The organism is Pseudomonas sp. NY15437 (assembly GCF_048068435.1).
Lineage (GTDB): Bacteria > Pseudomonadota > Gammaproteobacteria > Pseudomonadales > Pseudomonadaceae > Pseudomonas > Pseudomonas nitroreducens_B.
This window is the reverse complement of sequence record NZ_JBLUQC010000014.1, coordinates 53454-108761: the sequence shown is the minus strand read 5'-3', so window position 1 is coordinate 108761 and position 55308 is coordinate 53454. Positions and strand designations below refer to the sequence as shown.

The following is a 55308-nucleotide window of genomic DNA, read 5'->3' as shown; positions in this document are numbered from 1 at the left end:
AGCGCGCGCTGGACTACGAGGACAACCCCGAACTGGTGCGCAGCATCCTCGCCGAAGGCGCCGAACGTGCCCGCGAGGCCGCTCGGGAGACGCTGGTGGAGGTGCGGCATGCGATGGGGTTGTCGTACCGGCGGGGCCGCTTTGGCCCTTTGTAGGCGCGAGCTGGCCCGCCACCCGGGCTCCGTCGCGGGGGGGGTGCGCGAGCAAGCTCGCTCCTACAGGAAAACCCCCGCCGAGCGGTGCGATGTGACGCCGCCCATCCCTTGAGCCAAAAGCCCCTCGCGCCGCTCGCAAAAGCAGGGATAATGCCGCCTTCGAACCCCAGCGCCTGACGAGTGGCCGATGAGTGACCTGACCGAGCCGGAAGCCCCCGCCGCCGCCCCTGAATACCAGGTGCCGGTGCAGCTGGCGCTCGTCTACGGCGAGGCCCTGACGGAGCTGCCGCAGGACCTGTACATCCCGCCGGATGCCCTGGAGGTCTTCCTCGAAGCCTTCGAAGGCCCGCTCGACCTGCTGCTCTACCTGATCCGCAAGCAGAACATCAACATCCTCGACATCCCCGTGGCGGAGATCACCCGCCAGTACATGGGCTATGTCGAGCTGATGAAGTCGGTGCGCCTGGAGCTGGCCGCCGAATACCTGGTGATGGCCGCCATGCTCGCCGAGATCAAGTCGCGCATGCTCCTGCCGCGCTCGGCCGAGGCCGAGGAAGAAGAGGAAGACCCGCGCGCCGAGCTGATCCGCCGCCTGCAGGAATACGAGCGCTTCAAGAAGGCCGCCGAGGACCTCGACGAGCTGCCGCGCCTGGGCCGCGACTACGTGGTGCCCACCGTTGCCGCGCCGGATGCGCGGGCGCGCCGGCTGCTGCCGGAAGTGGATATGCAGGAGCTGATGCTGTGCATGGCCGAGGTGCTGCGCCGCGCCGACCTGTTCGAAAGCCACCAGGTCACCCGCGAGATGCTCTCCACCCGCGAGCGCATGACCGAGATTCTGGAACGCCTCAAAGGCGAGGGCTTCGTGCCTTTCATCACGCTGTTCCGTGTCGAGGAAGGCAAGCTCGGCGTGGTGGTGACCTTCATGGCGGTGCTGGAGCTGGTCAAGGAGCAACTGGTGGAGCTGGTGCAGAACGAAGCCTTCGCGCCCATCCACGTCCGCGCCCGTACCGAGGTGCAGGAAGGCGTCGCGCCGGCCGGGGACGACGTGGAGGAGGGCGACGAGGACGTCTTCGAGCCCCGCGAGGCTCCGCCGGCCGAGCTGACCTTCGAGGACGGCCATTTCGACGAGGGCGCCGATGCGCACGGCGAGCCGGACGAAGAGCCGCTCTGATCGTCCGGCGTTGCCCTGGCGCCGCGCTTTGAGTAGCTTTCCCGCCTGAACGGCCTTCTTACCACCTGACCCGAGCCCTCGATGAATCTCTCCGACCCGCAAGAACTGGCGACCCTGCTCGAAGGCATCCTCCTGGCTGCCGGCAAGCCCATGTCGCTGGAACGCCTCGGCGAGCTGTTCGAAGAGGCCGAGCGCCCCGAGCCGCAGCAGTTCCGCGATGCGCTGGCGGTGCTGAGCCTGTCCTGTTCCGGGCGGGCCTTCGAGCTGAAGGAGGTCGCCACCGGCTACCGCCTGCAGGTGCGCGAAAAGTTCGCCCCCTGGGTCGGCCGGCTCTGGGAAGAACGCCCGCAGCGCTATTCCCGTGCACTGCTGGAGACCCTGGCGCTGATCGCCTACCGCCAGCCCATCACCCGCGGCGAGATCGAGGAAATCCGCGGCGTCGCGGTGAACACCCAGATCGTCAAGACGTTGATGGAGCGCGAGTGGATCCGCATCGTCGGGTACCGCGAGGTGCCCGGCCGCCCGGCGATGCTGGCCACCACCCGCACCTTCCTCGACTACTTCAACCTCAAGAGCCTGGAAGAGCTGCCGCCGCTGGCCGAGCTGAAGCTGATGGAACCCGAACCGCAGCCGATCCTCGAGGACATGGCGCCCAGCGTCAGCCTGCCGGGCCCCGAGGAATACGACGAGGACTACGTCCCGCCCTCGCTGCAGGCCCTGGCCGACCAGGCGCTGCGCGATGCCGGCGAGGAGCCCGAGCCCGCGCCGCCGGAAGAGCCGAAGGAGGAAACCAGCTTCCGCAGCCTGCTCGCCGAGCTGGACGAAATGGAGCAGGGCCTGAAGACCGACTTCGACGACCTGATCGACCGCCCGCCGAGCGACGACGAAGACACCGGGGTGGACGCCGACTTCAGCGGCGTGCACGCGCTGCCGGAGGTCGAGCCGCAGGGCGAGGCCGAATCGGCCGCCGGGGACGACACCCCGGCCGCCGCCCCCGCACCGCAGCCGCCGGCACCCGCGCCGGTGGAGGAGGAGTGGGACGAGGAGCGCGCGCTGCGCGAGGCCATGCTCGAGGAAATGGAGTTCAACGCGCGCAATCGCGACCATTGAACCCAGCCTTTGGCGCATTTGGCCGAGGCTTTCCAGCCGTTCGGTGATTGACTTCCGCCGCCAGCGCGACGACCTTATGTGCCGCGTTCGCAAGGCGCTGGCGGCAACACCCGGGGATGCCGCCCGAACGACCGCCCTGACGACGTCTCTTAACCACATTCCACAGTGACCTGGCGCCTCGCGCCGGCTGCTGAGTACCCATATGAAAAGAACTCCAATCAGCCGTATCTGCTGGCTCGGCCTCCTGCTGGGCCTTGGCAGCGCTTCGCTATCCGCCGCCCAGGCGCCTGCCGCCGCACCCGCCGTGCCGCTGCCCGGCCAATCCAAGGACGCCTTCCTCGACAGCCTGATGCAACGCATGACGCTGGAAGAGAAGATCGGCCAGCTGCGCCTGGTCAGCGTCGGGCCGGACCATCCCAAGCCGGTACTGCTGAAGGAAATCGCCGCGGGCACCACCGGCGCGGTGTTCAACACCGTCGTCCGCCCCGGTATCCGCGACCTGCAGGACGCGGCCATGAAGAGCCGCCTGAAGATCCCGCTGTTCTTCGCCTATGACGTGGTCCACGGCCACCGCACCGTGTTCCCCATCGGCCTGGGCCTGGCGGCGAGCTGGGACCTGGCCGCCATCGAGCGCAGTGCCCGTGTCTCGGCCATCGAGGCCAGCGCCGACGGCCTCAACCTGACCTATTCCCCCACCGTCGACATCGCCCGCGACCCGCGCTGGGGCCGGGTGTCCGAAGGCTTCGGCGAAGACGCCTGGCTGACCAGCAAGGTCGCCGCCGCGGTGGTCAAGGGCTACCAGGGCAAGGGCCTGAACCAGCCGGACACCATCATGGCCGGGGTCAAGCACTTCGCCCTGTATGGCGCCGGCGAAGGCGGCCGCGACTACAACACCGTGGACATGAGCCCGCAGCGCATGTTCCAGGACTACCTGCCGCCGTACCGCGCGGCCATCGACGCCGGTGCCGGCGCGGTGATGGTCTCGCTCAACAGCATCAACGGCGTGCCGGCCACCGCCAACAAGTGGCTGCTGCAGGACCTGCTGCGCGGCCAGTGGGGCTACAAGGGCCTGACCCTGAGCGACCACGGCGCGGTGCTGGAGCTGATCAAGCACGGCGTGGCCGCCACCGAGCGCGACGCCACCCAGGCGGCGATCAACGCCGGCGTCGAAATGAACATGAACGACGACCTCTACGGCAAGCACATGCCCGAGCTGCTCAAGGCCGGGCTGATCAGCCAGGCCGAGATCGACCGCGCCTGCCGCGACGTGCTCGCCGCCAAGTGGGACATGGGCCTGTTCCAGGACCCGTACCGCTACCTGCAGGGCAAGGACCCGGTGGACACCGACGCCGAGGAGCGCCTGCACCGCGCCGATGCCCGCGAGATCGCGCGCAAGGGCATGGTCCTGCTGAAGAACGAAGGCGGCGTGCTGCCGCTCAAGCGTGACGGAGTGATCGCCCTGATCGGCCCGCTGGCCGACAGCAAGCGCGACGTGATGGGCAGCTGGTCCGCCGCCGGCAAGGCCTTCCAGGCCGTGACCGTGCTCGAGGGCATGGGCGCCGCCACCCGTGGCCACGCCGCGCTGCTCTACGCCAAGGGCGCCAACGTCACCGACGATCCGGAGATCGTCAAATACCTCAACGAGTACAGCGAAGACGTCAAGGTCGACTCGCGCAGCCCGCAGGCGATGATCGACGAAGCCGTCGAGAAGGCGAAGCAGGCCGACGTGGTGGTGGCCGTGGTCGGCGAATCCCAGGGCATGGCCCACGAGGCGTCGAGCAAGACCAACCTGCACATCGCGCAGAGCCAGGTCGAGCTGCTCAAGGCCCTCAAGGCCACCGGCAAACCGCTGGTGCTGGTGCTGATGAACGGCCGGCCGATGGACCTGCGCTGGGAAAGCGCCAACGCCGATGCGGTGCTGGAAACCTGGTTCAGCGGCACCGAGGGCGGCAACGCCATCGCCGACGTGCTGTTCGGCGACTACAACCCGTCGGGCAAGCTGACCATGACCTTCCCGCGCTCGGTGGGCCAGGTGCCGATCTACTACAACCACCTGAACACCGGCCGCCCGTTCGACCACGAGCACCCGAACAAGTACACCTCGCGCTACTTCGACTCGCAGAACGGTCCGCTGTACCCCTTCGGCTACGGCCTGAGCTACACCGAGTTCAGCGTCTCGGACGTGACGATGTCGGGCAGCAAGCTGAAGAAGGGCGACCAGCTCACCGCCAGCGTGACCGTGAAGAACACCGGCAAGCGCGCCGGCGAGACCACCGTGCAGCTCTACCTGCGCGACGTCGCCGCCTCCATCAGCCGGCCGGTCAAGGAGCTCAAGGGCTTCAGCAAGATCCTGCTGCAGCCGGGCGAGTCGAAGGTCGTGCAGTTCCCGATCCGCGAGGAAGACCTGCGCTTCTACGACAGCCAGCTGCGCTACGCTTCCGAGCCGGGCGAATTCAAGGTCTACGTCGGCCTGGATTCGGACAACGTGAAGGAGCAGAGCTTCACGCTGCTCTAAGCGCCACGCGCTGCTGCCAACCAAACGCCACGGCTGGATCAGCCGTGGCGTTTTGCTTTCAGGCGGCCTTGGCCGTGTTGCGCGAGCGCAGGCCGATGAGCCAGTGCACCCCGCCTTGCACCAGCACCGCGAGCAACGCCGCCTCGGCGAAGCTGGGCAGCGCGTCGTGGCCAGGCAGGCGCAGCGCCAGCCACAGGCAGAACGCCGCGAAGGCCGGGCGCCCGGTGACCATGCCGCGCAGCAGGGCGACGACGAAGCCGGCGCCATGCAGCCGCTGCGACGACACGCAGAGCACGATGGAAAGCAGCGGGAACACCGCCAGCAGGCCGCTCCAGCTCGGCCCGGCCCAGCCGGCGAGGGCGGTGACGGCCAGGGTGAGCAACGCGCCGGCGAGCATGCGCAGGCCCAGCTCGAAGCGGCCGAGCGCGGCGATGCTGGCGGGTAGTTCGGCGCGGGGCATGAACCGCTGGCTAGTCAGTGCGCCCACCGCCGCCGCCAGCAGTGCCCAGACAGGTTGCGCAGGCAACTGCGTCAGTCCCCAGGCGGCCAGCAGCCAGGCGAGCGTCGCGCCGGTCAGCGCCAGTGGCCAGCGGTGCTTCCGGCACAGCCAGGCGTAGGCGAAGTTGAAGGCTTCCGCCGCGAAGATCGCCGCTAGCGCCAGCAGCGCGGCCCGGGCGCCGAAGTCGCGGCCGTGCTCCAGGGCGATCAGGTAGAGAATCGGCCCGGCAATGGCGGGCAGGGCGGCCAGGCAACCGGCAACGGTCGGCCCCCACCAGCGCCCGGCGAGGGACACCAGCAGCAGGAACAGCGGAACCAGGGTGAGCTTGAGGGCGAGCATGGGCGAGGCCGGCAGGCGTGGGGAGCGGATTCTAGCGCGTCGATTGGCCGCGTCGATGGCGCCGATGGGCAAATCGAGTTGGACCTCGGCGCCGCGTGGGTGTCCATTGTGCAGGCCCACTGACAGTCATCCCTGCATCGAGAGGAAGTCCGTGAAGAGTCCGTGCATCAAGATCTGCGAATTCGAGGAAGGCATCTGCCTGGGCTGCGGCCGCAGCCGCGAGGAAATCAAGGCATGGAAACGCGCCGATCCCCTGGGCCAGGAGGCGATCCGGGCCGAGGCGGACATGCGTTTGCTGGTGCTGGAGGCGCAGGGGAGAAGGCTGTATCGGTAGCCGCGCCCGGCATGCTCTTCGTAGGAGCGGACCTTGTCCGCGAATGGGTCCGGAAGAGCTTCGCGGATAAGATCCGCTCCTACAGTTCAGCGCATCGAGGTTCGCTCGGAGTAGACGTAGGGCGAATAACCCGGAACGGGTTATCCGCCGCACCCGTCACGGCGGATAACGCTGTCGCGTTATGCGCCCTAGGGAGCTGAGTGACCTGTCGGCGTGGTGGCCGTTCGCGAGCAAGCTCGCTCCTACAGGTGCAGTGCCCAGGGTTGCCCTCACCCCAGCCCTCTCCCAGAGGGAGAGGGGGCAGATCGTGCCGGGTGAAAGCGTTGTGTCCTCCTGCACCGAACCAGTCCCCTCTCCCTTCAGGGAGAGGGTTAGGGAGAGGGCGGCCGAAGGTGAATGCGATGGTTCAGCGAGGGCTCTAAGCGTAGGGCGGATAACGCTGTAGCGTGATGCGCCCTAGGGAGCTGAGTGACCTGTCGGCATGGTGGCCGTTCGCGAGCAAGCTCGCTCCTGCAGGTGCAGCGTACGCGCTCTTCGTAGGAGCGAGCTTGCTCGCGAACCCTTTTCACCCCCGCGCCAAGACCATCGCCCGCGCCGTATCCAGCATGCGGTTGGAAAACCCCCACTCGTTGTCGTACCAGGCCATCACCTTCACCAGCCTGCCGTTCACCCGCGTATGGCTGGCGTCGAAGATGGCCGAGCGCGGGTCGTGGTTGAAGTCCACCGAAACCAGCGGCTGGCGGTTGAACCCGAGGATCGCCGAGCCCTCGCTGGCGCGCTCCAGCAGCGCGTTGACCTCCTGCGCGCTGGTGTCGCGGGCGACCTGCAGCGTCAGGTCCACCAGGGAGACGTTGATCACTGGCACCCGCACCGCCAGGCCGGTCAGCTTGCCCGCCAGCTCCGGCAGCACCAGGCCCACGGCCTCGGCGGCGCCGGTCCTGGTCGGGATCATCGACTGGGTGGCCGAGCGGGCGCGGTACGGGTCGCTGTGGTAGACGTCCGAAAGATTCTGGTCGTTGGTGTAGGCGTGGATGGTGGTCATCAGCCCGTGTTCGATGCCCAGCTCGCGGTGCAGCACCTGGGCGACCGGCGCCAGGCAGTTGGTGGTGCAGGAGGCGTTGGAGACGATGCGGTGCTCGGCGCGCAGGCTGCCATCGTTGACGCCGAACACCACCGTGGCGTCCACGCCCTGGCCGGGCGCGGAGATCAGCACCTGGCGCGCGCCGGCCTGCAGGTGCGCGGCGGCCTTGTCGCGGGAGGTGAAGAGGCCGGTGCATTCCAGCACGATATCCACCCCCAGCGCCTGCCACGGCAGCTCCGCCGGGTTGCGGATGGCCGTGACGGCGATGCGGTCGCCCTCTACCCTGAGGCTTTCGGCGTCGTGCTCGACACGGCCGGCGAAGCGCCCATGCACGCTGTCGTACTGGAACAGGTGGGCGTTGATCGCCGCGTCGCCCAGGTCGTTGATCGCCACCACTTGCAGGTGCTGGCGGTAGGGACCCGAGTAGAGCGCGCGTAGTACGTTCCGACCGATGCGGCCAAATCCGTTGATTGCCAGGCGTATAGTCATGGAGGTCGTCTCTTTTCTTTTGTTGTGGTAAAAACCATTAAATTTCGCCGTCGACGAAAAGTAAACGCCCAGTAATCGATGATTATGTTGTAAAAACAACAACCGATAGTCTGTAGGAGAATGCTGCCATGCACCCTCGTGTGCTTGAAGTCACCCAGCGCATCCAGGCCCGCAGCGCGGCCACGCGCCAGCGCTACCTCGACCTGGTCAAGGCAGCCGCCACCAAGGGCCCGCACCGCGGCACGCTGCCTTGCGGCAACCTCGCCCACGGTGTCGCGGCGTGTGGTGAATCCGACAAACAGGCCCTGCGGCTGATGAACCAGGCCAACGTCGCCATCGTCTCCGCCTACAACGACATGCTCTCCGCGCACCAGCCGCTGGAGCGCTTCCCGGAGCTGATCAAGGACGCCCTGCGGCAGATCGGCTCGGTCGGCCAGTTCGCCGGCGGCGTGCCGGCCATGTGCGACGGCGTGACCCAGGGCGAACCGGGGATGGAGCTGTCGCTGGCCAGCCGCGACGTGATCGCCATGGGCACCGCCATCGCCCTGTCGCACAACATGTTCGACGCCGCGCTGTGCCTGGGCGTGTGCGACAAGATCGTCCCCGGCCTGCTGATCGGCGCGCTGCGCTTCGGCCATCTGCCGGTGGTGTTCGTGCCCGCCGGCCCCATGCCCACCGGCATCTCCAACAAGGAGAAGGCCGCGGTGCGCCAGCTGTTCGCCGAAGGCAAGGCCACCCGCGAGGAGCTGCTGGCTTCGGAGATGGCCTCCTACCACGCACCGGGCACCTGCACCTTCTATGGCACCGCCAATACCAACCAGCTGCTGGTGGAAGTGATGGGCCTGCACCTGCCGGGCGCGTCCTTCGTCAACCCGAACACCCCGCTGCGCGACGAGCTGACCCGCGAAGCCGCCCGCCAGGCCGCGCGCCTGACGCCGGAGAACGGCCAGTTCGTTCCCATGGCGGAAATCGTCGACGAGAAGACCATGGTCAACTCGGTGGTGGCGCTGCTGGCCACCGGCGGCTCGACCAACCACACCCTGCACCTGCTGGCCATCGCCCAGGCCGCCGGCATCCAGCTGACCTGGCAGGACATGGCCGACCTCTCCGAGGTGGTGCCGACCCTGGCGCGCATCTATCCCAACGGCCAGGCCGACATCAACCACTTCCAGGCGGCGGGCGGCATGTCCTTCCTGATCCGCCAGCTGCTCGACGGCGGGCTGCTGCATGAAGACGTGCAGACCGTGGTCGGCAAGGGGCTGCGGCGCTACCTCCAGGAACCTTTCCTGGATGGCGACAAGCTGGTCTGGCGCGAAGGCCCGGCGGCGAGTCTGGATGAGAACATCCTGCGCCCCATCGACAAGCCGTTCTCCCCCGAAGGCGGCCTGCGCCTGATGGAAGGCAACCTCGGTCGCGGCGTGATGAAGGTGTCCGCCGTGGCGCTGGAGCACCAGATCGTCGAAGCCCCGGTGCGCATCTTCCATGACCAGGCCAGCCTGGCCGCGGCCTTCAAGGCCGGCGAACTGGAGCGCGACCTGGTGGCCGTGGTGCGCTTCCAGGGCCCGCGCGCCAATGGCATGCCGGAGCTGCACAAGCTCACGCCGTTCCTCGGCGTGCTGCAGGACCGTGGCTTCAAGGTCGCGCTGGTCACCGACGGGCGCATGTCCGGTGCGTCCGGCAAGGTGCCGGCGGCAATCCACGTATCCCCGGAAGCGCTCAACGGCGGCCCGCTGGCCAAGCTGCGCGACGGCGACATCGTGCGCGTCGATGGCACCACCGGCGAGCTGCGCGTGCTGGTGGATGCGGCGCAATGGGATGCCCGTCCCCTGGTGGAAACCCCGGTCATCGATAACCTGGGCATGGGCCGCGAGCTGTTCGCCTTCATGCGCAATGCCTTCAGCCCGGCGGAGCAGGGTGCCTGCAGCTTCACGGCGGAGCTGAACGGCCCACGCTGACCGCATGCCTCCCGTGCGACGTGGCTGCCTGTCCGTCGCATGGGGCGTTTCCGGCGCTGACCTATGCTGGCATCATCCCGCGCCGCAACCTTCCAACCCATTTCCAGGCCAGAGCCCGCCATGAATTCCAATAACGCTCAGCCCGCCTCGAACGGTTTCGCCCTGGTCGGCGACATCGGCGGCACCAACGCCCGCTTCGCCCTGTGGCGCGGTGAAGTCCTCGAATCGGTCCAGGTCCTGGCCTGCGCCGACTACCCGCGGCCCGAAGACGCCGTGCGCGACTACCTGCAGCGCGTCGGCCAGCCGCTGTCGGCCATCGACAACGTCTGCCTGGCCTGCGCGGGACCGGTGGGCGCCGGCGACTTCAAGTTCACCAACAACCACTGGGTGATCCAGCGCGACGCCTTCCGCGCCGAACTCGGCCTGAGCCACCTGCTGCTGGTGAACGACTTCAGCACCATGGCCTGGGCGGCGTCGCGGCTGTCGCAAGACCACCTGGTGCAGGTGCGCCCCGGCAAGGCGCTGGAAGGCCGCGTCAAGCTGATCATCGGCCCCGGCACCGGCCTGGGCGTCGGCAGCCTGATGCCACTGCCCGGTGGCGGCTGGGAAGTGCTGCCCTGCGAAGGCGGCCATGTCGACCTGCCGGTGACTTCCGAACGTGACTTCGCCCTCTGGCAACTGCTGCGCGAGAAATACGGCCACGTATCGGCCGAGCGCGTGCTCTCCGGCAGCGGCCTGGAAAACCTCTACCGCATGAGCTGCCAACTCGATGGCGTGGAGCCCAAGTGCGCCACCGCCGCCGAGATCGGCGAGCGCGCCATGGCAGGCGATGCCTACGCCGACGCGGTGCTGGAACACTTCTTCCTCTGGCTGGCGCGGGTTGCCGGCAACGCCGTGCTGACGGTCGGTGCGCTGGGTGGGGTGTACATCACCGGTGGCATCGTCCCGCGCTTCCTCGACCGCTTCCTGCGCAGCGGCTTCGCCGAGGCGTTCCGCACGCGTGGCAAGACCAGCGGGCCGTACCTCGACCCCGTGCCGGTGTGGGTCATGACGGCGGAGCACCCGGGTCTGTTCGGCGCCGGCGTGGCGCTGGAGCAGGCGCTGCGCAACGAAGGCTGACCGATCGCTCACTCCCGATAACAACAAGAAAGGACGCCCGACGTGAACCAGCCTGCCAAATCCATCCTGCTGGTGGACGACGACCAGGAAATCCGCGAGCTGCTGGAAACTTACCTCAGCCGCGCCGGCTTCCAGGTGCGCAGCGTGCCCGACGGCGAGAGCTTCCGCCGCGCGCTGTGCGAGGAGGATGCCGCGCTGGCGATCCTCGACGTGATGCTGCCCGACGAGGACGGCTTCAGCCTGTGCCGCTGGATTCGCTCGCACCAGCGCCACGCCTGCATGCCGGTGATCATGCTCACCGCCAGCTCCGACGAGGCCGACCGCGTGGTGGGCCTTGAGCTGGGCGCCGACGACTACCTCGGCAAGCCCTTCAGCCCCCGCGAGCTGCTGGCGCGGATCAAGGCGCTGCTGCGCCGCGCGCAGTTCACCCAGGTGCGCGGCGGTGAGGTCATCGCCTTCGACGACTGGCGGCTGGATACCATCAGCCACCGGCTGTTCCACGAGGACGGCGAGGAACATTTCCTCAGCGGCGCCGACTTCGCCCTGCTCAAGCTGTTCCTCGACAACCCCCGGCAGATCCTCGACCGCGACACCATCGCCAGTGCCACCCGCGGCCGCGAGGTGATGCCGCTGGAGCGCATCGTCGACATGGCCGTGTCGCGCCTGCGCCAACGCCTGCGGGATACGGAAAAACCGGCGCGGCTGATCCAGACCGTACGCGGCAGCGGCTACCTGCTGGCCGCCCAGGTTCGCCCGCACCTCGCCGGCCATGAGTGAGCGCCGCCGCTGGACCCTGGTGCCGCGCTCGCTGCTCGGCCGGATGCTGCTGCTCACCCTGCTGGCGGTGCTGATCGCCCAGGGCCTGTCGAGCCTGTTCTGGATTTCCCACCTGCGCAGCAGCCAGCGCGACGGCCTGCTCACCAGCTCGCGCAGCCTGGCCTACTCCATGGCCGCCAGCGTCAGCTACTTCCGCTCGCTGCCCATCGGCTACCGCCCGCTGGTGCTCGACCAGTTGCGCAGCATGGGCGGCACGCGCTTCTTCGTTTCGCTCAACGAGCGCCCGCTGGACATGCGCGCGCTGCCGGACACCACCAACAAGCAGGCAGTGATCGACATCGTGCAGGACGTGCTGCGGCAGAAGCTGGGCAAGGACGTCGAGCTGCAGGTGGAGTTCGTCAGCCCCGACGACCTGCGGCTGTTCAACGGCGAGCTGAAGCTGGAGGAGCTGCCGCGCTCCTGGGCGCACTACGCGCTGACGCTGGAGCCGGTGAACCCGCCGGTGCTGGTCACGCAGATCCGCATCGGCGTCAGCGAGTGGCTGTACATCGCCAGCCTGATGCCGGCGCCCTACGTCACCCTGGAGCCCGAGGGCCTGCCGCCGCAGCAGATCCTGTCCATCGTCTTCACCAGCCTGCTGCTCTTGCTGTTCACCGGCCTGCTGGTGCATTGGCAGAGCAGGCCGCTCAAGCGCCTGGCCCGCGCCGCGCGCGACATCGCCCTGGGCGGTGAGGACCAGCCGCTGGAAGAGAGCGGGGCGAGCGAGCTGGTGGAGGTGTCCCGCGCCTTCAACACCATGCGCGAGCGCATCGACCGCTACGTCAACGAACGCGCCCAGCTGTTCAGCGGCATCTCCCACGACCTGCGCACGCCCATCACCCGCCTGCGCCTGCGCGTGGAGCTGCTGGAGGACGAACAGGCGCGGGACAAGTTCAGCCACGACCTCGACGAGCTGGAGCTGCTGGTCAAGGGCGCGCTGCAGTGCGTCAAGGACACCGATATCCACGAGAACGTCGAGCCGGTGGACCTCAACCAGCTGCTGCAGTACGTCGCCGGGCCCTACATCGCGGACGGCCGCGTCGAGGTGCTGGGCGCCGCCCGGGAGCCCTATCCGGGCAAGCCGCTGGCGCTCAAGCGCTGCATCGGCAACCTGCTGGACAACGCCCTGAAATACGGCGGCCGCGCCCAGCTGAGCATCGAGGATGAGCCGGACGCGGTGGTCCTGCATGTCGATGACCAGGGCCCGGGGGTGCCGGAGCAGCGCCTGGAGAAAGTCTTCGAGCCGCGCTTCCGGTTGTCCGAGCGGGGCCAGGGCTATGGCCTGGGGTTGGGTATTGCGCGCAACATCGCGCATACCCACGGCGGCGAAGTCACCCTGCAGAACCGCCGTGAGGGCGGGTTGCGGGTGACGTTGAGGTTGCCGCGGTTGGAGGTGGAGTAGGGCGGATTACTCCTGCCGGCCGTTTGGGAGTGCTTGGATGTCGCGGCCCTCTCCCTAACCCTCTCCCTGAAGGGAGAGGGGACTGTCCGGCATGTTCGGTCAGGCCAGAATTAGCTGGATACAAAAGTCACCGGGAGCGTAGAAAGCTACAGGCAACTCGGAAAGCTCCCTCTCCCTTCAGGGAGAGGGCTGGGGAGAGGGTGGTGGGCTGGGGCACCAGTCTCCTGGCGTATTCCCGCCGGAGCCAAGTCCGATGCCCTCTTACCTCGCCGAATTCTCGAAACAACTGCGCACTGACCAGACCGAAGCCGAACGCGCCCTCTGGCACCGCCTGCGCGCTCACCGCTTCCTCGGTCTCAAGTTCCGCCGGCAGAAAATCATCGGGCCCTACATCATCGATTTCATCTGTCACGAACGGATGTTGATCATCGAGCTGGATGGCGGGCAGCATCTGGGTTCCAATGCGGACCTGGAGCGTGACGGATGGCTCAAGCACAGGGGTTTCACAGTGCTGCGCTTCTGGAATCATGATGTGTTGGTGAGGATGGATTCGGTGCTGGAGGCGATACGCCTGGCGCTGGAGGCTGGCTCCGCGCCCTCTCCCCAACCCTGGCTGCGCGCCCCGCTCCGAAGGGAGAGGGGCCGCTCGGCGCAAGTGGCAACCAAGGATTCAGCCTGACGTCTTGGTTCGGCTATACGCAGGAACTACAGACCGCTCAGACAGCTCCCTCTCCCTTCAGGGAGAGGGCCGGGGAGAGGGTGGTGGGCCAAGACTCGGTGCTCCAGGAACCTCCCAATGCCGCCCCAATTTCCCCCAATGCCAAATCCACCAAAGGACCGCCAATGTCACCACCTCGTGACAATCAAAGATCGCTTCGTTACCCGGAGACCAGAATGCCTTGGATAGACTCGGAACATCGCAAGCGAAGACTTGCCTCCAATAACAAGAACAAGGTGCTCCCCATGAATGCGATCCGTCGCCTGTCGGCCGCCATCTGTCTTTCTTCCCTCTGTCTTTCCCCCCTGCTGGCCCACGCCGGCGAAGTCGAAGTGCTGCACTGGTGGACCTCCCCCGGTGAAAAGCGCGCCGCCGAAACCCTGAAGAAACTCGTCGAAGCCAAGGGCCACACCTGGAAGGACTTCGCCGTCGCCGGTGGCGGTGGCGAGGCGGCCATGACCGTGCTGAAGACCCGCGCCGTCTCCGGCAACCCGCCGGCCGCCGCGCAGATCAAGGGGCCGGATATCCAGGAGTGGGGCGAACTGGGCCTGCTCGCCGACCTCAACGACGTCGCCGCGCAGGGCAAGTGGGATCAACTGCTGCCGCCGCAGGTGGCGCAGATCATGAAATACAAGGGCGACTACGTGGCCGTGCCGGTCAACGTGCACCGGGTGAACTGGTTGTACATCAACCCGGAAGTCTTCAAGAAGGCCGGCGCCACGCCGCCGACCACCCTGGACGAACTCTTCGCCGCCGCCGACAAGCTCAAGGCCGCCGGCTTCACGCCGCTGGCCCACGGCAGCCAGCCGTGGCAGGACGGCACGCTGTTCGAGAACCTGGTCCTGAGCAAGATGGGCCCGGACGGCTACCGCAAGGCCTTCGTCGAGCTGGACAAGGGCACCCTCACCGGCGCGCAGATGGCAGATGTCTTCGCCGCGCTGAAGAAGCTGCACAGCTATGTCGATGCCGACGCCGCCGGGCGCGAGTGGAACGTCGCCACCGGCATGGTCATCAACGGCAAGGCCGGCATGCAGATCATGGGCGACTGGGCCAAGAGCGAGTTCACCGCCGCCGGCAAGGTGGCGGGCAAGGACTACCAGTGCCTGCCGTTCCCCGGTACGCAGAAGGCCTTCGACTACAACATCGACTCCCTGGTGATGTTCAAGCTGAGCAACGAGGAAAACCGCAAGGCCCAGGAAGACCTGGCCCGCGCGGTGCTCGACCCGTCCTTCCAGAAGGACTTCAGCCTGAACAAGGGCTCGATCCCGGTGCGCCTGGACGTCGACATGACGCCCTTCGACAGCTGCGCCCAGCAGTCGATGAAGGACTTCAAGGCCGCCTCCGCCAGCAACAACCTGGTGCCGAGCATGGCCCACAGCATGGCCGCCTCCAGCTACGTGCAGGGCGCGATCTTCGACGTGGTCACCAACTTCTTCAACGACCCCGCCGCCGATCCGCAGAAGGCCGCGCAGCAACTGGGCGCCGCCATCCAGGCCGCCGCGCAGTAAGGCGCAAGCCGGTCCCTCGGCGGGCCGGCCTCTCTTCCCACCGAACGACTCCGGGCCGCCGTGGCAGCCCGGGCGGGTTCACTCATCCTCGAGAAGGCAGATGGCGACCCAATCTCCGACTTTCACTCCCGCCGCCAGCCCGCGTGCTTCGCTGCTCGACGGCCTGCAGGCCTGGCTGCCCAAGCTGGTGCTGGCCCCGAGCATGCTCGTGGTGCTGGTCTGCGTGTACGGCTACATCGGTTGGACGCTGCTGCTGTCCTTCACCAACTCGCGCTTCATGCCGGCCTACAGCTGGGCCGGGCTGACCCAGTACCTGCGCCTGTGGGACAACGACCGCTGGTGGGTGGCGAGCAAGAACCTGCTGCTGTTCGGCGGCCTGTTCATTGGCATCTGCCTCGCGCTCGGGGTGTTCCTCGCCGTGCTGCTGGACCAGCGCATCCGCCGCGAAGGCCTCATCCGCACGGTGTACCTGTACCCCATGGCGCTGTCGATGATCGTCACGGGCACCGCCTGGAAGTGGCTGCTCAACCCCGGCCTTGGCCTGGACAAGCTGCTGCGCGACTGGGGCTGGAGCGGCTTTCGCTTCGACTGGCTGGTGGACCCGGACCGCGTCGTCTACTGCCTGGTGATCGCTGCCGTGTGGCAGGCCTCGGGCTTCGTCATGGCGTTGTTCCTCGCCGGCCTGCGCGGGGTCGACCCGGCCATCGTGCGCGCCGCCCAGGTGGACGGCGCGAGCCTGCCGACCATCTACCTGCGCATCGTCCTGCCGAGCCTGCGCCCGGTGTTCTTCAGCGCGCTGATGATCCTCGCGCACATCGCCATCAAGAGCTTCGACCTGGTCGCCGCGATGACCGCCGGCGGCCCCGGCTACTCCTCGGACCTGCCGGCGATGTTCATGTACGCCCACACCTTCACCCGCGGCCAGATGGGCCTGGGCGCCGCCAGCGCGATGCTGATGCTCGGCGCCGTGCTGGCCATCGTCGTGCCGTACCTGTACTCCGAACTGCGGGGCAAGCGCCATGCATGACTCGACCCTGAAACCGTCGTTCAGCCTGAGCCGCCTGGCGGTGCACGCGACCCTCTGGGGCGCCGTGGCGCTGTACGTGATCCCGCTGCTGGTGATGCTGCTGACCAGCTTCAAGACCCCGGAAGACATCCGCAACAGCAACCTGCTGGCGCTGCCGGATGTGTTCACCCTGATCGGCTGGGTGAAGGCCTGGGGCGCGGTGGGGGACTACTTCTGGAACTCGGTGAAGATCACCGTGCCCGGCGTGCTGATCTCCACCTTCATCGGCGCCATGAACGGCTACGTGCTGTCGATGTGGCGCTTCCGCGGCTCGCAGCTGTTCTTCGGCGCGTTGCTGTTCGGCTGCTTCCTGCCCTTCCAGGTGATCCTCCTGCCGATGTCCTTCACCCTCGGCAAGCTCGGCCTGGCCAACACCACCACGGGCCTGGTGATGGTGCACTGCATCTATGGCCTGGCCTTCACCACGCTGTTTTTCCGCAACTACTTCGTGGCGATCCCCGATGCGCTGGTGAAGGCCGCGCGGCTGGACGGCGCGGGGTTCTTCACCATCTTCCTGCGCATCCTGATGCCGATGTCCACGCCCATCGTGATGGTCTGCCTGATCTGGCAGTTCACCCAGATCTGGAACGACTTCCTGTTCGGCGTGGTGTTCGCCAGCGGCGATGCCCAGCCCATCACCGTGGCGCTGAACAACCTGGTGAACATCAGCACCGGGGTGAAGGAATACAACGTCGACATGGCCGCGGCGATGATCGCCGCGCTGCCCACGCTGGTGGTCTACGTACTGGCCGGCAAGTACTTCGTGCGCGGGCTCACTGCCGGCGCCGTCAAAGGTTGAAGCTGCCGTGCTCGGCCATGCCGCGTTGGAATCAGGCTCGGAATGCTCATTTGGCGGCCCAAACTCCGCTTCCTCGCCTGATTCCGCCTTGCCTGGCCTTCGCTCGCGACGCTTCCGCAATCCTGGAGAGATGTGATGTCCACCCTTGAACTGCACAACCTGCACAAGTCCTACGGCGCGGGCCTGGCGGACACCCTGAAGTCGATCAACCTGTCGATCGATTCGGGCGAGTTCCTGATCCTGGTCGGCCCCTCCGGCTGCGGCAAATCCACCCTGATGAACTGCATCGCCGGGCTGGAAAACGTCACTGGCGGCGCGATCCTGGTGGACGGCCAGGACATCAGCGGCATGAGCCCGAAGGATCGCGACATCGCCATGGTGTTCCAGTCCTACGCGCTGTACCCGACCATGAGCGTGCGCGAGAACATCGCCTTCGGCCTGAAGATCCGCAAGCTGCCCAAGGCCGAGATCGACGCCGAGGTGGCGCGCGTCTCCAAGCTGCTGCAGATCGAACACCTGCTCGAGCGCAAGCCTTCGCAGCTCTCCGGCGGCCAGCAGCAGCGCGTGGCCATGGGCCGGGCGCTGGCGCGGCGGCCGAAGATCTACCTGTTCGACGAGCCATTGTCGAACCTCGACGCCAAGCTGCGCGTGGAGATGCGCACCGAGATCAAGCTGATGCACCAGCGCCTGAAGACCACCACGGTGTACGTGACCCACGACCAGATCGAGGCCATGACCCTGGGCGACAAGGTGGCGGTGATGAAGGACGGCATCGTCCAGCAGTTCGGCACGCCGCAGCAGATCTACAACGACCCGGCGAACCTGTTCGTCGCCAGCTTCATCGGCTCGCCGCCGATGAACTTCATCCCGCTCAAGGTGCAGCAGCAGGGCGGCCGGCTGGTCGGCCTGCTGGACAGCGGCCAGGACCGCTGCGAGCTGCCGCTGCAACTGGACGCCGGGCTGGTCGAGGGCCGCGAGCTGATCCTCGGCGTGCGTCCGGAACAGGTGCAGCTGGCCACCGACGGCGCCCACGGCCCGAACGACCTGCGCGCCGAAGTCGAGGTGGTCGAACCCACCGGCCCGGACACCCTGGTCTTCGTCACGCTCAATGGCGCCAAGGTCTGCTGCCGCCTGGCGCCGGACCAATCGCCGCTGCCGGGAGCGTCCCTGCAGCTGCGTTTCGACCCGTCCCGCGCGCTGCTGTTCGACGCGCAGAGCGGCGAGCGCCTGCGCGCCGACCCGCGTGGCGACGGCGCGAACAAGGTGACGCCGCTGGCGCGGCAGAAACATTCCTGAACCAAGCCATCAACTTCCTGCCTGAAAAATCATGTCAACGAGGACGCTGGAGATGCACAAGAACAACAAGAACCGGCCTGCAGCACGAACCCTTGGCTGCCTGCTCGCACTGGGCTGCGTGGGCAATGTCGCCCATGCCGCCGACGCCTTCTCATCCGAGTCCAAGTGGGGCCTGGGCGACTGGGGCGGCAAGCGCACCGAACTGCTGGAGAAGGGCTACGACTTCAAGCTCGACTACGTCGGCGAAGCCGCGAGCAACCTGGGCGGCGGCTACGACCAGCACACCACCGCGCGCTACTCCGACCAGTTCGCCCTCGGCACCCACCTGGACCTGCAGAAGATCCTTGGCTGGGATACCACCGAATTCCAGCTCACCGTCACCGAGCGTAGCGGCCGCAACCTCTCCAACGACCGCATCAGCGACCCGCGCGCCGGGCAGTTCAGCTCCGTGCAGGAGGTCTGGGGCCGTGGCCAGACCTGGCGCCTGACGCAGATGTGGATCAAGCAGCAGTACTTCGACGGCGCGCTGGACGCGAAGGTCGGCCGCTTCGGCGAGGGCGAGGACTTCAACAGCTTCCCCTGTGACTTCCAGAACCTGGCCTTCTGCGGCTCCCAGGTGGGCAACTGGGTCGGCGGCATCTGGTACAACTGGCCGGTCAGCCAGTGGGCCGCCCGCGTGAAGTGGAACTTCAACGACCAGTGGTACGCCCAGATCGGCGCGTACAACCAGAACCCGTCGAACCTGGAGACCGGCAACGGCTTCAAGCTCAACGGCAGCGGCACCAAGGGCACCATCCTGCCGGTGGAGCTGGTGTGGATGCCCAAGGTCGGCGCGGCGCAGCTGCCCGGCGAATACCGCCTGGGCTACTACTACAGCACCGCCGAGGCCGACGACGTGTACGACGACGTCAACGGCAACCCGCAGGCGCTCACCGGCGAAGCGCCCAAGACCCACAGCGGCAAGCACGGCTGGTGGGTGGTGGCGCAGCAGCAGGTCACCGCGCACAACGGCGATGCCTCGCGCGGCCTGAGCCTGTTCGCCAACTTCACGGTGCACGACAAGGCCACCAACACCGTCGACAACTACCAGCAGCTGGGCGTGGTCTACAAAGGCCCGTTCGACGCGCGGCCCAAGGATGACATCGGCTTCGGCGTGGCGCGCATCCACGTCAACGACGACGTCCAGGATCGCCAGCGCCTGGCCAACCAGGTCAACGGCATCGACGACTACGACAACCCGCTGTACCAGCCCATCCAGGACACCGAGTACAACGCCGAGCTGTACTACGGCGTGCACGTGACCAATTGGCTCACCGTGCGCCCGAACCTGCAGTACATCCGCCATCCGGGCGGGGTGGACGAGGTCAACAACGCCGTGGTGGCGGGCCTGAAGATCCAGTCCAGCTTCTGATTGCTCCCGGTGCGAACCTGGCCCGTCCTTGCGACGGGCCTTTTTTGTCTGCCCGCTGACAGTTCTGCAGATCCGCGACGGGGCTTTTCGTAGGAGCGAGCTTGCTCGCGAACATCCCGGCCTCCGGTGCCCAGGCGGTTCGCGAGCAAGCTCGCTCCTACGGCCTCTCCCTGGGGGAGAGGGCTGGGGTGAGGGGCGCGCGCAAACACAGACCTGTCCGGGGAAGGCAGCTGCTCCTGCAAAAATAGGAACCCCATGGGGGTGAGAACCCATTTTCAGTGGCGCAGGCGCTGCGCGTGACTAGGCTTTGCGGTTAGAATCGCGGCCTTTTCTATACTATGTAGTGAAACTACAGAGATCTTCACGCCCCGGAATGTCCGGGCAGGGATTGGATCAGGACATCCGGACAATGCTCGAGCATCCGCTGCAGCGCTTTTTTCATTCCATGCGGGCCAAGCGCCCCTTCGACTGGGTGCGCTTCCAGCGTCGCGACCTGCTGCTCATCGATCACCCGCAGTGCCAGGCGGTATTCAGCCGCCAGGGCGCGCAACTGCTGCACTTCCAGCCGCGCGGCGCGCGCCCGCTGCTGTGGTGCTCCAGCCAGTGGCCGAGCCTGAGCACGGCGCCGATCCGTGGCGGCATCCCGGTCTGCTGGCCCTGGTTCGGCAGCCACCCGGTGGAAACCGACTGGCCGCAACACGGCTGGGCGCGCCAACGCGAGTGGCGCATGCTCGATGCCTGGGCCGACGACCAGAAGGCGGTGATCAGCTGGCAGCTGGATATCGAGGACTGGCACGTGCGCCTGGAAGCGCGCCTGGGCCAGGACCTGGACATCGAACTTTCCAGCTACCACGAGGATGACAGCGACTGCCTGTTCAGCTTCGCCCTGCAGCCCTATTGGCGCGTGGGCTCGTTGCGCCGTTCGGTGGTCCACGGGATGGAACTGGACGGCAAGGCCAGCGGCCTGCCCAACACCTGGGCACCGCGGGGTGCAGTCAAGCAGGTGCTCTACAACACCGGCTCGCTGGTGCTGGAGGATGCCGGCTGGCAACGCCGCCTGCGCATCGACAAGAACACCAGCGCCGGCAGCGTCATCTGGCACCCGGGCAGCCGCGCGGTGGAGCAGGTGGAGCCGGGCGAGGCGGAGCGCTTCCTGTGCATCGGCGCCGCTGGCTACCGCGCGGGCGGGCTGATCCTCGCCCAGGGCGAACGGATGCTGCTGAACCTGCGCGCCGGGTTGGTCTGACCAGGATTGGTTCACGCACGCTTACCTGGGCAATGTATCGGAGCACACTGGTAGGCGCGGGCCATGCCCGCGATCGCGCGCATGGCGCACTCCTGCAGGTTCGCTGTGTCGTTACGGGGGAGAGAGGTGAGCGGACAGCCTCACCGAGGCCATCCGCAGGACGAGGGACGTGCCCTCAGGACGGTTGCTGGGGCGTGCCCAGCAGCGACTTGCCGGTTTTCTTCTGCCGCTTGGCCATGCGTTTTTCGTGCGCGGTTTTCAGCGGCTTCTTCTTCGCTTGCTTCTTCGCGTCGAGACCTTTCATGCGCCTGTCCTCCACCGGGACGCTCTCGGGTCGAGAGCCCACTGCTTCAGCATAGCCCCGCCAGGCTCCGGCGCTCAGCCGGCGGACAGGCGTTCCAGCTCGCGGCGCACCATGCTGGCGTACTGGGGCGGGCTCAGCCGGTACAGCTCGCCGGCCACCCAGGGCAGCCAGCGGCCGCCCAGGTGCTCGCGCTCGGCCAGCAGGCGCCGGGCTTCGGCCTCGGCGCGCTGGGCATGTTGCTGGTGGTAATCGGCACGGCTCATCGGTGGTCTTCGGGGCAGTGTCAGGTCTTGGCGCAGCTCAGGTTCTGCGGGTCGATGGTGATGCTGGCCAGCGGCTTGGCGTCGCTGCCGGCGTATTCGTGGGTCACGCTCAGGTGGTGCTCGCGAAAGCGCTGCAGCAGGTCGGGCTGCTGGCAGGTGGTGTCTTCGAGCTGCTTCTTCAGGCCGTTCTCGAACTTGGCGCGGGCACCCAGGTCCATGGCGTCCAGGCGCAGGTTGGAGATGGCGTAGCGGTAATACAGCATCTTCTTCGCCGGGTCGAGCTGCACGCTGTTGAGGGTGGTCACCTTGTCCACCTGGCGTGGCAGGTTCGACTTGGTCACCTGGTCGAAATAGTCCGCCGATTCCTTGAGGAATTTCGCCTCGTCGGGGGAGTCTTCGGCGTGCACGGCAAAGCTGGCGAGCAACAGCAAGGGCAGGGCGAGGCGAGCGAACGGCATGGGGTATTCCTGTACGGCTGATGGGAGTGTGCAACGGCGCGGCGTCATTGGCTGCGACAGCCAGGTCCGGGCCGGGTTCTGCCGGCGTGGCGACGCGCTCATGGCCTGTGAGTGTAGAGCACCGCCAGCCGCTGGCCGCTCGCGGGGCGTTTGTTTTGCGCGTAGGCTTGCGCGGTGCCATTTCCCTACCTTTTCCGCAGGCCCGCTGCACGCCATGATCGAACTGACCCATCTGGACCTTCGCACCGACCCCGCCGCGCAACGCGTGGTGAAGGATGAAACCGTCACCGTCGAATTCGCTGCAGCACCGGGCGAACTGATGAGCCTGGAAGGCCCCAACCGCTATGCCATTGGCGACGCGATCATCCGCGGTGCGACGGGCGAGCGCTGGGTGGTTTCCCGCGAGCGCTTCGATCCGAAGTACCGGCCGGCCGACGCCACGCTGGCCCACGGCGAGCCGGGCGCCTACCGCAATATCCCCAGCCCTGTGCTGGCCAGGCGCATGGACGACGCCTTCACCCTGCTGCGCTCCGCCGGTGGCGACCGTCTCACCGGCGCGGCCGGCGACTGGGTCATGCAGTACGCTCCGGGCGACTACGGCGTGGTGAAGGCGGAACGCTTCGCCAAGGTCTATCGCCGGGCTGACTGAAAGCGTCCCCGCGCTGGCCTCCACGCCCCGCCAGCGGCTAAGGTCTGTGCTGGCGGGCGCTCTGCGCCGTGCATTTGATGCAACTTTGCCGGCGTTGCGCAGGTCCACCCTGCAGCCGCCGGCGAGCGGGATGCGCAACGGGAGGACGGTGCGGGATGCGATTCATGGACATGCGCGGGCTCAGTCTGGGGCCCTGGAAACTGATCAGCCTGACGGTGAAGGAATTTCTCGACGACGAGATGCCCACCTACGCCGCAGCCCTGGCCTACCAGGGGCTGTTCTCGCTGTTTCCCTTCCTGTTGTTCCTCATCGCGCTGCTGGGCTTCCTGCACCTGCCGGAGTTCTTCGACTTCCTCCGCCAGCAGGCCGACTACGTGTTGCCGGCGCAGGCGCTGGAGCAGGTCAACCCGGTGATCGACCAGTTGCAGCAGCGCCAGGGCGGGCTGCTGTCCATCGGTATCGTGGTGGCGCTGTGGTCGTCGTCGGCGGCGGTGCGCTCGCTGATGATCGCGCTCAACGCCGCCTATGACGTGCGCGAGGGCCGCCCGGCGTGGAAGCGCATCCCGCTGTCGCTGTTCTACACCTTCGGCCTGGTGGCGATGCTGATGATGATCGCCGCGCTGATGATCCTCGGCCCGCAGGTCATGGGCTGGATCGCCGGCAAGGTGGGGCTGGAGGATTTCGTGGTGATCCTCTGGAGCATCCTGCGCTGGCCGGTGATCGTGATGCTGATGATGATGGCGGTGGCGATCATCTACTACGTCACGCCCAACGTGCAGCAGCGCTTCCGCTTCATCACGCCCGGCTCGGTGCTGGCGGTGGTGCTGTGGATCGCCGCGTCGCTGGGCTTTGGCTACTACGTGAAGAACTTCGCCGATTACAACGCCATGTACGGCAGCGTCGGCGCGATCATCGTGCTGCTGCTGTACTTCTACATCTCCTCGGCGGTACTGCTGCTGGGCGCTGAGCTGAACGCGGTGATCGAGCACCATCTGCCTCACGGCAAGGACGCCGGCGAGAAGACCTTCGACCAGGCCGCACCGGCGCCTGACGAGGGCTAGGGCTGGGGCGGTTGGCCGGCGACCGCGGGCGGTTCGCTGAGCAGCGCGTTGACCAGCGCGGTGGCCTTCTCGAAGGACGGGTAGCCGCTCCTGGCGACGTCCAGGCTGCCATAGACCTTCTGGTAGCGCTCGGCCTTCTGCGGGTCGGCCTGTTCCACCAGGAAGGGCTCGGACCAGATCTTGTACAGCAGCGCCACCGCGTAGGGCTGCCCGGCATCGGCGGCCTTTTCCAGCAGCGGCAGCACTTCGTCCACCTGCGGGCCTTCCTTGATCTTCAGCAGCGCCATGTAGAAGCTCGCTTCGCCTCGCTCGTCCTTCTCCAGGGCGCGGGCCAGCAGGGCTTCGGCAAGCTCGTAGTTGGCCAGGTCACCGCTGGCGATCAGCAGCTTCGCCTGCAGCATGTCGTTCTGGTAGAGCAGGCGTTCCTGGCGGCAGGTCTCGCCGCTCAGGGGTTCGTCGCAGGGATTGCTGGCGCTGGTCGAGCAGCCGGCCAGCAGCACCGGCAACGCCAGGGCCGCCAGCAGGTACGGAATGTGTTGCTTGCCCATGCAAGTCCCTCGGGGGCGAATGTCAGGGTTCGACCGGTCGGTGGGCGCGCCGGTTCTGCTTATTGGCCAGAAGCATAGCCGTTGCCGCTCAGAGAGCGTCGAAACCGGGCAGCCGCGGCACGCGCTCGATGAGGAAATCGATCAGCGCGCGGGTCCGGGCCGGCAGGAAAAGCCGCGAAGGATACAGCAGACTGGCCTCCTGGGTAGGCCCCTGCCAGTCCGGGAGCAGACGTTGCAGGCGGCCGTCGGCCAGCAGGTCCGCCACCAGCCAGGCCGGGGTCAGGCCGAAGCCGGCGCCCAGGCAATAGCTTTCGCGGATCGCCAGGGAGCTGTTCACCGTGTAGCGGCTGCGGGTCGCGAGGTTCAGCTCGCGGCCGTCGCCGTGGCGCAGCAACAGGTTCTGCCCGGCATCGAGCCAGGCGAAGCGCAGGTAGTCGGTCAGCGGCAGGTCGTCGGGGCGGCTCAGTGCGGGTTGGCGCGCGAGCCAGGCCGGGGATGCGACCAGGTAGCGCGGCGAGCGCGCCAGCGGGCGCGCGATCAGCTGTTCCGGCCGCTCGCCGCCCAGGCGCAGGGCGAGGTCGATGCCCTCGTCGGCGAGGTCGACGAAGCGGTCGTTGAGCAGCAACTCCACCTCGACGTCGGGGTGCTGCTGCATGAACTCCAGCAGCAGGGCGTTCAGCCGCAGTACGCCCAGGCTCACCGGGGCACTGACGCGAAGGCGCCCGCGCACCTGTTCGGTCTCGCCGCGCGCCTCGCTGACGCCTTCGGCGTAACTCTCCAGCATGCGCCGGGCATGCTCGTAGAAGCGCCGGCCCTGTTCGGTGGGCTGCACGCGGGTGGTGCTGCGGATCAGCAGCTGCGCGCCGACCTGGCGCTCCAGCGCCGCCATGGTCTTGCTCACGGTCGGCTGGCTGCTGCCGGACTCGCGGGCCACCGCGGACAGGCTGCCCAGCTCCACCGCGCGGACGAAACAGTGCAACGCCTTGAGGGTATCCATGTCCTATTCGTTTATCGAATGACGGGTCTGCAAATATGCCGTCTACCACCGTGATTGGGAATGGCCCAGCCTGTGGCCTATTCCATCACCGATGCCGAGGACCGCCATGAAACGATTGCTGCTCGCCGCCCTGATCGCCCTTGCCCTGCCACTGGCGCAGGCCGCGGACGGACACTGGCAAGCCACCTGGAGCGCCAGCCCGCAGCGCACCTGGGGCAAGGAGGTGCCGCTGCCCCTGGGCGTGCCGCCGGTGATCGGCAACCACACGCTGCGCCAGAGCGTGAAGCTCAGCCTCGGTGGGCAGCGCGTGCGCATCGTGCTGTCCAACGCCTACGGCAGCCAGCCGGTGGCCATCGGCGGCGCCGCCGTGGCGCTTGCCGCTCCGGCCGGGCGCCTGGGCGGCCCGAGCCGTCGCCTGACCTTCGCCGGCCAGCCCACCGCGTACATCGCACCGGGCGCCGAACTGCTCAGCGACCCGCTGGACCTCGCGGTGCCGGCGCTCGCCGAGCTGGCCGTGTCGATCTACCTGCCGCAGCCCACCGCCATCGAGACCTTCCACTGGGACGGCAAGCAGCGCGTCCATGGCGGGCCGGGCGAACAGCTCGACGCTGCGCGGCTGCCGGCGGACGGCGCGATGCAGGCGCGGCTGTTCCTCGCCGACGTGCTGGTGGAGAACCCCGCGCCGCGCCCCGTGGTGGCGGTGCTGGGCGATTCCATCACCGATGGCCGTGGCGCCAGCCTCGACGGCAACCAGCGCTGGCCGGACCTGCTGGCGCAGCGGCTGGCGGCGCGCAACGTCGGCGTGATCAACGCGGGCATTTCCGGCGCGCGGCTGCTTTCCGACGGCATGGGGCAGAGCGCGCTGGTGCGTTTCCAGCGTGACGTGTTGGCCAAGCCGGGCGTGACGGCGGCCATCGTCCTGCTGGGCATCAACGACATCTCCTGGCCCGGCAGCACCTTTGCGCCGAACAACCCGCTGGTGCAGTACGAGGACCTGGTGGCCGGCTACCGGCAGCTGATCGCCCAGGCCCACGTGCGCGGCGTGCGCATCGTCGGCGCCACCCTCCTGCCATTCGAGCGGGCGCTGAGCGGCTCGCCGGTGGAGCACTACCATGCCGCCAACAAGGAGGCGCTGCGCCAGCGGCTGAACCAGTGGATTCGCGACAGCGGCGAGTTCGACGCGGTGCTGGACCTGGACGCCCGCCTGCGCGACCCGACCCATCCGCTGCGCCTGCTGCCGGCCTACGACAGCGGCGACCACCTGCACCCCGGCGATGCGGGGAACCGGGCGATGGCCGAAAGCGTGGATATCGAGGCGTTGTTGCAGGGGATATGACGCCTGAATATAGGCGTTGCCGGGGATCTATCGCGGACGAAGTCCGCTCCTACGCACGCGCTAACAGGATACGTAGGAGCGGACTCTGTCCGCGATTGGCTCAACCCTGGCACATACCGACCAGGCTTGCTCAGCTACCGAATGCCGGCCCGATGCTGTCGTCGTCCACGCCGCGTTCGAGCTTGATCTTCAGCGCGAGGTCGGTGCGCGAATCGGCGAACTTGAGTGCGTCCGCCGCGCTCACCCGGCCTTCCTCCAGCAGCTTGTACAGGCTCTGGTCGAAGCTCTGCATGCCGCTCTCCAGCGCGCGTTCCACCGCGCCCTTGAGCTCGGGCAGTTCGTCGCGCTGGATGATGCCGCGGATGTGCGGCGTGCCCAGTACCAGCTCCACCGCCACGGCGCGGCGCTGGTGGGTGCCGGGCACCAGGCGCTGGCCGACCAGGGCGAGGATGTTCTGCGACAGGTCCGCCAGCACCTGCGGGCGAGCCTCGTCGGGGAAGAAGCGGGTGATGCGCTCGATGGCGTGGCGGCAGCTGGTGCCGTGCAGCGTGGCGACGCACAGGTGCCCGGTCTCGGCGTAGTGCAGGGCGTGCTGCATGGTGGCGGCGTCGCGGATCTCGCCGAGCATGATCACGTCCGGCGCTTCGCGCAGCACGTTGCGCAGGGCGTCCGCGTAGCTGTGGGTGTCCAGGCCGACCTCGCGCTGGTCGATGATGGATTTCTTGTGCATGTGGAGGAACTCGATGGGGTCCTCGATGCAGACGATGTGCCCGGAGCGGTGGCGGTTGCGGAAGTCCAGCATGCTCGCCAGGGTGGTCGACTTGCCGGCGCCGGCCGCGCCGATCACCAGAATCAGCCCGCGATCCTGCATCGCCAGCTTGTCGAGGATCGGCGGCAGGCCCAGAGACGTGACGTCGGGGATCACCTGCTTGATCAGCCGCACCACCATCGCCACTTCGCCGCGCTGGAAGTAGATATTGGCGCGAAAGCGCCCGATATCCGGCACGCTCAGGGCCAGGTTCATCTCCAGGTCGCGCTCGAAGTCCTGCGCCTGGACCGGCGACATCAGTTGCCAGGCCAGGGTCTTCACCTCGCCCGGTTGCAGCACGCGATCGTCCGCCGGCTGGCTGTGGCCCTCGGCCTTCAGGTGCGGCGGCGCGCCGACGCTGAAGAACATGTCGGAACCGCCGCGCTCGGGCAGCAGGCGCAAATACTCGATGACGTTGGGGAGGGGAGTGTCGCTCATGGGCTTGTCCTTGGATGGCGTGAAGGCGCATCTGCATTGAGCCTAGCTGCAATGCCGGACGGGAGCGTAGGGAAGGCTGCGGCACGTCGTGTTGACGTGCCGCAGGGTGGCGCGTCAGGTCGACAGCTGGTTGGCGAACTGGCCGACGGCGTTGACCACGCGCTGGGCGCTGTCCTGGATCTCGATGATCACGGTGCCGGCCTGGCCGGACAGCTCCAGGCCCAGCTCGGCCTGCTGCTTGCCGCGGTCGATCATCGCCACGGCCTGGCCGGCCAGGTGCTGGTTCTGTTCCACCACGCGGGTGATTTCCTCGGTGGCGGCGCTGGTGCGCGAGGCGAGCTGGCGCACCTCGTCGGCCACCACTGCGAAGCCGCGGCCCTGGTCGCCGGCGCGGGCCGCTTCGATGGCGGCGTTGAGCGCCAGCAGGTTGGTCTGGTCGGCGATGCTGCGGATGCTCTGCACCAGCGCGCCGATGGCCTGGGACTGGCGGTCCAGTGCCTCGATGCCCTGGGCGGCCTCCTGCATGCGGTCGGCCAGCTCGCGCATCACCTCCACCGTCTGCTGGACCACCGCGGCGCCCTTGGTGGCGCTGTCGTCGGTGCTCTGCGAGGTGTCGAAGGCGATGGTCGCGGCCTGCGCGACGGCGTTCTCGCGGTGCACCTGTTCGGTGATCACGGTGGCGAACTTGACCACTTTGTAGAGGCGGTCGTGGGCGTCGATGATCGGGTTGTAGGAGGCCTCCAGCCAGACTTCGTGGCCGCGGTTGTCGATGCGCTTGAAGCGCCCGGTGACGAACTCGCCGCGGCGCAGCTTGGCCCAGAACGCCTCGTACTGCGACGAGTTGTATTCCGACGGCTCGCAGAACATCCGGTGATGCTTGCCCTGGATCTGCGCCAGGCTGTAGCCCATGGCGTTGAGGAAGCGGTCGTTGGCGGTGATCACTCCACCCTGCAGGTTGAATTCGATCACCGCGGTGGAGCGCTGCAGCGCCTCGATCAGGTTCTCGTGCTCGCGGGAATTCTCGATGGTGCGGGTCAGGTCGCTGGCGTGGATCGAGAAATGCCGGACCACGCCGCTGCTGTCGTGCATCGGCTGCAGGATCGAGCGCAGCCAGGCTTCCTCGCCATCGCCGCGCAGCAGGCGGATCACCCCGGCCAGGTGTTCGCCGCGCTCGATGGCGTGCTTGACGCGCAGGTGGAAGTCCAGCCCGCGTACATGATCGGGGATCAGGTCCAGCAGCGGTCGGCCGATGAGCTGGTCGCCGCGATGGAGCATTTCCTTCTCGAAATTGGCGTTCACCGATTCGATGCGCCCACGGGGGTCGAGGAAGAGGACGAGCATTTCCTGGTCGAGGCTGGCGCGGACCTCGTTGACCGAGGCGAGCTCTTCACGCAGGGCGGCCAGCTCCTGCTTCAAACGCGAGTTGAACATTCGTGGGCATTCTCAAGTGGTGGGCGCGTAGGCTGGTGCCGGATGGCGTCACCCAGTGCATCGGCCGATCCGGCCACGACTTTAGCCTCGAATGAATCGACGTAGCCCGCGTGTTTGAAGGCCTGGCGCCGTTTTCAGGCGGCGCTGGTCATTTCCTGACTGGCAGCGATGGCGTGGCGCAGCTGCTCGGTATCCAGCGGTTTGTGCAGCAGTTGGCTGCCGCTGGCGGCGGCCTCGCGCAGGCGCTCGGACGAGGTGTCGCCGGTGATGATCAGCGCCGGCACCTGGCGCGCGAGATAGCTGCGGATACGGCGGATGGCGTCGGCGCCGGTCTGCCCGTCGCCCAGGCGGTAGTCGCTGAGGATCAGGTCCACCGGCGCGCGGCCGACATGGCTGGCTTCGATATGCCGCTGGCAGGCGAGCAGGGCGCTGGTGCCGGCATACACGCGATGCCCCCAGACCTCCAGCAGATTGCTCAGTGCATGCAGCACGTCGGGCTCGTCTTCCACCACCATGATCCCCAGGCCCGGGTGGTCGTGCTCGCTGCGTTGTACCGGGGCCACCGCCTGGAGCGGCGCATGGGCGAGGGGGACGCGCAGGCAGAACACCGAGCCGCGCCCCGGCTGAGACTTCAGCTGCAGGCGATGGTCGAGCAGGCGCGCCGCATGGCGGACGATGGCCAGGCCCAGGCCGAGGCCCTGCTTGCGGTCGCGTTCGGCGTTATGCAGCTGGACGAATTCCTCGAAGACCACTTCCTGCAGGCCCGCATCGATGCCGCTGCCGGTGTCCCACACCTGGATTTCCAGTTCCTCGCCACGCCGCCGGCAGCCCAGCAGCACGCCGCCGCGCAGGGTGTAGCGGAAGGCGTTGGTCAGCAGGTTGTCGAGGATGCGCCGCAGCAACAGCGGGTCGCTGTCGATCCACACGGGCTTGCTGTGCACGCGCCAGTCCAGGCAGCGCTCGGCGGCGGTGCCGGCGAATTCGGCGCGCAGGTCGGCGAACAGCTTGGCGAGGCTGACCGGCTCGCGCTCCACGGGTACCACGCCGGCGTCCAGGCGCGAGATATCCAGCAGGCCATTGAGCAGGTCGCCCAGGTTGCCGAGCATGCCGCGCAGGCGCGTGGCGATGTCGCGCGCCTGGCGGGGCTCCACCGGGCCGCGTTCGGCGAGGGCGGCGAGGGCGCCAACGAACAGGCCCAGGGCGTGGATCGGTTGGCGCAGGTCGTGGCTGGCGGCGGCGAGGAAGCGCGACTTGGCCTGGTCGGCGGCGCGGGCGCGGTCGCGCTGTTCGCGCAGGTCGTGCACCAGCTCGGAGTTCTCCTGGCGCAGGCGGATGGTCTCGCACAGGCTGCGGTAGGTCACCCGGCTGTAGTACAGGTTGACCCCGGCCAGGCAGAGGATGAAGAAGCTGTAGGTGGTGTGCTGCTCGTCGGACACGCTCAGGCAGCGCAGCAGCATGGGCAGCAGCATCGCCGCGAGCGAGCCGATGTAGGCGGGCGGGAAGGCCGACAGCGACGGCACCGCGCCGCACACAAGGCCGGTGAGGACTATGCAGGTGAAGGCGAACAGTTGCGGGTCGCCATGGACGAAGCCGACCCAGCCCAGCCAACCCCAGAGCAGGCTGCTGGCCCAGGACAGCAGCGTATTGGTCCACAGCCATTTTGCTTCCCGCGTGCGCGCCGGGGCTTGCCGGAAGTACGTGCGTGCCAGGACAATCCGCCCCAGCGTGAGCGCGTACAGCGCGGCCAACCAGCACACCATCGCGGTCGGCGTCAGGGCGCTGCGGAAGATGAACAGCACCGGCACGGGAATCACCAGGTTGGCGAAGAGCACGGCGTACGACTGGCGAAACAACAGATCGGCCAGGTCGCGCTGCAGCGGATTGTTGTCCATGTCCGGATGGCCTCAGGGAGACGAATGATGGAAGGGAAGCGCGAATGGCGAGTGCTGATCGCCGATGACCACGGCATCGTCCGCGATGGCCTGCGCCTGTTGCTGTCCACCCTCGACGGCATCGAGGTGGTGGGCGAGGCGGCGGACGGCCTGCGCCTGCAGGCCCTGCTGGAGGAGCAGCGCGCCGACCTGCTGCTGCTCGACCTGAACATGCCCGGCCTCAACCGGCTGCAGTTCATCCATGAACTGCGCCAGCGTCATCCCCGGCTGAGAATCCTGGTGCTCACCGCCAACACCGAACTGGCCACCGTGCGCTCGGTGCTCGACGCCGGCGTGCACGGCTACCTGAGCAAGGGCGAGGACACCGGCGAGTTGCTCGAAGCCATCGCCTCCCTGCGCGGCGGCCAGCACTACCTGGCGCGCAGCCTGCGCTTCCAGCTGGACAGCCCGGGCACGCGCCCCTCGGGCGATGCCGACCTGCTCTCGGCGGTGGAACTGACCAAGCGCGAGCGGCAGATCCTCACCCTGGCCGCCCAGGGCCGCAGCGCAAGGGAAATCGCCGAGCACTTCAGCATCAGCCCGCTGACGGTGCGCAAACACCGCGAGAACCTCATGCGCAAGCTCGATCTGCACAGCACCGCGGAGCTGGCGGCCTACGCCGTGCGCCTGGGCGTCCCCAGCGCCTGAGTCGATTCGGTGGTGCGCCTGCGTGGCCATGCTGAACGTCCTGTTCCCGGAAAGCTGGAAACAGAGGCTAGCGCCGCGCACCGGCGGAAAAAATACGGCAACTGCCGTATGTGCCCGGACCGGGGCGCTCCCTAACCTTCCCTTCACGGACCAGGCGCTGCCCGGATGCACGCCGGCCGATACCCGATCAAGGGAAGGATCACACCATGACTTTGCCTGCCTATTGGGCCTCGTTCGCCGTGGCGACGCTGGCCTTCGCCTGCATGCCCGGCCCGGCCATTCTCTACATGACCTCGCAGACCCTCGCCCACGGCCGCCGCGCCGGCCTCCACGCCGCGCTGGGCATCCACCTGGGTTGCTACGCGCATATCCTCGCCGCCAGCGCCGGCCTCGCCGCCTTGCTGCATCACGCGCCGACGCTCTACCTGGCCCTGAAGCTGGCGGGGGCGGCCTACCTGATCTGGCTGGGCGGCTCGATGATCTTCGGCCGGCGCCGCCTGGGCGCGAGCGGCGAAGAGGAGCGCGAGGCGCGGCCCAAGGTGCTGCGCGACAGCATCATCGTCGAGGTGCTCAACCCCAAGACGGCGCTGTTCTTCCTGACCTTCCTGCCGCAATTCGTCGACCCGGCCGCGAGCCTGCCGGTGGGGCTGCAGTTCTTCATCCTCGGGATGATCGTCAACCTGGTGTTCTCCACCGCCGACGTACTCGCCGTGCTGTTCGCATCGCTGCTGCTCGGCGCGCTCGGGCAGGGACGCGGGCAGCAACTGATGCCGCGGGTGTGCGGCTCGGTGCTGGTGGGGCTGGGGGTGATGCTGGTGGCGCGGGGCGGGGTGGTGTAGCGCGGTAGCGCCGCACCCAGGCGGGCGCGGCGCGGGCGAAGCGGATCAGTCTTCGCGGCTGGTCACTTCCACCAGGTGGTAGCCGAACTGGGTCTTCACCGGACCCTGGACGACGTTCAGCGGCGCGCTGAACACGACCTGGTCGAACTCGCGAACCATCTGGCCCGGGCGGAAGGTGCCCAGGTCGCCGCCGCTGCGGCCGGACGGGCAGGTGGAGTTGTCGCGCGCCACCTGGGCGAAATCGGCGCCGCCTTCGATGGCAGCTTTGAGTTCATTGCACTTGGCTTCGCTGGAAACCAGGATGTGACGGGCGGATGCACGGGCCATGGGATAACTCCTGAACAGGCAGTAGGAAAGGGCGAAGCCTAGCTGATTCCGGGTCCGAACCCAATGCGGGTTGCCCAGTGGTTCGGTGTTGCGATGCCCGTGAGCGGCTCTTCATTGTAGGAGCGAGCTTGCTCGCGAACCGCCCAGCTTCGAGCCCGCCGGTAAATCCGTTCGCGAGCAAGCTCGCTCCTACAGGTTCTCCCCCGGCTGTTGCAGCAGGGGCATTGCCGTAGGAGCGGATTCATCCGCGATAGGCATCGCCCCGATGGAGAACGTACCGGCGGAATACGATCTCGGCTGTAGGAGCGGGCCATGCCCGCGACCGCGCGATCACGCGCGGCCAACGCCGATGGCGTTGCCTGTTCTCCCGGCGCGGGTAGGGGAATGGACTTACCGTCGGCCCTACCGACGGATCGCGTGCATGGCACGCTCCTACAGGTCGCTACCCGCGCTGGTGTTTGCGGGGCATGCGTAGGAGCGGATTCATCCGCGATAGGCGTCGCCCAGATGAAGATTGTGCCGGCAAAAAACGATCGAAGTTGTAGGAGCGGGCCATGCCCGCGACCGCGCGATCACGCGCGGCCAACGCCGATGGCGTTGCACAGTCTCCCTGAACGGGTGGGCAAGCGGATCGGCGTCGGCCCTGCCGACGGATCGCGTGCATGGCACGCTCCTACAGGTCGCTACCCGAGCTGGTGTTTGCGGGGCATGCGTAGGAGCGGATTCATCCGCGATAGGCATCGCCCCGATGGAGAACGTGCCGGCGGAAAACGATCACGGCTGTAGGAGCGGGCCATGCCCGCGACCGCGCGATCACGCGCGGCCATCCCGGGCTGCCGCCTTTTGTAGGAGCGAGCTTGCTCGCGAACCGCCCCGCACCGGTACCGTCCGGGCAATCACCGCGGACGAAGTCCACTCCTACGCCCGTCCCCTCAGGCCTGCGCAGTACCCAGCACGGCGCTGAGGTGCTGCAGGTAGCGCTGCACATCGTTCTCGATGTTCGGGCGCTTCATCACGTCCACGCACAGGAAGGTCGGCAGCGGGCTCATGCCCAGGAACTGGTTGGCCTTGTGGAAGGGGAAATACACCGCGTCCACGCCCTTGCCCTCGAAGAAGTCGGTGGGGTCGTCGAAGGCCTGCTGCGGCGCGTTCCAGGTCGCCGAGATCATGTACTGCTTGCCCTGCAGCAGGCCGCCGCTGCCGTACTTCTGCGAGGCGTCGGAGCGGGTGCGGCCGTCGTTGGCGTAGAGGCTGCCGTGGCCGGCGGTGAATACCTCGTCGAGGTACTGCTTGACCGTCCAGGGCGCGCCCATCCACCAGCCGGGCATCTGATACACGATCACGTCGGCCCAGAGCATCTTCTGCACTTCTTCCTGGATGTCATAACCGCCGTCGACGAAGGTTTGCTTCACGTCGAAACCGGCGCGGTCCAGGTGGGCGATGGCGGCTTCATGCAGGGTGGCGTTGTAGCGGCCGTCGGAGTGGGCGAACTGTTTACCGCCATTGATCAGCAGGATCTTTTTCATGGAGTGGGCTCCGCAAGTCAGAAATTCGATGGCGGCAGAATATCGACCGGGGCAGGGCGGAAACACCCGTTTTCGGACAAATGATCCGTGCGTGAGAATCAAGAATGCAGAAGATTGATTTGCGTCAGCATAGGGCAATCTTTCATACCACAGGTACCGCCCCGATGTATGCCTTCATCCTCCAGGCCCACACCCTCCCGGAAAAATCCCAGGCCTTCGAAGACCTCTTCCGCACCTACCTCGCCCCGAGCCGCGCCGAAGAGGGCTGCCTCCAGTACCACATGCTGCGCGATGCCAGTGACCCGACCCTGTTCACCTTCTTCGAGGTCTGGCAGAGCCGCGAACACCTGGCCATCCACACTGCGCTGCCGCACATGCGCGAGTTCCACGAGCGGCGCATGGACTACCTGCGCCGCGATTTCGCCATCCAGGAAGTCGAGGTGATGCAGCCGCGCTGAGCGACCGCGGGCAAGAACCTTCAGCCGTCACGGAACCTGTGTCGTGCGGGCGCAGCCAAATGCGGAGAAATCACGCATCATTGAGCCCTTTTCGACCATCGGAGCCGTCCATGCCCAGCCAGTCGTTCCTTTTGCGTAGCCTGCTGTTGTCGTTCGGCCTGCTGGCCGCCGCCGGCGCCAGCGCGGCCGACCAGGACCAACTGCTCGAAGCCATCAATGCCTACCGCGGCGACGTGCAGTCCTGCGCGGGGCAGGCTTCCCAGGTGTTGCCGCCGCTGTCGCCGGACCCGCGCCTGGCGCTGCCGGCGTCGGCGGGCGAATGGAAGGCGGCGCTGAACCGGGCCGGCTACCCGATGAGCAGCGTGCGCCTGCTCAGCCTCACCGGCCCGCGTGACGTGACGGCCGCGATGAAGGCGCTGCAGGAGAGCTTCTGCCAGGTACTGCTGGACCCGCAATTCGTCGACGTCGGCATCGTCCGCGAGGGCGATGACTGGCGCGTGCTGCTCGGCCGCCCGCTGCTGCAGGGCAAGCTGGGCACCTGGGAAGCCGAAGGCCAGCAGTTGCTGCAGGCGATCAACGCCGCGCGCAGCCATGCGCGTCAGTGCGGTGAGCAAGCGTTCACGCCGGCCCCGGCGCTGAGCTGGAACGCGACCCTGGGCGGCACCGCCGAAGCCCATAGCCGCGACATGGCCAACAACAATTACTTCGACCACAAGGGCCGCGACGGCAGCACGCCGGGCGACCGCGCGGAGCTCAACGGCTACGCCGGCCAGCGCATCGGCGAGAACATCGCCGCCGGGCAGGGCAACGCGCAGAAGGTGGTGGACAGCTGGCTGGCCAGCCCCGGCCACTGCGCCAACCTGATGAACCCGCAGTACAGCGAGCTGGGCGCCGCCTACGCGGCTGACCCGAAGAGTGACGCGGGTATCTACTGGACGGCGCTGTTCGGCTCGCCCTGAGCCGTCATCGATCGCCGCGGGTGGCGCCCGGCTCGCTGGCCTGGCGCTTGACCTTCGCCGCGAGAATGGCGGCCTCGACCGCCGCCAGCGTGCCCGAGGCTGCCGGTAGCTCCAGCACGCGGCTCTCGGCCAGGGTGGACACCTGCTCGCCGTTGTCCAGGGTGAATTCGACGAAGGCCAGGTGCTCCGACCAGGAACGATAGCGCCGCACCATGAACAGGCTGTGGCGGCTGCGCACCGAGCTGATCTTCTCCAGGGCGACCTGCCGATGGCTGTCCTTGCCGCACAGCACCAGTTCGCCCTTGTCGATGAACGCCGGTTCGGCCTTCGATACCCGCCGCCATTCTATGGCGAAGCGTGCGCCGAGCAGCAGCAGGCAGAGGGGCAGGGCGGAGAGCAGGGCAACCACGCCGCTGAACAGCTTGATCAGCGTGAACGCGGCCATTGCCAGCAGGATCAGCAGGGTGACGGCGCGGTAGAAGTGGACGTTGTCGAACTCGGTCTGCGGCAGGAACCGGACATCCATGTGTGTGCTTCCTCGGCGAGTACGAAACGTCCTTCAGCCAGACTTTTTAGCAGACTGCCCGCCGCTCGCCCTGTGAGGCGGATCACGGCGTGGGGCGATGCACAAAGAAAAACCGGCGCCAGGGCGCCGGTTTTCATGTGCTCCGCGGGAACCAAGGACGGTTCCCGCCTCAACCTGCCACTTTAGTGCGGCTGGTTCAGGGTCAGGCGCATGTGACGGTTCACATCCTTGTACAGCAGGTAGCGGAAGCGACCGGGGCCGCCGGAGTAGCAGGCCTGCGGGCAGAACGCGCGCAGCCACATGAAGTCGCCGGCTTCCACTTCGACCCAGTCCTGGTTCAGGCGGTACACCGCCTTGCCTTCGAGCACGTACAGGCCGTGCTCCATCACGTGGGTCTCGGCGAACGGAATCACGCCGCCCGGCTCGAAGTTCACGATGTTCACGTGCATGTCATGGCGCATGTCGGCCATGTCGACGAAGCGGGTGGTGCTCCAGCGGCCTTCGGTATCGGGCATGACCTTCGGCTCGATGTCCTGCTCGTTGGTGACGAAGGCTTCGGGCAGCGGCACGCCGTCGACTTTCTGGTAGTGCTTGCGGATCCAGTGGAAGCGGGTGTGCTGGCCGCTGGTGTTGCGCACCTTGTAGTCGGCGCCCGGCGGAATGAACGCATAGCCGCCCGGCTGCATCCTGTGCACTTCGCCCTGCAGGGTCAGGGTCAGCTCGCCTTCGACGATGAACAGCACCGCCTCGGCATTGACGTCCTGCTCGGGCTTGTCGCTGCCGCCCTGGGGCGCCAGTTCGACGATGTACTGCGAGAAGGTCTCGGCGAAGCCCGATAGCGGGCGGGCGATGACCCACATGCGCATGTTGTCCCAGAAGGGCAGGTGGCTGGTGACGATGTCACGCATCACGCCCTTGGGGATCACGGCATAGGCTTCGGTGAACATGGCGCGGTCGGTGAGCAGCTCGGTCTGTGCCGGGTGCCCGCCGTGCGGCGCGTAATAGGTGGATTTGGCCATGGGTACTTCCTCATTGTTGTCTTGCTGCCCCGGCGCGTGCGGCGCCGTGGCGGGCAATGCGTACAGAGCGGCGCGCTGTCGGTGCGCGGGCCGTCGCTGGCAGCCACGATATCCAGCGCCGTGTTCATGCACAAATTAAATGTTGGAATCCGCTGTATTCGGTTTCTGAATGCGCGTCAGCCCTGTGTATCCTGCGCCAGCACGCGCGACAGTACCCGCGCCAGCTCCTTCACCATCGGGTCCACCGCTGGCCGGTGCAGCATCGCCACTTCGAACACGTCCACCGAGGGTAGCCCGATATTCTTCGGCAGCACGGCGTGTCCGGCCGTTACCGCGCGCTGCGGCAGCAGGCCGATGCCCATGCCGTCGGCGATGGCCGACTGGATGCCGGACAGGCTCGAACTGGTGAAGCTGATGTGCCAGCGCCGGCCGATGGATTCCAGCGCGGCGATCATCTCGTCGCGGTACACCCCGCGCGGCGGGAAGGTGACGATGGGCAGCGGGTCGAGCTCGATGCAGGCGTTCTTCGCGCTGTCCACCCAGCGCGTTTTCTCCGGCCAGCAGGCCACTGCTTCGCGGGCGTTCTGCCGTTGCTTGAGCAGCACCAGGTCCAGCTCGCCCCGGTCATAGCTGGCGGACAGGTCGCGGCTCAGGCCGCTGGTGACCTCCAGCTTCACCTGCGGGTAGCGGCGGTTGAAGGCTGCCAGTTGTTCGGTGGTGCGCCCGGTGGCGAAATCGTCCGGCACGCCGATGCGCACCGTCAGCGCCACGGTGGCGCCGGACAGCGCCTCGACCATCTCGTCATTCAAGGCCAGCAGGCGTCGGGCATAACCCAGCAGCGTGTCGCCGGCGTCGGTGGGCAGCACGTCGCGGTTGCCGCGCTCCAGCAGGCGGTGCCCGGCCATCTCCTCCAGCCGGCGGATCTTCTGGCTGACGGTGGACTGGGTCGAGTGCAGGCGAGCGGCGGCCGTGGTGAAACTGCCGCAGTCGGCCACCGTGACGATGGCGCGGAGCAGATCGAGATCGAAGAGGCGGGTATTTGGTTTGTCACTGTCGCTCATGGCGGTATCGGAAATCTGAATGCGATACCGCTTTCTAACAGCTCACCCCGAGCCCCGGCAAATCACCTGGCGCCAGTTGCGCTCAGAAGTCGACGGTCTTCGCCCACGGATCGAAGACGCTGCTGCCGCGGCGGTCGCCCTTGCGGCGGTCATCTTCGAAGCGAATGGTTTGTCGTCGATCGGCGCTGCACCGGCGTTCGCCGTGGCGGGTGTCGATCTGGAACCTGGCCTTGGGCTTGGCCGGCATCGCCGCCACGGGCGCGGCGGCGGGTTCCATGGGAACCAGGCTCAGTTCATCACTGTTCAAGTCATCGAAGTTGAAATCGCTGAGGTCGAAATCGTCGTCGAGATTCATCACGCGTCGCTCCACTGCAATACCCTCAGAGGTGAGCGTAGAAGCGTAGTGGCGTTGCGCTGTATCAGCCGACGGAGGGCATGTTGGGTGTTGCGGCTATGGAACGTTAACGACACCACCAGGCGCGCGCTTCTAACGCGTGGGTCGGCGTGCAGCGGTCTTATTGGGTTCTCGAAATACTCCGCAGAAAGGGCCGGGGATCCATGGCCATCTGGCAACCGTGGTTAGCGGAGGCGTCCAGCCAGGCCAGCAATCGCTTTGCTGTTTCAGGGCTTTCGGGTTGCTGGGTGCTGCCGAGGATGTATTCGGCCTCGGCGGTGAATTGCGCCTGCGATAGCAGTTCGACCTCGACAGGATCTGTCGCGAAACACTGGCTGGCGTTCAGCGGAAAGGGGTAGTACGCCTGCGCGGGATCACTTCCGGCGAGGGACGATGACAGGGCCTTTAATGCAGCCTGATGTTCAGCACTGGTGTCGTCGAACCGAAGATAGGCGAGGTTGCACTCTTTGAAGTTCGTGACAGCAGCCGCCACAAATCCCTTCTCTGCCCAGGACTTCAGCAGCGAGCACGCGTCATTGCGCTGTTCATTTTGAATCCCACGTGCATTCAGGATCAGCTGTGCCTGATAGAACGCAGCAGCAGGATGCCCGAGATCGCTGGCTTTCTGCAGCTCGGCCTTGGCATTGCCGAGCGTTGCCTCCAGCTCTTTCGAAGAGGGTTCTTTGGGATCGCTGAGCATCTGACGGGCTTGTTCAAGACTCGAACGAGCCCGCTCATAGTGCTGCTCGGCGGCGGGAGAAGGTGAATCGGCAACTACCTGGGAGTTGCTGAACGCCAAGGCGAGGATGAGAAAAGAGACTTTAAAACTACGCATGCTGTCCTTGTCATAGGGAGGATCTCTGGCGCACTAGCTTGCCAGCTATCGCCTCAATCCAGCCAGCTATGCCACGCCAGGCGGATGGCGCCGTCCTGCAGGGGCAGCAGGGTCAGGTTCGGGGTCTGGCGCAGGTCGGTGACCAATTGGCTCCAGGCGGCGCAATCATCGCTGGGCTCGCGGCGCAGGGTGATGCCGAGATTCTTCAGGGTAGTCGGGTCTGCCAGCAGGGCGTTCACGCGGGCGGACAGCTGTTCGTAAGGTGCGGCGTGCATGGGAGGCCTCCGGTTCGGGGTGGATGGAAAGTACTGTATGTAAATACAGTATTTCTTGTAAAGGCCTGGGTGATCATCGGTAGGCTGGTGAAGGTGGAATCGGACGCTCCCGGGGGCGTTTCGACCGGTGCTCGGCGCTCGCTCAAGCGCGCAAGCCTCGGGAACCGCGGGATTGAGGGCTGCTCCGTTTTTATCGTTCTGAAAATAGAACGCTACAAGCAATTTTTGCCGTCTGGTGGAGCAAGAGTGTCGAAATTAATCTTTGTTCCATGCAGTGACGCACTGCACGACGAGTCCAAACCTCCCGGCCCGGCCGGCACCCACTGAAAGCAAATCGAGGATTTCACCATGACCAACGCCACCTACAACCGCCTGGACAAAGACAACGCCGCCGTACTGCTGGTCGACCACCAGGCCGGCCTGCTCTCGCTGGTGCGTGACATCGATCCGGACAAGTTCAAGAACAACGTGCTGGCCCTGGGCGACCTGGCCAAGTTCTTCAACCTGCCGACCATCCTCACCACCAGCTTCGAAACCGGCCCCAACGGCCCGCTGGTGCCCGAGCTGAAAGCGCAGTTCCCGGACGCGCCCTACATTGCCCGCCCTGGCCAGATCAACGCCTGGGACAACGAAGACTTCGTCAAGGCGGTGAAGGCCACCGGCAAGAAGCAACTGATCATCGCCGGCGTGGTAACCGAGGTGTGCGTGGCCTTCCCGGCGCTGGCGGCCCTGGCCGAAGGGTTCGATGTGTTCGTGGTGGCGGATGCCTCCGGCACCTTCAACGAGATGACTCGCGACGCCGCCTGGCGCCGCATGGAAGCGGCCGGTGCGCAACTGATGACCTGGTTCGGCGTGGCCTGTGAGCTGCACCGCGACTGGCGCAACGACATCGAAGGCCTGGCCGCGCTGTGCTCCAACCACATCCCGGACTACCGCAACCTGATCACCAGCTACAACGCGCTGACGGCTGGCAAGTAAGCGTCTGCCGAAATGAAAACCGGAGCCTCGAAAGGGGCTCCGGTTTTTTGCGTCGCAGGTGTGCATCGCCCCTGTAGGAGCGGGCCACGCCCGCGACCCGTCGGCAGGGCCGACGCTTTCTGCGCTCTGGCATCGCAGGTCTACTACCTGGGGTTGCGCGTTTCAGCGCCGCATTGGCATGCCCGAGCGTTCTCTGCAAATAGTGGGGACCAGTCCTGCCGACTCGGAACGCTACGCCTCCGTAGGAGCGGACCTCGTCCGCGAAATCCCCCGCAGCGGAAGCAAATCTTCCAGGCCCCCGCTCATCCCGCCACCTGTAGGAGCTAGCTTGCTCGCGAACCCGTCGGTGCAGCGCCCGGCCTATCGCGGACGGAGTCCGCTCCTACCCTGCACGCCTGCGCCTGGGGTGGGCCCTCACCCTAACCCTGGCTGCGCGCCCCGCTCAGAGGGAGAGGGGACTGTAGGATGCAGCATGAATCCACAGCGTCAGCCGGCGCGATCTGCTCCCTCTCCCTGGGGGAGAGGGCTGGGGTGAGGGGAAAGCGCCAACACAGACCTATCCGGGAAAGACAGTTGCTCCTGCGCAGGCGCCAACCGCCGCAGCGTTGCGAATAACCCGCAGCCATCCGCAGGGGATTCGCGGACAAGGTCCGCTCCTACGCGTCAGGCCGGGCGCAACCGGGGGAGGAGGGGAGCGATGGGTATCGCTCCGCTCCACGCCATCCTACGCACCACTTTCCAGGCGGGCGCTCAGCTCGGGCCAGTGCCGGTATGGCACCCACAGCACGCCTTGCCATTTCAGCACAGACAAGAATTCGGTCGGCCCGCGCAGCATTTCCCGGCGTGGCTCACCCGGGGCGGTGCGGTGCTGGTCGCGCAAGGTCGGGATCACCTGCTGCGACAACCATTGCCGCACGCTGCGATTCTCCGGATGGAAGAATTGAATCAGCGCCGCGTATACCGCCGATTCGCTGATCAGCAGCTCATCGACAAAATCGCCGCTGCCATCGCGCACCCAGGCGCGACGGATACCTTGTCGTAGAGATCTCTGTAAGTGGACTCGTTACGCAGATAGGTGACGATCAGCTCTTCGAAGTAGGTGCCTTTTTCACGCTCAGTGAGGGATGCAGTGCGATAGGTATCCAGTAGGAGATGGAGGGCGGTCATTTGAGAAAAATTCCTTTTACGATAGGCGTTGCTCTGACGCCAAATCGCAGCAGTCTAACAATCGTGGCAGATTGCTTCAGCCCAATGTGGGGCAAGAGTGGCGAGGGGCAGTGATTCTCATAAAAAAGGCCGGCGGGCTTTAGCCCGCCGGCCTTTCGACTGCACCCTTTCACTCCATCCTTGGTAGCTACAAGGCTCTTGCTTGTTACACTCCAAACTCGTTTTGTAATCGCTTCGCCGTGAAGTGACTCAGTGCGTGCGCCTCGGGTGAGTGGCGACGTTTCACAATAAGTGAGTCAGTTTTACGCCTGAGTGAGATTGAGCGACTACTTCCGTCAGTCCCAGCTCAGCGCGCCGCCGGTCTGGTACTCGATTACGCGGGTCTCGAAGAAGTTCTTTTCCTTCTTGAGGTCCATGATTTCGCTCATCCACGGGAACGGGTTGCTGGTGCCCGGGTATTCCTCTTTGAGGCCGATCTGGGTCAGGCGGCGGTTGGCGATAAACTTGAGGTAGTCCTCCATCATCGCGGCGTTCATGCCCAGTACGCCACGCGGCATGGTGTCGCGAGCGTATTCGATCTCCAACTGGGTGCCCTGGAGGATCATCTGGGTGGCCTCGTCCTTCATCTGGGCATCCCACAGGTGCGGGTTCTCGATCTTGATCTGGTTGATCACGTCGATGCCGAAGTTCAGGTGCATGGATTCGTCGCGCAAGATGTACTGGAACTGCTCGGCGGTGCCGGTCATCTTGTTGCGGCGGCCCATGGAGAGAATCTGGGTAAAGCCGCAGTAGAAGAAGATGCCTTCCAGGACGCAGTAGTAGGCGATCAGGTTGCGCAGGAACTGGCGGTCGGTCTCCGGGGTGCCGGTCTGGAACTGCGGGTCGGAGATCGAGCGGGTGTACTTCAGGCCCCAGGACGCTTTCTTCGCGACGCTCGGGATCTCGTGGTACATGTTGAAGATTTCGCCTTCGTCCATGCCCAGCGATTCGATGCAGTACTGGTAGGCGTGGGTGTGGATCGCTTCCTCGAAGGCCTGGCGCAGGATGTACTGGCGGCACTCGGGGTTGGTGATCAGGCGGTAGACGGCCAGCACCAGGTTGTTGGCGACCAGGGAGTCGGCGGTGGAGAAGAAGCCGAGGTTGCGCATGACGATGCGGCGCTCGTCTTCGGAGAGGCCGTCCTTGCTCTTCCACAGGGCAATGTCGGCGTTCATGTTCACTTCCTGGGGCATCCAGTGGTTGGCGCAACCATCCAGATACTTCTGCCAGGCCCAGTCGTACTTGAAGGGTACGAGCTGGTTGAGGTCGGCGCGGGCGTTGATCATCTGCTTGTCGCCGACTTGTACGCGGGCGGCGGAGCCTTCGAGATCGTCCAGGCCTTCCTGGATGTCCAGGGCGTCGAGGGCCTGCTTGGCGCGGGCGACGGCGTCGGAGTCGTTGGCGGAAACGGCGCGCGCTTCTTCGACGGAGCCGGCGGCGTCGGCGTCGAGTTTGTCAGCGTTCTGCGCGGCTGCCTGGGCGACTGCCGGGGCGGCCTTGGCTTCGGTGGCGTCTTCTTTGTCGAATTCGTCCCAGCTCAGCATGGGTCCTCTCCTGTTCTGGATGGCCGTTCTAGGGCGGCCTGATGTCTGGTGGCGTGGGGTGCACGCTAAGAGCTTGTGCTTCTTCCGTCCTGCGTGGTGCGCGGCGGAGGAGGCTGTTGTTCGGTGGGGAAAAGGGGCCCGGTAGAGCCCCTCACCCTAGCCCTCTCCCAGAGGGAGAGGGGACAGTCCGTGCGGTCTGCCGTTTCGGTGTCAGCGCCGCTTTCGCGGCGCGCTCACCTTATTGGCAAGCTTCGCAATCAGGATTGTCGATGGAGCAAGCCTGAGGAACCGGAGCCGGCTTCGGCTCTGCGGCCGGGGCGGCTTGCAGGCCTTCGTTGCCACCGGCCGACACGGCGTTGAGCTTGCCGGTGTTGATGGTGGACTTCTCGGTGCTGGTGGCGGCCAGGGCACGGAGGTAGTAGGTGGTCTTCAGGCCACGGTACCAGGCCATGCGGTAGGTCACGTCCAGCTTCTTGCCCGAGGCGCCGGCGATGTAGAGGTTCAGGGACTGGGCCTGATCGATCCACTTCTGGCGGCGGCTGGCGGCATCGACGATCCACTTGGTCTCGACTTCGAAGGCGGTGGCGTACAGGTCCTTCAGGTCTTGCGGGATGCGCTCGATCTGCTGCACGGAGCCGTCGTAGTACTTCAGGTCGTTGACCATGACCGGGTCCCACAGGCCGCGCACCTTGAGGTCGCGAACCAGGTAGGGGTTGATCACGGTGAACTCGCCGGAGAGGTTCGATTTCACGTACAGGTTCTGGTAGGTCGGCTCGATGGACTGCGATACGCCGGTGATGTTGGCGATGGTCGCGGTCGGCGCGATGGCCATGATGTTCGAGTTGCGGATGCCTTTCTGTACGCGAGCACGTACCGGAGCCCAGTCGAGGGATTCGGTCAGGTCGACGTCGATGTACTTCTGGCCACGGGCTTCGATGAGGATCTGCTGGGAGTCCAGCGGCAGGATGCCCTTGGACCACAGGGAGCCGTCGAAGGTCTCGTAGGCGCCACGCTCGTCGGCCAGGTCACAGGAGGCCTGGATGGCGAAGTAGCTCACCGCTTCCATGGACTTGTCGGCGAACTCGATGGCAGCGTCGGAGCCGTACGGGATGTGCTGCAGGTACAGCGCGTCCTGGAAGCCCATGATGCCCAGGCCCACCGGGCGGTGCTTGAGGTTCGAGTTGCGCGCCTGCGGGACCGAGTAGTAGTTGATGTCGATAACGTTATCGAGCATGCGCACGGCGGTCTTCACGGTCTTCTCGAGCTTGGCGGTGTCCAGCTTGCCGTCGACGATGTGGTTGACCAGGTTGATCGAGCCCAGGTTGCAGACCGCGATCTCGTCCTTGTTGGTGTTCAGGGTGATCTCGGTGCACAGGTTCGAGCTGTGGACCACGCCCACGTGCTGCTGCGGGCTGCGCAGGTTGCACGGGTCCTTGAAGGTCAGCCACGGGTGGCCGGTCTCGAAGAGCATGGAGAGCATCTTGCGCCACAGGTCTTTGGCCTGGACGACCTTGAACACCTTGATCTTGTTGTACTCGGTCAGGGCTTCGTAATACTCGTAGCGCTCTTCGAAGGCCTTGCCGGTCAGGTCGTGCAGGTCCGGAACTTCCGACGGGGAGAACAGGGTCCACTTGCCGTCGTCGAAGACGCGCTTCATGAACAGGTCCGGAATCCAGTTCGCGGTGTTCATGTCGTGGGTACGGCGACGGTCGTCACCGGTGTTCTTGCGCAGCTCGAGGAATTCCTCGATGTCCAGGTGCCAGGTTTCCAGGTAGGCGCAGACGGCGCCCTTGCGCTTGCCGCCCTGGTTCACGGCCACCGCGGTGTCGTTCACGACTTTGAGGAACGGAACCACGCCCTGGGACTTGCCGTTGGTGCCCTTGATGTAGGAGCCCAGCGCACGCACCGGAGTCCAGTCGTTGCCCAGGCCGCCTGCGAATTTGGACAGCATGGCGTTGTCGTGGATGGCGTTGTAGATGCCCGACAGGTCATCCGGCACGGTGGTCAGGTAGCAGCTGGAGAGCTGCGGACGCAGGGTGCCGGCGTTGAACAGGGTGGGGGTCGACGACATGTAGTCGAACGAGGAGAGCAGGTTGTAGAACTCGATGGCGCGAGCTTCACGGTCCTTCTCTTCGATGGCCAGGCCCATGGCCACGCGCATGAAGAAGACTTGCGGCAGTTCGAAACGGATGCCGTCCTTGTGGATGAAGTAGCGGTCGTACAGGGTCTGCAGGCCGAGGTAGGTGAACTGCTGATCGCGCTCGTGGTTGATCGCGGCGCCCAGCTTGGCCAGGTCGAACTCCTTGAGCTTGCTGTCGATCAGCTCGAACTCGGAGCCTTTCTCGACATAGGCGGCCAGGGCCTTGGCGTACAGGTCGGCCATCTCGTGGTGAGTGGCACTTTCGGCGACGCCCAGGAAGCCTAGGGCTTCGGCGCGCAGGGTGTCCATCAGCAGGCGGGCGGTGACGTAGGAGTAGTTCGGCTCGCGCTCGACCAGGGTACGGGCGGTCATCACCAGGGCGGTGTTGACGTCCTTCTCGGCGACGCCGTCGTACAGGTTCTTCAGGGTCTCGCGTTCGATCAGCTCGCCATCGACTTCGGCCAGGCCTTCGCAGGCTTCGCGGATAATGGTCTGCAGGCGGCCCATGTCCAGCGGCTGGGTGCTGCCGTCGGCCTTGGTGATGCGGATGCTCGGGTGCGGCTGGGCGATGTCGCTGGCGGTGCCGGCGTTCTTGCGCTCGTTGGCACGGGCTTCGCGGTAGATCACGTAGTCGCGGGCGACTTTCTGCTCGCCGGCGCGCATCAGGGACAGTTCGACCTGGTCCTGAATCTCTTCGATGTGGATGGTGCCACCGGAGGGCATGCGGCGCTTGAAGGTCGCGGTGACCTGTTCGGTCAGGCGGCGCACGGTCTCATGGATGCGCGACGAGGCGGCGGCGGTGCCGCCCTCCACGGCGAGAAACGCCTTGGTGATGGCTACGGTGATCTTGTCATCGGTGTAGGGAACTACGGTGCCGTTGCGCTTGATCACGCGCAGCTGGCCGGGCGCGGTGGCGGCCAGATCCTGGGCGGATTCGGCGGCCTGCGGCGCTGCGGCCTGCGGGTTCTCGCGAGTGGTGTCGATTTGCATGGGTGGTTGTCTCCACGTTCTCGTAATGGGTTTGTTGCCGACGCCAGGGGCGCCATCTCAAAAGCAAGGAGCGAAATAAAGAGCAAAAAGAGCAGTCGCCCGCGGGTGCAGTCGCGGGCTGGAATTCGTCTGGAACAGGGGGAGTGACCCGAAGCGCCTCCCTGGCCCAACTCGGGTGCCGGCTTTACGGGCCGGGACCACAATACCTAGTGGTGTTGAACGTTACGTTGCAACACCCGTACCGCATTTCCATCGACATGAATCGCTCCTTGCGGGCGGGGCCGCCTGGCACATCAGACCGTCTGGAATACGCTGTGGTGGAACCGGAGGAGCCGTGGAACAGGCTCGGAATTTCGACTTTCTTCTTGTGTCCGGTTCGTGGTGGCAACCCCAAGATGTAGGGGTATGCCGCAACGGGGATACAAGATAATGCGCTAAGGGGGTGTTTGCAAGGCGGGCGATGGGGGAAAAGCTGTGGATAAAATGTGCATGGAATGTGGGTGAAGCGGGGTAACTCGCGCTATCCCTGATGCTGTCTGCCTTTCACCGTTCGTCGTGGTTGGTGACAGATTTTTCACACGCCAGGGAGGCACTGCACGGGGGAGAACACTACCACAATATGTAGTGTTTCTCACCGAGCAGCCCTTGACCTTTTCGTGCAACGCCTACTTACGCCGGTGGCGTGCGGCGGTGCTGGCAATCTGGCTACAATGCCGGCCGCTTTTGCGGGCGCTCTATAGTGAGGTGTGCCCGCGCACGCTCATGGCGCATCAGGAGGCAAGGTGGAACAAGAAGCGCGCATTCTCATCGTCGAGGACGACCAGCGACTGGCCGAGCTGACCCAGGACTACCTGGAGAGCAACGGCCTGGCGGTGTCCATCGAGTCCCATGGCGGCAAGGCGGTGGAGCGGGTACTGGCCGAGCGGCCGGACCTGGTGGTGCTCGACCTGATGCTGCCGGGAGAGGATGGGCTGTCCATCTGCAAGCGCCTGCGCCCGGACTACGACGGGCCGATCCTGATGCTGACCGCGCGCACCGACGACATGGACCAGGTGCAGGGCCTGGAGATGGGCGCCGACGACTATGTGTGCAAGCCGGTGCGCCCGCGTGTGCTGCTGGCGCGCATCCGCGCGCTGCTGCGCCGCAGCGAGCCGGCCGAGGCCGCACCGGCGGCGGGCGGCAAGCGCCTGACCTTCGGCAAGCTGGTGATCGACAACGCCATGCGCGAGGCCTGGCTGGACGAGCAGACCATCGAGCTGACCAGCGCCGAGTTCGACCTGCTCTGGCTGCTGGCGGCCAACGCCGGGCGCATCCTCTCCCGCGAGGAGATCTTCAACTCCCTGCGCGGCATCGAGTATGACGGCCAGGACCGCTCCATCGACGTGCGCATCTCGCGCATCCGCCCGAAGATCGGCGACGACCCGATGCACCCGCGCCTGATCAAGACGGTGCGCAGCAAGGGCTACCTGTTCGTTGGGGAGCTTTGAGGCGTGGCCGGGTGAGTTTGGTTCTCGGGCTGGCCCTCACCCCAGCCCTCTCCCAAGGGGAGAGGGGGCCGTCCGTGCCGGCTGCCGGTTCGGCGTTGTCCGGTCGTGATCGGTGCCGGAGCGGAGCGCCGATTTGCGCGCGCACGCCGAACAGTCCCCTCTCCCTCTGGGAGAGGGCTAGGGTGAGGGTGCTCCCAGCCTGCACCACACCTCCCCGGAACACCCCCCAATGAAATCCATCTTCCTGCGCATCTACGGCGGCATGCTGCTGACGCTGGTGGCGGTCGCCGCGCTGGCGGTGCTCACCCTGCACCTGGTCAACGAGGTGCGCGGCGAGCGCTATCGCGAGGACCTGGCGCGCGGCACCTTCCGCCTGATGGCGGACGAACTGCTGCCCATGAGCGAGGTGGACCGCAAGCGCGCGCTGAGCCAGTGGAGCCGCCTGCTGGGCATCCCGCTGAAACTCACCAGCCTGGATGCGCTGGGCATGGAAGGGCGCAGCCGGGCGCGGCTGATGAACGACCAGGTACTGGTGCAGGCCGGCGCGCCCCATGAAGTGAAGGTGATGACCCAGGTGAGCGCGGCGGAAGGGCTGATCCTCACCGGCGAGGTGGAGCAGGTCAGCGAGCAACTGGCGCGCGCCACCATCTACCTGTTGATGGACGAGCTCAAGCGCTACCCGGCCAGCGAGCAGCCCTACCACCTGGCGCGCATCGTCCGCGACAAGCGCTTCGGCTACGAGGTGCACCTGGCGCGTCTGAAGGAAGTCGACCTGGACGACGACCAGAGCCGTCGCGTGGAAGAGGGCGACACGGTGATGGCGCTGGGCAAGGGCGGCGACTCGATCCGCGTGCTCTCGGGCATCCTCGACACGCCCTGGGTGCTGGAGCTGGGGCCGATCTACCAGATGAACCCTTATCCGCCGCAGTTGCTGACCATCATCGTGGTGGTGGCGCTGACGCTGATCGGCCTGACCCTGTACCTGCTCATCAGCGGCCTGGAGCAGCGCCTGCGCGGCCTCGAATCCGCCGCCACGCGCATCGCCCGCGGCAGCCTGGACACCCGCGTGGAAGTGCGCGGCGCCGACTCGGTGGGGCGTCTCGCCGGCGCCTTCAACCACATGGCCGAGCAGTTGCACCTGCTGCTGACGGTGCAGCGCGAGCTGGTCCGCGCGGTGTCCCACGAGCTGCGCACGCCGGTGGCGCGGCTGCGCTTCGGGCTGGAGATGATCGAGTCCGCCGAGACCGACACGGCGCGGCGCAAGTACATGGAAGGCATGGACGGCGATATCCAGGACCTCGACCAGCTGGTGGACGAGATGCTCACCTACGCCCGGCTGGAGCAGGGCTCGCCGGCGCTGAGCTACCAGCGCATCGAGCTGGGCGCGCTGGTGGAGCAGGTGGTGGCGGAAATCGCCCCGTTGCGACGGGAAATCACCGTCACCTGCGAGGCCGGTTCGCTGGTGCCGTTCGACCAGGGCAGCTGGATCGAGGCCGAGCCGCGTTACCTGCACCGCGCCCTGCAGAACCTCATGACCAACGCGCTGCGCTACGCCGAAGGGCGGGTGCGGATCAGCTACCGGGTGAGCGTGGACCGCTGCCAGGTGGACGTGGAGGACGACGGCCCCGGCGTGCCGCAAGCGCAGTGGCACCGGCTGTTCCAACCGTTCTTCCGCGCCGACGACAGCCGCGCGCGGGTCACCGGCGGGCACGGGCTGGGGCTGTCCATCGTGCGGCGGATCATCCACTGGCACGGCGGCCGCGCGCAGATCGCCAAGAGCGAAGTGCTGGGGGGCGCCTGCTTCACCCTGATGTGGCCGCGCCGCCAGGCACCGACGGTAAACGACGATATTTGACCTCTAGGTCAAAAAGTGCAGAATGCCTCGGTGCCATCGCCGGCCGACGGCGTCCACCGCTGCGCCACTTTCCGTTCGACCTGCTCCCCTGACTGAACCGGTATCCCATGCGGGGTATTGCGTAATGGTCGCTATCGTTATGTAATTTTTGTTATAGCGATCGCCTGCGGGCGCTGTTTCCATCGGCCGGACCGACGCTTGAGAACAACAACCCACTGGAGCCTCACGATGAAACACCGCTTCGCCAGTCTGTCCCTGCTGGTCGCCTCCTGCCTCCCGCTGCACGCGGCCTGGGCCGACGAAGTCCAGGTCGCCGTTGCCGCCAACTTCACCGCGCCGATCAAGGCCCTTGCCAAGGACTTCGAGCAGGACACCGGCCACACGCTGGTCGCCGCCTACGGCGCCACCGGCCAGTTCTATACCCAGATCAGGAACGGTGCGCCGTTCGAGGTCTTCCTCGCCGCCGACGACAGCACGCCGAAGAAGCTGGAAGAGGAAAAGGAAATTGTCCCCGGCTCGCGCTTCACCTATGCCGTGGGCACCCTGGCGCTGTGGTCGGCGAAGGACGGTTATGTCGATGCCAAGGGCGAGGTGCTGAAGAAGAACGCGTTCCAGCACCTGTCCGTCGCCAACCCGAAAGCCGCCCCCTACGGCCTGGCCGCCACCCAGGTGCTGGCCAAGCTCGGCCTCCAGGACAAGGTCGCTGGCAAGATCGTCGAAGGCCAGAACATCACCCAGGCCTTCCAGTTCGTTTCCACCGGCAATGCGGAACTGGGCTTCGTGGCGTTGTCGCAGGTCTACAAGGATGGCAAGGTGACCAGCGGTTCCGCCTGGATCGTCCCGGCCGAGCTGCATGACCCGATCCGCCAGGACGCGGTGATCCTCAACAAGGGCAAGGACAGCGCCGCCGCCAAGGCGCTGGTCGAATACCTGAAAGGGCCGAAGGCCGCCGCGGTGATCAAGTCCTACGGTTACGAACTCTGACGCTCAACTGACAGACAGCAAGGAACAGCGATGCCCCTCACGCAGGAGGATTTCCTGGCCATCCGGCTCACTCTCGAGCTGGCTGCCCTGAGTACGGCGATTCTCCTGCTGATCGGCACGCCCATCGCCTGGTGGCTGGCGCGCACCCGCTCCTGGCTGAAGGGCCCGCTGGGGGCGGTGGTGGCGCTGCCGCTGGTACTGCCGCCCACGGTGATCGGCTTCTACCTGCTGATCACCCTGGGGCCCAACGGATTCATCGGGCAGGCCACCGAGAGCCTGGGGCTCGGGCGTTTGCCGTTCACCTTTGCCGGGCTGGTGGTGGGCTCGGTGTTCTATTCGCTGCCCTTCGTGGTGCAGCCGCTGCAGAACGCCTTCGAGGCCATCGGCAACAAGCCGCTGGAGGCTGCCGCCACGCTGCGTGCGAGCCCCCTGGATAGCTTCTTCACCGTGGTCCTGCCGCTGGCGCGCCCTGGCTTCATCACCGCCAGCATCCTCGGCTTTGCCCATACCGTGGGGGAGTTCGGCGTGGTGCTGATGATCGGCGGCAACATTCCGGGCAAGACCCGCGTGGTGTCGGTGCAGATCTTCGACCACGTCGAGTCCATGGAGTACGCCCAGGCGCACTGGCTGGCCGGCGGCATGGTGATCTTCTCCTTCATCGTGCTGCTGGCGCTCTACGCGAGCCGTCGCAGCCGATCGGCCTGGACCTGAGGTGGGTATGTCGCCAGAGCTTTTCCCGCGCACGATCGAGGCCCGCTTCAACATGGCCTACTCGGGCTTCAGCCTGGACGTCGACCTGCAGTTGCCGGGCAAGGGTGTGACCGCACTGTTCGGCCACTCCGGCTCCGGCAAGACCACCTGCCTGCGCTGCGTGGCGGGGCTTGAGCGCGCACCGCTCGGCCGGCTGGTGGTGAACGGCGAGGTCTGGCAGGACAGCGCCGCCGGGGTGTTCCTGCCACCGCACCAGCGAGCCCTGGGCTATGTGTTCCAGGATGCCAACCTGTTCGAGCACCTGTCGGTGAAGCGCAACCTCACCTACGGCATGCAGCGCGTGCCGCGCTCCCAGCACCGTGTGGCGCTCGAGCACGCCACTGAGCTACTGGGCATCGGCCATCTGCTGGAGCGCACGCCGGCGCACTTGTCCGGCGGCGAACGCCAGCGCGTCGGCATGGCCCGCGCGCTGCTGACCAGCCCGCGCCTGCTGCTGTTGGACGAGCCCCTGGCGGCGCTGGACCTCAAGCGCAAGGCGGAAATCCTGCCGTACCTGGAACGCCTGCACGACGAGCTGGATATCCCGATGCTCTACGTCAGTCACTCGCCCGATGAGGTCGCGCGGCTGGCCGACCACCTGGTACTGCTCGACCAGGGCCGCGCGATTGCCAGCGGCCCGGTGGTGGAAACCCTGGCGCGCACCGACCTGCCGATCTCCCACCTGGAGGATGCCGGCGTGGTCATCGACGGCCAGGTGCTGGGGCACAACGCCGACTACGGCCTGCTGACCCTGGCGCTGCCGCACAGCGAGCAGCGCATCCGCGTGGCCCACGCGCCGATGGACAAGGGCAGGACGCTGCGCATCCAGGTGCAGGCGCGAGACGTCAGCCTGAGCCTGGAGCCGGCGGCGCACAGCAGCATCCTCAACGTCCTGCCGGCCCGCGTCGTCGAGATGGTGCCGACGGAGAACCCCGCGCACCTGCTGGTGAAGCTCGACGTAGCCGGCACGCCGCTGCTGGCGCGGATCACCCGCTACTCCCACGACCAGCTTGGCCTGCACACCGGCCAGGCGGTGTGGGCACAGATCAAGTCGGTGGCGCTGCTGGCCTGAGAATTCACCGCGGTCTCGATGCGTCGGTTGGCGGCTACGAGCTGATGCGGAGCACCGTGTAGGAGCGGGCCATGCCCGCGATCGCGCGCATGGCGCGCTCCTACAGGTTGGCGCTTGGGGTGCAGAAAGAAGCCAATCCGTCAGTCAGCAGCGCCCTCTCCCTTCAGGGAGAGGGCGGGGGGAGAGGGCAGGTCCCGGCTCGATTTTTCGGGCAGGAGCAACTGTCTTCGTCTGAAAATCCGTGCGTGTATTTCCCTCTCCCTAACCCTCTCCCTGAAGGGAGAGGGGACTGATCGGAGCAGGAGGAATCAACGGCGTCAGCCGGCTCGGACAGCTCCCTCTCCCTTCAGGGAGAGGGCGGGGGGAGAGGGCAGGCCCCGGCTCGATTTTTCAGGCAGGAGCAACTGTCTTCTTCTGAAAGTCCGTGCCTGTGTTTCCCTCTCCCTAACCCTCTCCCTGAAGGGAGAGGGGACTGATCGACGCAGGAGGAATCCATGGCGTCAGCCGGCACGGATGGCTCCCTCTCCCTTCGGAGCGGGGCGCGCAGCCAGGGCGGGGGAGAGAGGGGCCCAGCGCAGTAGTTCCCAGGCAGTCGGTAGGGCGCATAACCTGGAACAGGTTATCCGCCATCGGTTAGCGGCGGGTAACGCTGGCGCGTTATCCGCCCTACGAGAGTACAGAGGGGGGCGCTTTTAGCGGCCGACTCAGCGGGCGTCGATCGCCGGAATGGCCACCAGGCTCAGCAAGCGCTCATCGAACAGGCTGAACTGCCCGGCGATCTCCTTGCCGTGGTGCCATTCCGTCGACAGGTCGGTGAGCAGGCGCAGCCGCGCGTGCCCGCCGGCGGACCAGCTCAGCAGCTCGGCGTGCTCGAAGTAGAAGCGTTTGCGCACCAGCGGGAAGAGCGCCTTGAACAGGCTTTCCTTGAGGGAGAAGGTCAAGGTGACCTGCAACGCCGCCAGCCGTGGATCGAGGCGGGCCAGTTCGTCCGGGGTGAGAATCTCCGCCGCCAGCCGCTGTGCGCGCGCGCTGTCCAGGCGGTTCTCCACGTCCAGCCCGAGGCCGCGCCATTGGTCGTCACGGCCGACGATGGCGGCCGCCCAGCCGTCGCCGTGGGTGATCGAACCGCAGAATCCTGCCGGCCAGACTGGCGCGCGCTCCTCGTCGGTGCCCGGCACCCAGGCCGCCGAACCGGCCGCCAGCAGCGCCGCGCGGGCGCACAGGCGTCCGGCCAGGTATTCGGCCTGGCGCTTGGCGACGGCGCGCTGGATGTTCGCCGGCGCCTCGATGCGGCTCAGGGCAAAGTCCCCGGGGTGCAGGCGTTGGCGGTCGAAACGGGTGCTGCGCAACTGCACGCCGGACAGGGGAGTGGGCAGGGGCCAGTCGGCGTCGAGCGGAGTACAGAAGTCGGGGAGGGCGGTCATGGGAGCATTCTGCCGCGCCAGAATGTGGCTCGCCAGTCACGCGGCGCTTACATTCGTTTGCAAACCTTCACCAAAGGCGTACGGATTCGTCTGACAAGCTTTGTCACACTGCGCGCCGCGTTCCCACGGGGACGCAGGTGAGGTTGTTGTCGGAGTGCCGCCAAGGCGGGCTCTGACCTTAGACACTTGATTGAGTGCGGGAGCCCGGATGGGCTCCCGTTTTTTATTGCCTGCGTTTTTATGACGCGTCCGGTTTCACGTCGAAGATTTCCTTGAAGAACGCCTGCAGGTCCGCCCAGGACTTCTGGTCGGCGGTCTTGTCGTAGCCCACATCCAGGCCGTGGCCCTTGTGCTTGTCGGCGTCGGGGCTGGTGAAGCTGTGCTTGGCGCCGGGCTGGATCACCAGCTTGTAGTCGGCCTTGGCGTTGTCCATTTCCGCCTTGAAGGCGGCCACGCTGTCGGGCGGCACCAGGGTGTCGGCGCCGCCGTGCTCGACGAGGATCCTGGTCTTGATCTGCCCCGGTTGCGCCGGTGTCTGGGTCGCCAGCACGCCGTGGAAGCTCGCCACCCCGGCCAGCGGCGGGCCGGCGCGGGCCATGTCCAGCACCACCTTGCCGCCGAAGCAGTAGCCGATGGCGGCGATCTTGCTCGGGTCGGTCTGCGGTTGTTTCTTCAACAGGTCGAGGCCGGCCTGGAAGCGCGCCTTGGCGGCGTCGGCGTTCTTCAGCGCTTCGGCCATGAAGGCCTTGGCATCGTTG

General features: G+C 66.5%; 51 protein-coding genes and 3 pseudogenes (2 of these 54 running past the window's edge). 29 read left to right on the top strand and 25 right to left on the bottom strand.

Translation table 11 applies throughout. The annotated features are described in order from the left end of the window. From ACNFIA_RS25800 to bglX, 4 genes are all read left to right on the top strand, one after another. Positions 1-155, top strand: the 3' portion of a protein-coding gene (locus ACNFIA_RS25800; RefSeq protein WP_416789815.1) for a tryptophan--tRNA ligase. It extends 1081 nt beyond the left edge of the window; only the last 155 of its 1236 coding nucleotides appear in the window; its start codon lies beyond the left edge, outside the window; it ends in the stop codon at positions 153-155. A 316-nt stretch (positions 156-471) separates the two neighbouring features. Next, positions 472-1326 carry a segregation and condensation protein A gene (locus ACNFIA_RS25795; protein WP_416789867.1) on the top strand — a complete coding sequence of 285 codons (855 nt, stop codon included), beginning with the start codon at positions 472-474 and terminating at the stop codon, positions 1324-1326. 81 nt (positions 1327-1407) lie between these two features. Further along, entirely contained in the window at positions 1408-2436 is a 1029-nt protein-coding gene (scpB, locus tag ACNFIA_RS25790) for an SMC-Scp complex subunit ScpB (protein ID WP_416789813.1), read from the top strand. A gap of 217 nt (positions 2437-2653) precedes the next feature. Next, entirely contained in the window at positions 2654-4951 is a 2298-nt protein-coding gene (bglX, locus tag ACNFIA_RS25785; protein ID WP_259759606.1) for a beta-glucosidase BglX, read from the top strand. A gap of 58 nt (positions 4952-5009) precedes the next feature. Here the strand turns inward: bglX and ACNFIA_RS25780 are convergent, their stop codons facing one another. Beyond that, positions 5010-5789, bottom strand: a complete 780-nt coding sequence (locus ACNFIA_RS25780; RefSeq protein ID WP_416789812.1) for a hypothetical protein — start codon at positions 5787-5789, stop codon at positions 5010-5012. Positions 5790-5940: 151 nt separating this feature from the next. On the opposite strand from ACNFIA_RS25780, the gene ACNFIA_RS25775 reads away from it, so the two are divergent. Continuing rightward, the gene (locus tag ACNFIA_RS25775) at positions 5941-6123 is read left to right on the top strand and encodes a DUF1289 domain-containing protein (protein ID WP_416789811.1); all 183 of its coding nucleotides are present in this window, start codon (positions 5941-5943) and stop codon (positions 6121-6123) included. A 565-nt stretch (positions 6124-6688) separates the two neighbouring features. Here the strand turns inward: ACNFIA_RS25775 and gap are convergent. Further along, on the bottom strand, positions 6689-7693 hold the full coding sequence (gene gap, locus ACNFIA_RS25770; RefSeq protein WP_416789810.1) for a type I glyceraldehyde-3-phosphate dehydrogenase: 1005 nt from the start codon (positions 7691-7693) through the stop codon (positions 6689-6691). Positions 7694-7821: 128 nt separating this feature from the next. Here gap and edd point away from each other — a divergent pair, with 128 nt between their 5' ends. From edd to ACNFIA_RS25715, 11 genes are all read left to right on the top strand, one after another. Next, positions 7822-9648, top strand: coding sequence for a phosphogluconate dehydratase (edd, locus tag ACNFIA_RS25765; RefSeq protein ID WP_416789809.1), 1827 nt, complete (start codon positions 7822-7824; stop codon positions 9646-9648). 120 nt (positions 9649-9768) lie between these two features. Continuing rightward, entirely contained in the window at positions 9769-10767 is a 999-nt protein-coding gene (locus tag ACNFIA_RS25760; RefSeq protein WP_416789808.1) for a glucokinase, read from the top strand. Between the two features lie 42 nt (positions 10768-10809). Further along, positions 10810-11544, top strand: a complete 735-nt coding sequence (locus ACNFIA_RS25755) for a response regulator (protein ID WP_259753901.1) — start codon at positions 10810-10812, stop codon at positions 11542-11544. A 19-nt stretch (positions 11545-11563) separates the two neighbouring features. Then, entirely contained in the window at positions 11564-12985 is a 1422-nt protein-coding gene (locus ACNFIA_RS25750) for an ATP-binding protein (RefSeq protein ID WP_416789865.1), read from the top strand. 253 nt (positions 12986-13238) lie between these two features. Next, positions 13239-13664 (top strand): endonuclease domain-containing protein, encoded by a 426-nt coding sequence (locus ACNFIA_RS25745; RefSeq protein ID WP_416789806.1) that lies wholly within the window; start codon positions 13239-13241, stop codon positions 13662-13664. A 284-nt stretch (positions 13665-13948) separates the two neighbouring features. Then, positions 13949-15211: an ABC transporter substrate-binding protein gene (locus ACNFIA_RS25740; RefSeq protein ID WP_416789804.1), complete on the top strand. Its 1263-nt coding sequence runs from the start codon at positions 13949-13951 to the stop codon at positions 15209-15211. Positions 15212-15311: 100 nt separating this feature from the next. After that, positions 15312-16238, top strand: a complete 927-nt coding sequence (locus tag ACNFIA_RS25735) for a carbohydrate ABC transporter permease (RefSeq protein ID WP_416789802.1) — start codon at positions 15312-15314, stop codon at positions 16236-16238. Beyond that, the gene (locus tag ACNFIA_RS25730; protein WP_088418070.1) at positions 16231-17076 is read left to right on the top strand and encodes a carbohydrate ABC transporter permease; all 846 of its coding nucleotides are present in this window, start codon (positions 16231-16233) and stop codon (positions 17074-17076) included. Before ACNFIA_RS25735 ends, ACNFIA_RS25730 begins: the two co-directional genes overlap by 8 nt. 135 nt (positions 17077-17211) lie before the next feature. After that, positions 17212-18372, top strand: coding sequence for an ABC transporter ATP-binding protein (locus ACNFIA_RS25725; protein ID WP_416789801.1), 1161 nt, complete (start codon positions 17212-17214; stop codon positions 18370-18372). A gap of 52 nt (positions 18373-18424) precedes the next feature. Beyond that, positions 18425-19783, top strand: a complete 1359-nt coding sequence (locus ACNFIA_RS25720; RefSeq protein ID WP_416789799.1) for a carbohydrate porin — start codon at positions 18425-18427, stop codon at positions 19781-19783. A gap of 409 nt (positions 19784-20192) precedes the next feature. Further along, a complete protein-coding gene (locus tag ACNFIA_RS25715; protein ID WP_259753907.1) occupies positions 20193-21029 on the top strand; it encodes a D-hexose-6-phosphate mutarotase in 837 nt (278 codons plus the stop codon). A gap of 175 nt (positions 21030-21204) precedes the next feature. On the opposite strand, the gene ACNFIA_RS25710 is transcribed toward ACNFIA_RS25715, so the two are convergent. From ACNFIA_RS25710 to ACNFIA_RS25700, 3 genes are all read right to left on the bottom strand, one after another. Beyond that, the gene (locus ACNFIA_RS25710) at positions 21205-21333 is read right to left on the bottom strand and encodes a hypothetical protein (protein WP_017516671.1); all 129 of its coding nucleotides are present in this window, start codon (positions 21331-21333) and stop codon (positions 21205-21207) included. Positions 21334-21407: 74 nt separating this feature from the next. Further along, entirely contained in the window at positions 21408-21596 is a 189-nt protein-coding gene (locus ACNFIA_RS25705; RefSeq protein WP_259753908.1) for a hypothetical protein, read from the bottom strand. 20 nt (positions 21597-21616) lie between these two features. Then, positions 21617-22054, bottom strand: a complete 438-nt coding sequence (locus ACNFIA_RS25700; RefSeq protein ID WP_416789797.1) for a hypothetical protein — start codon at positions 22052-22054, stop codon at positions 21617-21619. A 214-nt stretch (positions 22055-22268) separates the two neighbouring features. Here ACNFIA_RS25700 and ACNFIA_RS25695 point away from each other — a divergent pair, with 214 nt between their 5' ends. Next, positions 22269-22703: a PGDYG domain-containing protein gene (locus ACNFIA_RS25695; RefSeq protein WP_259753910.1), complete on the top strand. Its 435-nt coding sequence runs from the start codon at positions 22269-22271 to the stop codon at positions 22701-22703. A gap of 155 nt (positions 22704-22858) precedes the next feature. After that, on the top strand, positions 22859-23764 hold the full coding sequence (locus ACNFIA_RS25690) for a YihY/virulence factor BrkB family protein (RefSeq protein WP_259753911.1): 906 nt from the start codon (positions 22859-22861) through the stop codon (positions 23762-23764). Here the strand turns inward: ACNFIA_RS25690 and ACNFIA_RS25685 are convergent. Together ACNFIA_RS25685 and ACNFIA_RS25680 are read right to left on the bottom strand one after the other, a co-directional pair. Continuing rightward, positions 23761-24312, bottom strand: coding sequence for a hypothetical protein (locus ACNFIA_RS25685; RefSeq protein WP_416789795.1), 552 nt, complete (start codon positions 24310-24312; stop codon positions 23761-23763). The genes ACNFIA_RS25690 and ACNFIA_RS25685 overlap by 4 nt on opposite strands. Before the next feature lie 88 nt (positions 24313-24400). After that, positions 24401-25309, bottom strand: coding sequence for a LysR substrate-binding domain-containing protein (locus ACNFIA_RS25680; protein ID WP_416789794.1), 909 nt, complete (start codon positions 25307-25309; stop codon positions 24401-24403). 106 nt (positions 25310-25415) lie between these two features. On the opposite strand from ACNFIA_RS25680, the gene ACNFIA_RS25675 reads away from it, so the two are divergent. Continuing rightward, the gene (locus ACNFIA_RS25675) at positions 25416-26645 is read left to right on the top strand and encodes an SGNH/GDSL hydrolase family protein (protein WP_416789793.1); all 1230 of its coding nucleotides are present in this window, start codon (positions 25416-25418) and stop codon (positions 26643-26645) included. A 130-nt stretch (positions 26646-26775) separates the two neighbouring features. On the opposite strand, the gene ACNFIA_RS25670 is transcribed toward ACNFIA_RS25675, so the two are convergent. From ACNFIA_RS25670 to ACNFIA_RS25655, 4 genes and pseudogenes are all read right to left on the bottom strand, one after another. After that, a complete protein-coding gene (locus ACNFIA_RS25670; RefSeq protein WP_416789791.1) occupies positions 26776-27891 on the bottom strand; it encodes a PilT/PilU family type 4a pilus ATPase in 1116 nt (371 codons plus the stop codon). A gap of 114 nt (positions 27892-28005) precedes the next feature. Beyond that, positions 28006-28446 (bottom strand): annotated as a pseudogene (locus ACNFIA_RS25665) (methyl-accepting chemotaxis protein); the annotation flags it as partial. A gap of 99 nt (positions 28447-28545) precedes the next feature. After that, positions 28546-29232 (bottom strand): annotated as a pseudogene (locus tag ACNFIA_RS25660) (PAS domain-containing protein); the annotation flags it as partial. A gap of 224 nt (positions 29233-29456) precedes the next feature. Next, positions 29457-31214, bottom strand: a complete 1758-nt coding sequence (locus ACNFIA_RS25655) for an ATP-binding protein (RefSeq protein ID WP_416789790.1) — start codon at positions 31212-31214, stop codon at positions 29457-29459. 24 nt (positions 31215-31238) lie between these two features. On the opposite strand from ACNFIA_RS25655, the gene ACNFIA_RS25650 reads away from it, so the two are divergent. Together ACNFIA_RS25650 and ACNFIA_RS25645 are read left to right on the top strand one after the other, a co-directional pair. Next, positions 31239-31901, top strand: coding sequence for a response regulator (locus ACNFIA_RS25650; protein WP_416789789.1), 663 nt, complete (start codon positions 31239-31241; stop codon positions 31899-31901). Positions 31902-32107: 206 nt separating this feature from the next. After that, positions 32108-32740, top strand: coding sequence for a LysE family translocator (locus tag ACNFIA_RS25645; RefSeq protein ID WP_416789788.1), 633 nt, complete (start codon positions 32108-32110; stop codon positions 32738-32740). Positions 32741-32785: 45 nt separating this feature from the next. Here the strand turns inward: ACNFIA_RS25645 and ACNFIA_RS25640 are convergent, their stop codons facing one another. After that, complete coding sequence (locus tag ACNFIA_RS25640; protein WP_015476599.1) at positions 32786-33067, bottom strand: peptidylprolyl isomerase; 282 nt, start codon at positions 33065-33067, stop codon at positions 32786-32788. 932 nt (positions 33068-33999) lie between these two features. Continuing rightward, the gene (locus tag ACNFIA_RS25635) at positions 34000-34593 is read right to left on the bottom strand and encodes an NAD(P)H-dependent oxidoreductase (RefSeq protein WP_259753927.1); all 594 of its coding nucleotides are present in this window, start codon (positions 34591-34593) and stop codon (positions 34000-34002) included. Positions 34594-34757: 164 nt separating this feature from the next. Here ACNFIA_RS25635 and ACNFIA_RS25630 point away from each other — a divergent pair, with 164 nt between their 5' ends. Both ACNFIA_RS25630 and ACNFIA_RS25625 read left to right on the top strand, forming a co-directional pair. Beyond that, complete coding sequence (locus ACNFIA_RS25630; RefSeq protein ID WP_259753928.1) at positions 34758-35051, top strand: putative quinol monooxygenase; 294 nt, start codon at positions 34758-34760, stop codon at positions 35049-35051. 110 nt (positions 35052-35161) lie between these two features. Then, positions 35162-36010, top strand: coding sequence for a CAP domain-containing protein (locus ACNFIA_RS25625; protein WP_416789786.1), 849 nt, complete (start codon positions 35162-35164; stop codon positions 36008-36010). 4 nt (positions 36011-36014) lie between these two features. On the opposite strand, the gene ACNFIA_RS25620 is transcribed toward ACNFIA_RS25625, so the two are convergent. From ACNFIA_RS25620 to ACNFIA_RS25595, 6 genes are all read right to left on the bottom strand, one after another. After that, positions 36015-36536, bottom strand: coding sequence for a hypothetical protein (locus tag ACNFIA_RS25620; protein ID WP_416789784.1), 522 nt, complete (start codon positions 36534-36536; stop codon positions 36015-36017). 182 nt (positions 36537-36718) lie between these two features. Then, positions 36719-37555, bottom strand: a complete 837-nt coding sequence (locus ACNFIA_RS25615; RefSeq protein WP_416789783.1) for a bifunctional allantoicase/(S)-ureidoglycine aminohydrolase — start codon at positions 37553-37555, stop codon at positions 36719-36721. A 176-nt stretch (positions 37556-37731) separates the two neighbouring features. Continuing rightward, entirely contained in the window at positions 37732-38616 is an 885-nt protein-coding gene (locus tag ACNFIA_RS25610) for a LysR family transcriptional regulator (RefSeq protein ID WP_259753932.1), read from the bottom strand. An 82-nt stretch (positions 38617-38698) separates the two neighbouring features. After that, on the bottom strand, positions 38699-38971 hold the full coding sequence (locus ACNFIA_RS25605; RefSeq protein WP_259753934.1) for a hypothetical protein: 273 nt from the start codon (positions 38969-38971) through the stop codon (positions 38699-38701). A 160-nt stretch (positions 38972-39131) separates the two neighbouring features. Beyond that, positions 39132-39845 (bottom strand): hypothetical protein, encoded by a 714-nt coding sequence (locus tag ACNFIA_RS25600; RefSeq protein WP_416789782.1) that lies wholly within the window; start codon positions 39843-39845, stop codon positions 39132-39134. A 53-nt stretch (positions 39846-39898) separates the two neighbouring features. Then, the gene (locus ACNFIA_RS25595; RefSeq protein ID WP_416789780.1) at positions 39899-40120 is read right to left on the bottom strand and encodes a DUF1654 domain-containing protein; all 222 of its coding nucleotides are present in this window, start codon (positions 40118-40120) and stop codon (positions 39899-39901) included. Between the two features lie 348 nt (positions 40121-40468). Here ACNFIA_RS25595 and ycaC point away from each other — a divergent pair, with 348 nt between their 5' ends. Then, positions 40469-41098 (top strand): isochorismate family cysteine hydrolase YcaC, encoded by a 630-nt coding sequence (gene ycaC, locus ACNFIA_RS25590; RefSeq protein ID WP_024767455.1) that lies wholly within the window; start codon positions 40469-40471, stop codon positions 41096-41098. A gap of 724 nt (positions 41099-41822) precedes the next feature. Here the strand turns inward: ycaC and ACNFIA_RS25585 are convergent. From ACNFIA_RS25585 to ACNFIA_RS25570, 4 genes and pseudogenes are all read right to left on the bottom strand, one after another. After that, positions 41823-42113, bottom strand: a complete 291-nt coding sequence (locus ACNFIA_RS25585; RefSeq protein WP_416789778.1) for a hypothetical protein — start codon at positions 42111-42113, stop codon at positions 41823-41825. Positions 42114-42127: 14 nt separating this feature from the next. Further along, positions 42128-42265 (bottom strand): annotated as a pseudogene (locus ACNFIA_RS25580) (helicase); the annotation flags it as partial. Positions 42266-42600: 335 nt separating this feature from the next. After that, positions 42601-43848, bottom strand: coding sequence for a ribonucleotide-diphosphate reductase subunit beta (locus tag ACNFIA_RS25575; RefSeq protein WP_024763120.1), 1248 nt, complete (start codon positions 43846-43848; stop codon positions 42601-42603). A gap of 238 nt (positions 43849-44086) precedes the next feature. Next, on the bottom strand, positions 44087-46978 hold the full coding sequence (locus ACNFIA_RS25570) for a ribonucleoside-diphosphate reductase subunit alpha (RefSeq protein ID WP_259753941.1): 2892 nt from the start codon (positions 46976-46978) through the stop codon (positions 44087-44089). A 782-nt stretch (positions 46979-47760) separates the two neighbouring features. Between ACNFIA_RS25570 and ACNFIA_RS25565 the strand changes: the two genes are divergently transcribed. The 5 genes from ACNFIA_RS25565 (at position 47761) to modC (ending at position 53126) form a co-directional block, all read left to right on the top strand. Beyond that, a complete protein-coding gene (locus tag ACNFIA_RS25565; RefSeq protein WP_259753942.1) occupies positions 47761-48465 on the top strand; it encodes a response regulator in 705 nt (234 codons plus the stop codon). Positions 48466-48694: 229 nt separating this feature from the next. After that, positions 48695-50320 carry an ATP-binding protein gene (locus tag ACNFIA_RS25560; RefSeq protein WP_259753944.1) on the top strand — a complete coding sequence of 542 codons (1626 nt, stop codon included), beginning with the start codon at positions 48695-48697 and terminating at the stop codon, positions 50318-50320. A gap of 228 nt (positions 50321-50548) precedes the next feature. Next, the gene (gene modA, locus ACNFIA_RS25555; protein ID WP_416789776.1) at positions 50549-51304 is read left to right on the top strand and encodes a molybdate ABC transporter substrate-binding protein; all 756 of its coding nucleotides are present in this window, start codon (positions 50549-50551) and stop codon (positions 51302-51304) included. 30 nt (positions 51305-51334) lie between these two features. After that, entirely contained in the window at positions 51335-52015 is a 681-nt protein-coding gene (gene modB / locus ACNFIA_RS25550) for a molybdate ABC transporter permease subunit (protein WP_416789774.1), read from the top strand. A gap of 7 nt (positions 52016-52022) precedes the next feature. Next, positions 52023-53126 (top strand): molybdenum ABC transporter ATP-binding protein, encoded by a 1104-nt coding sequence (gene modC, locus ACNFIA_RS25545; protein WP_416789772.1) that lies wholly within the window; start codon positions 52023-52025, stop codon positions 53124-53126. A gap of 704 nt (positions 53127-53830) precedes the next feature. Here modC and ACNFIA_RS25540 read toward each other — a convergent pair. Together ACNFIA_RS25540 and ACNFIA_RS25535 are read right to left on the bottom strand one after the other, a co-directional pair. Continuing rightward, positions 53831-54550 (bottom strand): 4'-phosphopantetheinyl transferase family protein, encoded by a 720-nt coding sequence (locus ACNFIA_RS25540; RefSeq protein WP_416789771.1) that lies wholly within the window; start codon positions 54548-54550, stop codon positions 53831-53833. A gap of 238 nt (positions 54551-54788) precedes the next feature. Further along, positions 54789-55308, bottom strand: partial view of a dienelactone hydrolase family protein gene (locus ACNFIA_RS25535; RefSeq protein ID WP_416789769.1) — the 3' portion only. Its footprint extends 281 nt past the window's final position; 520 of the gene's 801 nt are visible here — the last part of the coding sequence; its start codon lies beyond the right edge, outside the window — the gene reads right to left on this strand; its stop codon occupies positions 54789-54791.

What these genes read in the sequence shown, in the direction of transcription:
- gap (WP_416789810.1), bottom strand. Translation starts at nt 7,693, where the DNA reads ATGACTATACGCCTGGCAATCAACGGATTTGGCCGCATCGGTCGGAAC.
- ACNFIA_RS25700 (WP_416789797.1), bottom strand. Translation starts at nt 22,054, where the DNA reads ATGCCGTTCGCTCGCCTCGCCCTGCCCTTGCTGTTGCTCGCCAGCTTT.
- ACNFIA_RS25710 (WP_017516671.1), bottom strand. Translation starts at nt 21,333, where the DNA reads ATGAAAGGTCTCGACGCGAAGAAGCAAGCGAAGAAGAAGCCGCTGAAA.
- ACNFIA_RS25735 (WP_416789802.1), top strand. Translation starts at nt 15,312, where the DNA reads ATGGCGACCCAATCTCCGACTTTCACTCCCGCCGCCAGCCCGCGTGCT.
- edd (WP_416789809.1), top strand. Translation starts at nt 7,822, where the DNA reads ATGCACCCTCGTGTGCTTGAAGTCACCCAGCGCATCCAGGCCCGCAGC.
- ACNFIA_RS25635 (WP_259753927.1), bottom strand. Translation starts at nt 34,593, where the DNA reads ATGAAAAAGATCCTGCTGATCAATGGCGGTAAACAGTTCGCCCACTCC.
- ACNFIA_RS25695 (WP_259753910.1), top strand. Translation starts at nt 22,269, where the DNA reads ATGATCGAACTGACCCATCTGGACCTTCGCACCGACCCCGCCGCGCAA.
- ACNFIA_RS25620 (WP_416789784.1), bottom strand. Translation starts at nt 36,536, where the DNA reads ATGGATGTCCGGTTCCTGCCGCAGACCGAGTTCGACAACGTCCACTTC.
- ACNFIA_RS25560 (WP_259753944.1), top strand. Translation starts at nt 48,695, where the DNA reads ATGAAATCCATCTTCCTGCGCATCTACGGCGGCATGCTGCTGACGCTG.
- ACNFIA_RS25685 (WP_416789795.1), bottom strand. Translation starts at nt 24,312, where the DNA reads ATGGGCAAGCAACACATTCCGTACCTGCTGGCGGCCCTGGCGTTGCCG.
- ACNFIA_RS25715 (WP_259753907.1), top strand. Translation starts at nt 20,193, where the DNA reads ATGCTCGAGCATCCGCTGCAGCGCTTTTTTCATTCCATGCGGGCCAAG.
- ACNFIA_RS25730 (WP_088418070.1), top strand. Translation starts at nt 16,231, where the DNA reads ATGCATGACTCGACCCTGAAACCGTCGTTCAGCCTGAGCCGCCTGGCG.
- modB (WP_416789774.1), top strand. Translation starts at nt 51,335, where the DNA reads ATGCCCCTCACGCAGGAGGATTTCCTGGCCATCCGGCTCACTCTCGAG.
- ACNFIA_RS25610 (WP_259753932.1), bottom strand. Translation starts at nt 38,616, where the DNA reads ATGAGCGACAGTGACAAACCAAATACCCGCCTCTTCGATCTCGATCTG.
- ACNFIA_RS25650 (WP_416789789.1), top strand. Translation starts at nt 31,239, where the DNA reads ATGATGGAAGGGAAGCGCGAATGGCGAGTGCTGATCGCCGATGACCAC.
- ACNFIA_RS25680 (WP_416789794.1), bottom strand. Translation starts at nt 25,309, where the DNA reads ATGGATACCCTCAAGGCGTTGCACTGTTTCGTCCGCGCGGTGGAGCTG.
- ACNFIA_RS25615 (WP_416789783.1), bottom strand. Translation starts at nt 37,555, where the DNA reads ATGGCCAAATCCACCTATTACGCGCCGCACGGCGGGCACCCGGCACAG.
- ACNFIA_RS25575 (WP_024763120.1), bottom strand. Translation starts at nt 43,848, where the DNA reads ATGCTGAGCTGGGACGAATTCGACAAAGAAGACGCCACCGAAGCCAAG.
- ACNFIA_RS25690 (WP_259753911.1), top strand. Translation starts at nt 22,859, where the DNA reads ATGCGATTCATGGACATGCGCGGGCTCAGTCTGGGGCCCTGGAAACTG.
- ycaC (WP_024767455.1), top strand. Translation starts at nt 40,469, where the DNA reads ATGACCAACGCCACCTACAACCGCCTGGACAAAGACAACGCCGCCGTA.
- ACNFIA_RS25670 (WP_416789791.1), bottom strand. Translation starts at nt 27,891, where the DNA reads ATGAGCGACACTCCCCTCCCCAACGTCATCGAGTATTTGCGCCTGCTG.
- ACNFIA_RS25725 (WP_416789801.1), top strand. Translation starts at nt 17,212, where the DNA reads ATGTCCACCCTTGAACTGCACAACCTGCACAAGTCCTACGGCGCGGGC.
- ACNFIA_RS25605 (WP_259753934.1), bottom strand. Translation starts at nt 38,971, where the DNA reads ATGAATCTCGACGACGATTTCGACCTCAGCGATTTCAACTTCGATGAC.
- ACNFIA_RS25780 (WP_416789812.1), bottom strand. Translation starts at nt 5,789, where the DNA reads ATGCTCGCCCTCAAGCTCACCCTGGTTCCGCTGTTCCTGCTGCTGGTG.
- ACNFIA_RS25630 (WP_259753928.1), top strand. Translation starts at nt 34,758, where the DNA reads ATGTATGCCTTCATCCTCCAGGCCCACACCCTCCCGGAAAAATCCCAG.
- ACNFIA_RS25760 (WP_416789808.1), top strand. Translation starts at nt 9,769, where the DNA reads ATGAATTCCAATAACGCTCAGCCCGCCTCGAACGGTTTCGCCCTGGTC.
- modC (WP_416789772.1), top strand. Translation starts at nt 52,023, where the DNA reads ATGTCGCCAGAGCTTTTCCCGCGCACGATCGAGGCCCGCTTCAACATG.
- modA (WP_416789776.1), top strand. Translation starts at nt 50,549, where the DNA reads ATGAAACACCGCTTCGCCAGTCTGTCCCTGCTGGTCGCCTCCTGCCTC.
- ACNFIA_RS25645 (WP_416789788.1), top strand. Translation starts at nt 32,108, where the DNA reads ATGACTTTGCCTGCCTATTGGGCCTCGTTCGCCGTGGCGACGCTGGCC.
- ACNFIA_RS25570 (WP_259753941.1), bottom strand. Translation starts at nt 46,978, where the DNA reads ATGCAAATCGACACCACTCGCGAGAACCCGCAGGCCGCAGCGCCGCAG.
- ACNFIA_RS25595 (WP_416789780.1), bottom strand. Translation starts at nt 40,120, where the DNA reads ATGCACGCCGCACCTTACGAACAGCTGTCCGCCCGCGTGAACGCCCTG.
- ACNFIA_RS25625 (WP_416789786.1), top strand. Translation starts at nt 35,162, where the DNA reads ATGCCCAGCCAGTCGTTCCTTTTGCGTAGCCTGCTGTTGTCGTTCGGC.
- scpB (WP_416789813.1), top strand. Translation starts at nt 1,408, where the DNA reads ATGAATCTCTCCGACCCGCAAGAACTGGCGACCCTGCTCGAAGGCATC.
- ACNFIA_RS25640 (WP_015476599.1), bottom strand. Translation starts at nt 33,067, where the DNA reads ATGGCCCGTGCATCCGCCCGTCACATCCTGGTTTCCAGCGAAGCCAAG.
- ACNFIA_RS25745 (WP_416789806.1), top strand. Translation starts at nt 13,239, where the DNA reads ATGCCCTCTTACCTCGCCGAATTCTCGAAACAACTGCGCACTGACCAG.
- ACNFIA_RS25705 (WP_259753908.1), bottom strand. Translation starts at nt 21,596, where the DNA reads ATGAGCCGTGCCGATTACCACCAGCAACATGCCCAGCGCGCCGAGGCC.
- ACNFIA_RS25600 (WP_416789782.1), bottom strand. Translation starts at nt 39,845, where the DNA reads ATGCGTAGTTTTAAAGTCTCTTTTCTCATCCTCGCCTTGGCGTTCAGC.
- ACNFIA_RS25740 (WP_416789804.1), top strand. Translation starts at nt 13,949, where the DNA reads ATGAATGCGATCCGTCGCCTGTCGGCCGCCATCTGTCTTTCTTCCCTC.
- ACNFIA_RS25655 (WP_416789790.1), bottom strand. Translation starts at nt 31,214, where the DNA reads ATGGACAACAATCCGCTGCAGCGCGACCTGGCCGATCTGTTGTTTCGC.
- ACNFIA_RS25675 (WP_416789793.1), top strand. Translation starts at nt 25,416, where the DNA reads ATGAAACGATTGCTGCTCGCCGCCCTGATCGCCCTTGCCCTGCCACTG.
- ACNFIA_RS25540 (WP_416789771.1), bottom strand. Translation starts at nt 54,550, where the DNA reads ATGACCGCCCTCCCCGACTTCTGTACTCCGCTCGACGCCGACTGGCCC.
- ACNFIA_RS25720 (WP_416789799.1), top strand. Translation starts at nt 18,425, where the DNA reads ATGCACAAGAACAACAAGAACCGGCCTGCAGCACGAACCCTTGGCTGC.